General features: G+C 61.3%; 48 protein-coding genes (1 of these 48 running past the window's edge). 23 read left to right on the top strand and 25 right to left on the bottom strand.

The annotated features are described in order from the left end of the window. The 12 genes from fdhF to VHO05_RS15525 form a co-directional block, all read left to right on the top strand. Window positions 1-2,083 (top strand): formate dehydrogenase subunit alpha (gene fdhF, locus VHO05_RS15580; RefSeq protein WP_329647496.1); only part of this gene is annotated, 2,083 nt, incomplete at its 5' end. A 74-nt stretch (window positions 2,084-2,157) separates the two neighbouring features. Next, window positions 2,158-2,688, top strand: coding sequence for a DUF2478 domain-containing protein (locus VHO05_RS15575; protein ID WP_329647495.1), 531 nt, complete (start codon window positions 2,158-2,160; stop codon window positions 2,686-2,688). A 295-nt stretch (window positions 2,689-2,983) separates the two neighbouring features. Further along, complete coding sequence (locus VHO05_RS15570) at window positions 2,984-4,381, top strand: sensor histidine kinase (RefSeq protein WP_329647494.1); 1,398 nt, start codon at window positions 2,984-2,986, stop codon at window positions 4,379-4,381. Further along, window positions 4,378-5,046 (top strand): response regulator transcription factor, encoded by a 669-nt coding sequence (locus VHO05_RS15565; protein WP_329647493.1) that lies wholly within the window; start codon window positions 4,378-4,380, stop codon window positions 5,044-5,046. The genes VHO05_RS15570 and VHO05_RS15565 overlap by 4 nt, the downstream gene beginning before the upstream one ends. Window positions 5,047-5,196: 150 nt before the next feature. Beyond that, the gene (locus tag VHO05_RS15560) at window positions 5,197-6,006 is read left to right on the top strand and encodes a MotA/TolQ/ExbB proton channel family protein (RefSeq protein WP_329647492.1); all 810 of its coding nucleotides are present in this window, start codon (window positions 5,197-5,199) and stop codon (window positions 6,004-6,006) included. Continuing rightward, window positions 6,003-6,662, top strand: a complete 660-nt coding sequence (locus VHO05_RS15555; protein WP_329647491.1) for a hypothetical protein — start codon at window positions 6,003-6,005, stop codon at window positions 6,660-6,662. The genes VHO05_RS15560 and VHO05_RS15555 overlap by 4 nt, the downstream gene beginning before the upstream one ends. Beyond that, a complete protein-coding gene (locus tag VHO05_RS15550; protein WP_329647490.1) occupies window positions 6,659-7,288 on the top strand; it encodes a hypothetical protein in 630 nt (209 codons plus the stop codon). Before VHO05_RS15555 ends, VHO05_RS15550 begins: the two co-directional genes overlap by 4 nt. Window positions 7,289-7,359: 71 nt before the next feature. Next, complete coding sequence (locus tag VHO05_RS15545) at window positions 7,360-7,710, top strand: metalloregulator ArsR/SmtB family transcription factor (protein ID WP_329647489.1); 351 nt, start codon at window positions 7,360-7,362, stop codon at window positions 7,708-7,710. Then, on the top strand, window positions 7,707-8,174 hold the full coding sequence (locus tag VHO05_RS15540; protein WP_329647488.1) for an SRPBCC domain-containing protein: 468 nt from the start codon (window positions 7,707-7,709) through the stop codon (window positions 8,172-8,174). The genes VHO05_RS15545 and VHO05_RS15540 overlap by 4 nt, the downstream gene beginning before the upstream one ends. A gap of 28 nt (window positions 8,175-8,202) precedes the next feature. After that, window positions 8,203-8,439: a hypothetical protein gene (locus VHO05_RS15535; protein WP_329647487.1), complete on the top strand. Its 237-nt coding sequence runs from the start codon at window positions 8,203-8,205 to the stop codon at window positions 8,437-8,439. Then, entirely contained in the window at window positions 8,439-9,947 is a 1,509-nt protein-coding gene (locus VHO05_RS15530) for a sodium:solute symporter family protein (RefSeq protein WP_329647486.1), read from the top strand. Before VHO05_RS15535 ends, VHO05_RS15530 begins: the two co-directional genes overlap by 1 nt. Window positions 9,948-9,963: 16 nt before the next feature. Then, window positions 9,964-10,602: a pyridoxamine 5'-phosphate oxidase family protein gene (locus VHO05_RS15525; RefSeq protein WP_329647485.1), complete on the top strand. Its 639-nt coding sequence runs from the start codon at window positions 9,964-9,966 to the stop codon at window positions 10,600-10,602. Window positions 10,603-10,634: 32 nt separating this feature from the next. Here VHO05_RS15525 and VHO05_RS15520 read toward each other — a convergent pair whose 3' ends face one another. Continuing rightward, on the bottom strand, window positions 10,635-10,775 hold the full coding sequence (locus VHO05_RS15520) for a hypothetical protein (RefSeq protein WP_329647484.1): 141 nt from the start codon (window positions 10,773-10,775) through the stop codon (window positions 10,635-10,637). 113 nt (window positions 10,776-10,888) lie between these two features. Then, window positions 10,889-11,098, bottom strand: coding sequence for a cold-shock protein (locus VHO05_RS15515; protein WP_329647483.1), 210 nt, complete (start codon window positions 11,096-11,098; stop codon window positions 10,889-10,891). Window positions 11,099-11,503: 405 nt separating this feature from the next. On the opposite strand from VHO05_RS15515, the gene VHO05_RS15510 reads away from it, so the two are divergent. Both VHO05_RS15510 and VHO05_RS15505 read left to right on the top strand, forming a co-directional pair. Continuing rightward, window positions 11,504-11,917: a hypothetical protein gene (locus VHO05_RS15510; protein WP_329647482.1), complete on the top strand. Its 414-nt coding sequence runs from the start codon at window positions 11,504-11,506 to the stop codon at window positions 11,915-11,917. Continuing rightward, window positions 11,914-12,165 carry a hypothetical protein gene (locus VHO05_RS15505; protein ID WP_329647481.1) on the top strand — a complete coding sequence of 84 codons (252 nt, stop codon included), beginning with the start codon at window positions 11,914-11,916 and terminating at the stop codon, window positions 12,163-12,165. The genes VHO05_RS15510 and VHO05_RS15505 overlap by 4 nt, the downstream gene beginning before the upstream one ends. A gap of 69 nt (window positions 12,166-12,234) precedes the next feature. Here the strand turns inward: VHO05_RS15505 and VHO05_RS15500 are convergent, their stop codons facing one another. Genes VHO05_RS15500 through VHO05_RS15485 form a run of 4 tightly spaced genes read right to left on the bottom strand, consistent with a single transcriptional unit; the run spans window position 12,235 to window position 17,197 of the window. Continuing rightward, window positions 12,235-12,687: a hypothetical protein gene (locus tag VHO05_RS15500; RefSeq protein ID WP_329647480.1), complete on the bottom strand. Its 453-nt coding sequence runs from the start codon at window positions 12,685-12,687 to the stop codon at window positions 12,235-12,237. Next, a complete protein-coding gene (locus VHO05_RS15495; protein ID WP_329647479.1) occupies window positions 12,684-13,037 on the bottom strand; it encodes a DUF3240 family protein in 354 nt (117 codons plus the stop codon). The genes VHO05_RS15500 and VHO05_RS15495 overlap by 4 nt, the downstream gene beginning before the upstream one ends. Then, window positions 12,968-16,129, bottom strand: a complete 3,162-nt coding sequence (locus VHO05_RS15490) for a CusA/CzcA family heavy metal efflux RND transporter (RefSeq protein WP_329647478.1) — start codon at window positions 16,127-16,129, stop codon at window positions 12,968-12,970. The genes VHO05_RS15495 and VHO05_RS15490 overlap by 70 nt, the downstream gene beginning before the upstream one ends. A 3-nt stretch (window positions 16,130-16,132) precedes the next feature. Further along, the gene (locus tag VHO05_RS15485; RefSeq protein ID WP_329647477.1) at window positions 16,133-17,197 is read right to left on the bottom strand and encodes an efflux RND transporter periplasmic adaptor subunit; all 1,065 of its coding nucleotides are present in this window, start codon (window positions 17,195-17,197) and stop codon (window positions 16,133-16,135) included. A 168-nt stretch (window positions 17,198-17,365) separates the two neighbouring features. On the opposite strand from VHO05_RS15485, the gene VHO05_RS15480 reads away from it, so the two are divergent. Together VHO05_RS15480 and VHO05_RS15475 are read left to right on the top strand one after the other, a co-directional pair. After that, on the top strand, window positions 17,366-18,019 hold the full coding sequence (locus VHO05_RS15480) for a response regulator transcription factor (RefSeq protein WP_329647535.1): 654 nt from the start codon (window positions 17,366-17,368) through the stop codon (window positions 18,017-18,019). Between the two features lie 3 nt (window positions 18,020-18,022). Beyond that, window positions 18,023-19,375 carry a HAMP domain-containing sensor histidine kinase gene (locus VHO05_RS15475; RefSeq protein ID WP_329647476.1) on the top strand — a complete coding sequence of 451 codons (1,353 nt, stop codon included), beginning with the start codon at window positions 18,023-18,025 and terminating at the stop codon, window positions 19,373-19,375. A gap of 82 nt (window positions 19,376-19,457) precedes the next feature. Here the strand turns inward: VHO05_RS15475 and VHO05_RS15470 are convergent, their stop codons facing one another. Further along, entirely contained in the window at window positions 19,458-19,769 is a 312-nt protein-coding gene (locus VHO05_RS15470; RefSeq protein WP_329647475.1) for a hypothetical protein, read from the bottom strand. Between the two features lie 722 nt (window positions 19,770-20,491). Here VHO05_RS15470 and VHO05_RS15465 point away from each other — a divergent pair. From VHO05_RS15465 to VHO05_RS15450, 4 genes are all read left to right on the top strand, one after another. Then, window positions 20,492-20,806, top strand: a complete 315-nt coding sequence (locus VHO05_RS15465) for a hypothetical protein (RefSeq protein WP_329647474.1) — start codon at window positions 20,492-20,494, stop codon at window positions 20,804-20,806. 36 nt (window positions 20,807-20,842) lie between these two features. Beyond that, entirely contained in the window at window positions 20,843-21,970 is a 1,128-nt protein-coding gene (locus VHO05_RS15460) for a hypothetical protein (RefSeq protein WP_329647473.1), read from the top strand. 105 nt (window positions 21,971-22,075) lie between these two features. Further along, on the top strand, window positions 22,076-23,002 hold the full coding sequence (locus VHO05_RS15455) for an ABC transporter ATP-binding protein (RefSeq protein WP_329647472.1): 927 nt from the start codon (window positions 22,076-22,078) through the stop codon (window positions 23,000-23,002). After that, window positions 22,999-23,760: an ABC transporter permease gene (locus tag VHO05_RS15450; protein ID WP_329647471.1), complete on the top strand. Its 762-nt coding sequence runs from the start codon at window positions 22,999-23,001 to the stop codon at window positions 23,758-23,760. The genes VHO05_RS15455 and VHO05_RS15450 overlap by 4 nt, the downstream gene beginning before the upstream one ends. A 153-nt stretch (window positions 23,761-23,913) precedes the next feature. On the opposite strand, the gene VHO05_RS15445 is transcribed toward VHO05_RS15450, so the two are convergent. From VHO05_RS15445 to VHO05_RS15380, 14 genes are all read right to left on the bottom strand, one after another. Beyond that, complete coding sequence (locus VHO05_RS15445) at window positions 23,914-24,570, bottom strand: hypothetical protein (protein WP_329647470.1); 657 nt, start codon at window positions 24,568-24,570, stop codon at window positions 23,914-23,916. A gap of 55 nt (window positions 24,571-24,625) precedes the next feature. Further along, window positions 24,626-25,978, bottom strand: coding sequence for a L,D-transpeptidase family protein (locus VHO05_RS15440; RefSeq protein WP_329647469.1), 1,353 nt, complete (start codon window positions 25,976-25,978; stop codon window positions 24,626-24,628). Between the two features lie 187 nt (window positions 25,979-26,165). Further along, window positions 26,166-27,179, bottom strand: coding sequence for a thiamine-phosphate kinase (gene thiL / locus VHO05_RS15435; protein ID WP_329647468.1), 1,014 nt, complete (start codon window positions 27,177-27,179; stop codon window positions 26,166-26,168). A 2-nt stretch (window positions 27,180-27,181) separates the two neighbouring features. Next, window positions 27,182-27,715, bottom strand: a complete 534-nt coding sequence (nusB, locus tag VHO05_RS15430) for a transcription antitermination factor NusB (protein WP_329647467.1) — start codon at window positions 27,713-27,715, stop codon at window positions 27,182-27,184. Further along, window positions 27,712-28,221: a 6,7-dimethyl-8-ribityllumazine synthase gene (gene ribH, locus VHO05_RS15425; RefSeq protein WP_329647466.1), complete on the bottom strand. Its 510-nt coding sequence runs from the start codon at window positions 28,219-28,221 to the stop codon at window positions 27,712-27,714. Before ribH ends, nusB begins: the two co-directional genes overlap by 4 nt. A gap of 6 nt (window positions 28,222-28,227) precedes the next feature. After that, a complete protein-coding gene (gene ribB, locus VHO05_RS15420; protein ID WP_329647465.1) occupies window positions 28,228-29,373 on the bottom strand; it encodes a 3,4-dihydroxy-2-butanone-4-phosphate synthase in 1,146 nt (381 codons plus the stop codon). Continuing rightward, window positions 29,370-29,966, bottom strand: coding sequence for a riboflavin synthase (locus VHO05_RS15415; RefSeq protein ID WP_329647464.1), 597 nt, complete (start codon window positions 29,964-29,966; stop codon window positions 29,370-29,372). The genes ribB and VHO05_RS15415 overlap by 4 nt, the downstream gene beginning before the upstream one ends. A gap of 14 nt (window positions 29,967-29,980) precedes the next feature. Next, complete coding sequence (gene ribD / locus VHO05_RS15410) at window positions 29,981-31,117, bottom strand: bifunctional diaminohydroxyphosphoribosylaminopyrimidine deaminase/5-amino-6-(5-phosphoribosylamino)uracil reductase RibD (protein WP_329647463.1); 1,137 nt, start codon at window positions 31,115-31,117, stop codon at window positions 29,981-29,983. 17 nt (window positions 31,118-31,134) lie between these two features. Next, a complete protein-coding gene (gene nrdR, locus VHO05_RS15405; protein WP_329647462.1) occupies window positions 31,135-31,626 on the bottom strand; it encodes a transcriptional regulator NrdR in 492 nt (163 codons plus the stop codon). A 126-nt stretch (window positions 31,627-31,752) separates the two neighbouring features. Then, the gene (gene glyA, locus VHO05_RS15400) at window positions 31,753-33,030 is read right to left on the bottom strand and encodes a serine hydroxymethyltransferase (protein ID WP_329647461.1); all 1,278 of its coding nucleotides are present in this window, start codon (window positions 33,028-33,030) and stop codon (window positions 31,753-31,755) included. Window positions 33,031-33,333: 303 nt separating this feature from the next. Beyond that, the gene (hemA, locus tag VHO05_RS15395; protein ID WP_329647460.1) at window positions 33,334-34,569 is read right to left on the bottom strand and encodes a 5-aminolevulinate synthase; all 1,236 of its coding nucleotides are present in this window, start codon (window positions 34,567-34,569) and stop codon (window positions 33,334-33,336) included. A 281-nt stretch (window positions 34,570-34,850) separates the two neighbouring features. After that, window positions 34,851-36,143, bottom strand: a complete 1,293-nt coding sequence (locus VHO05_RS15390) for a L,D-transpeptidase family protein (RefSeq protein ID WP_329647459.1) — start codon at window positions 36,141-36,143, stop codon at window positions 34,851-34,853. A gap of 408 nt (window positions 36,144-36,551) precedes the next feature. Beyond that, window positions 36,552-37,064: a transcriptional regulator LdtR gene (gene ldtR / locus VHO05_RS15385; protein ID WP_329647458.1), complete on the bottom strand. Its 513-nt coding sequence runs from the start codon at window positions 37,062-37,064 to the stop codon at window positions 36,552-36,554. Window positions 37,065-37,192: 128 nt separating this feature from the next. Next, window positions 37,193-38,281, bottom strand: a complete 1,089-nt coding sequence (locus VHO05_RS15380; protein WP_329647457.1) for an enoyl-CoA hydratase/isomerase family protein — start codon at window positions 38,279-38,281, stop codon at window positions 37,193-37,195. A gap of 197 nt (window positions 38,282-38,478) precedes the next feature. Here VHO05_RS15380 and VHO05_RS15375 point away from each other — a divergent pair, with 197 nt between their 5' ends. Both VHO05_RS15375 and hemB read left to right on the top strand, forming a co-directional pair. Next, window positions 38,479-39,999, top strand: coding sequence for an extensin family protein (locus VHO05_RS15375; protein ID WP_329647456.1), 1,521 nt, complete (start codon window positions 38,479-38,481; stop codon window positions 39,997-39,999). Between the two features lie 156 nt (window positions 40,000-40,155). Continuing rightward, window positions 40,156-41,169, top strand: coding sequence for a porphobilinogen synthase (gene hemB / locus VHO05_RS15370; RefSeq protein WP_329647534.1), 1,014 nt, complete (start codon window positions 40,156-40,158; stop codon window positions 41,167-41,169). A gap of 104 nt (window positions 41,170-41,273) precedes the next feature. Here the strand turns inward: hemB and VHO05_RS15365 are convergent, their stop codons facing one another. The 4 genes from VHO05_RS15365 to VHO05_RS15350 form a co-directional block, all read right to left on the bottom strand. After that, the gene (locus tag VHO05_RS15365) at window positions 41,274-42,521 is read right to left on the bottom strand and encodes a GGDEF domain-containing protein (protein WP_329647455.1); all 1,248 of its coding nucleotides are present in this window, start codon (window positions 42,519-42,521) and stop codon (window positions 41,274-41,276) included. Window positions 42,522-42,653: 132 nt separating this feature from the next. Further along, window positions 42,654-42,920: a hypothetical protein gene (locus VHO05_RS15360; protein WP_329647454.1), complete on the bottom strand. Its 267-nt coding sequence runs from the start codon at window positions 42,918-42,920 to the stop codon at window positions 42,654-42,656. Window positions 42,921-43,191: 271 nt separating this feature from the next. After that, complete coding sequence (locus VHO05_RS15355) at window positions 43,192-43,719, bottom strand: DUF2155 domain-containing protein (protein WP_414653772.1); 528 nt, start codon at window positions 43,717-43,719, stop codon at window positions 43,192-43,194. 115 nt (window positions 43,720-43,834) lie between these two features. Then, window positions 43,835-44,242, bottom strand: coding sequence for an NADH:ubiquinone oxidoreductase subunit NDUFA12 (locus VHO05_RS15350; RefSeq protein WP_329647453.1), 408 nt, complete (start codon window positions 44,240-44,242; stop codon window positions 43,835-43,837). 624 nt (window positions 44,243-44,866) lie between these two features. Here VHO05_RS15350 and VHO05_RS15345 point away from each other — a divergent pair. Beyond that, window positions 44,867-45,356, top strand: partial view of a vitamin B12-dependent ribonucleotide reductase gene (locus tag VHO05_RS15345; protein WP_329647452.1) — the 5' end (the start) only. The gene runs 3,287 nt beyond the window's last position; only the first 490 of its 3,777 coding nucleotides appear in the window; its start codon is at window positions 44,867-44,869; the stop codon falls past the right edge of the window.

Genomic DNA, 45,356 nt, shown 5'->3' with positions numbered 1-45,356 from the left:
GGCCGAGATGCGCGGCGAGGAAGTCGTGCGCATGGTGCCGTGGAAGGATGGCAAGGCCAACCGTGGCCACTCCTGCGTCAAGGGCCGCTTCGCCTATGGCTACGCCACCCACCAGGACCGCATCCTGAATCCGATGGTGCGCGACAAGATCACCGATCCGTGGCGTGAGGTAAGCTGGGAAGAAGCCATCGGCCGCGTCGCGTCCGAGTTCCGCCGCATCCAGGATCAGTACGGCCGCACCGCTGTCGGCGGCGTCACCTCGTCACGCTGCACTAACGAGGAAGCCTACCTCGTCCAGAAGGTCATTCGCGCCGGATTCGGCGTGAACAACGTCGACACCTGCGCCCGCGTCTGCCATTCGCCGACCGGCTATGGTCTCAAGACTACGCTCGGCGAGTCCGCCGGCACACAGGACTTCGACTCGATCGAGAACACGGACGTCATCCTCGTCATCGGCGCCAATCCTCCCGATGCGCACCCTGTGTTCGCGAGCCGCATGAAGAAGCGCATCCGCGAGGGTGCCCGAGTGATCGTCATCGATCCGCGCCGGATCGACCTCGTCAAGTCGCCGCACATCAAGGCCGACTATCACCTTGCCCTCAAGCCCGGCACCAACGTGGCGGTTCTGACCGCGATGGCCCACGTCATCGTTATGGAAGGTCTTGTCAACCAGGCATTCGTGCGCGAGCGCTGCGAGGCTGAGGCGTTCGAGGAGTGGGTAGAGTTCGTCTCGGAGGAGCGCAATTCGCCGGAGGCCATGGAGCAGTTCCTCGGCGTTCCAGCCGCGGAGGTGCGCGGTGCCGCCCGCCTCTACGCCACGGGCGGAAATGCTGCCGTTTACTACGGCCTCGGCGTTACCGAACATTCGCAGGGCTCAACCGCCGTAATCGCCATTGCCAACCTCGCGATGGCGACCGGAAACTTCGGACGGCCCGGTGTCGGCGTCAATCCGATGCGCGGCCAGAACAACGTGCAGGGCTCCTGCGACATGGCCTCGTTCCCGCATGAGCTCACCGGCTATCGGCACATCTCCAACGAAGTCACGCGCACGGCCTTCGAGAAGGACTGGAACTGCAAGCTCGACCCGGAGCCGGGACTGCGCATCACCAATATGCTCGATGCCGCCGTAGAAGGCGACTTCAAGGCCCTCTACGTCCACGGCGAGGACATTCTCCAATCCGACCCCAATACGCAGCACGTCGCAGCAGGCCTAGCGGCCATGGAGTGCGTCGTCGTGCAGGATCTCTTCCTGAACGAGACCGCGCGCTATGCACACATTTTCCTACCGGGCTGCACCTTCCTCGAGAAGGATGGGACCTTCACCAACGCCGAACGCCGCGTCCAGCTTGTAAGGCGCGTGATGCGTCCCAAGAGCGGCTATGCCGATTGGGAGGTCACGCAGTTGATCGCCCAGAAGATCGGCCTCAACTGGAACTATCAACATCCGAGCGAGATCATGGACGAGATCGCCAGGCTCACGCCGACATTCGCCGGCGTCACCTTCGACAAGATCGACAAGCTCGGCTCCATCCAGTGGCCGTGCAACGAGCAGCATCCCGAGGGAACGCCGGTCATGCACATCGGCGAGTTCGTACGCGGCAAAGGCAGGTTCGTCATGACCGAGTACGTACCAACCGACGAGCGCATTGGACCACGCTACCCGCTCATCCTAACGACAGGGCGCATCCTCTCGCAGTACAACGTCGGCGCCCAGACGCGCCGCACGGCGAACGTCGCCTGGCATGCAGAGGACGTGCTCGAGATCCACCCCCACGATGCGGAAGTGCGCGGCATCAAGGCGGGAGAATGGGTGATGATCAAAAGCCGCGCCGGCGAAACGGCGCTGCATGCTTTCGTTACCGACCGCGTGGCGCCGGGGGTAGTGTACACGACATTCCACCACCCGCTCTGCCAGGCCAACGTCGTCACGACCGACTATTCGGACTGGGCCACAAACTGCCCCGAGTACAAGGTGACGGCGGTTGAGGTGTCCCGCTCGAACGGCCCGACGGCCTATCAGCTCGAATACGAGGTGTTCTCCGAGGCGACCCGACATATCCTGCCGAACGAGGCTGCGGAGTAGACGAAAGGGCTACGCTCCAAAATGCGCGGAGTGGCCGAAAACGATGTAACTTTCTGAGCAGCGGTAGCTGCAGCATGACGGCGGAAGTGATGTCGCGGGACAACGCCAGAATTGCCCGGGTCGAGGGTGTGGACAGCGCAAGGGTACAGGGCCTGTTCGCACAGGCCGTCGACCGCTGGCGAGACGCGGGCGAGCGAGTTGCAGGTGTCATCGAGGAAACCCATGGGCTGGCCGGGCGCACATGCAATGCGGGCGTGCTCCGGGATGTCACGTCGGGAGAGCGCTATTCGATCTTTCTCGAAATCCTGCCACCCGGGAAAGCATGCCACATCGACGCCACCGGCGCGGCGAGCGCCGGTGCTGCGGTTCTCAGCAACATCGCAACGTGCGATCTCGTGGTGCTGAGCAAATTCGGGAAGCTCGAAGCCGGACACGCGGGCCTGATCGGAGCCTTTGAAGCGGCGGTTTCCCTCAACAAGCCGCTTCTCACGACCGTATCCGAGAAGCACCGCGCGGCGTGGGATGCCTTTGCCCCGCAAGCGAACGTTCTTCCGCCCAGCATCGACGCCATCCTTTCCTGGTGGCGTGGGCTCGACCAGACCTGAGCGGCCCCGGCCGGTCTCGTCTCAGGTGATCCATGAGTGCACGCCGAAGTCGCACGTCAGCAACGGGGCCATAAGTAGACATCGGGAAATATATCTTGATCAGCTCACGCAGCAGCCGAAAGGCCGGAACTGCACACGTCGAGTGTGGCGTACCGCGCACGTGGACTGGGCAAGGGCTGAATAGCCAAAGCCCACAGCCCTGGCCGGGCAAATTTGCCCGACGTTCTGGGTTGGGCATTCATTTTTCAGCTCGTTCGTGCGAAATTTCCCGCCTAGACCATAATCGGGATCCGCAATGAACCTGCTCGCCCATCTCATTGCACGGCTCATTGCCGTGGTTTTGCTGTGCCTGATCGGTGCCATTGGCTGGATCATGGTCGACGCCCACAGGACCATTGAACGCGAAACCGCGGCATCGGCTGATCGCATGGGGCGGCATCTGGAGGCTCTCTATTGGCAGAAGCTAGTTTGGCGCGGAGGCATGAGCAGGGACACAATCTTGCCTCTGCCGGATTGGGAAACACTGTCGACGCTCACGGTTATCGCGCCTGGCGTCTGCGTCTCGTTCGCACCGCCCGGTAACGAACCGCGCAAGCTGTGCAGCCAGATTGAAGCCCTTGGCCCGCCACCGCCTTCCTGGTTCGTGCACGTTTACACCTCTTTGCTCGGCACTCACAAACCGGTTATTCGCGCTCTGTCTGTGCGCGACGAGAGTGGCGGCACTTACAGCACTGTTGCCGATCCCGACGCAGCCCTTCGCCAGTCCTGGGGCCGGGTCTCTGTGATTGCCGCGGTCGCGAGCGCGCTGGCCGCCGGCATTGCCGTTCTGGCGGTCCTCATGATCGGGCGCACACTCAAACCGGCAGGGACGATCATTCAAGGATTGCGAGAACTGCAGAAGGGAAACAATGCCTTTCGTCTGCCGCGGTTCCGCGCAGCGGAGTTCGATCATATTGCCTACGCCGTCAACGATCTTGCAGAAGACCTTTCCCGGACCAACGCGGCGCGCGCAGCGTTGACGACACGATTGTTGCAGGTTCAGGAGGACGAGCGACGCGCGCTTGCCCGCGACCTGCACGACGAGTTCGGACAAAGCCTGACAGCAACCGTCGCGCTAGCGGCTCTCATCGAGAGCAGTGCACCAGCCGGGCAAGGAGACATTGCCGAGGATGCCCGCAAGATCGCCGCGGTTCAGAAGAGCATGATGGAAACGCTGCGATCCACACTGGTGCGCTTGAGATCGCAGAGTATCGAGGAGATCGGGCTCGAAGCCAGCCTTCGTCAGCTTGTTTCCGACTACAACATGCAATCGGCGTCACAGACCGCGTTTCGGTTGAATGTCATCGGCCAGATGGCGGCTGTGCCGAAGCAGGTGGCAATCGATATCTATCGTATCGCCCAGGAATGCCTGACAAACGCCGTCAAGCACGGAACGCCGACGGAGGTTCGTCTCAAGGTCGAATATATGGCGCACGACAGCCAAGCAATTGCTCTATCCGTCGAGGATGACGGCGGCGGGGATGCGAGACGCATCAAGAGAGACCGCGGACACGGATTGCTAGGAATAGGAGAGCGGATCTCTGCGCTTGGCGGCAAGCTGCAGATCGGCAATGCCGCGTCCGGTATCCGCATCACGGCCATCATTCCCATTTTCGGTTCGAATAATGCCGGCATCGAGCCGGTCCCCGCATGACCGGCGTAACGATACTTCTCGTCGATGATCATCCGATCGTACGCGAGGGCTACCGGCGTCTTCTGGAGCGGCAGCCAGGATTTGTTGTATGCGCCGAAGTGGACAACGCTCAAAGCGCCTATCAAGCCTATAAAGAGTGTAAGCCAGATATCGTCGTGATGGATATCACGATGCCGGGCGCGAGCGGCATCGAAGCCGTTCGCCACATTCGACAGTGGGACAAGAACGCCCGTATTCTTATCTTCAGCATGCACCTTGGGGCGGCGACGACGCTCATGGCGTTCGAAGCCGGTGCCTTGGGCTACGTAACGAAGAGCAGCGCACCGGGGGAGCTCATCCGCGCGGTATCGGCGGTGGCATCGGGCACGCGCGTATTGTCCGAAGATGTGTCTCAAGTCCTTGCTGCGGACCGGCTGGCGGGAACGTCGCATCCCGTCAATGATCTCAGCCCACGAGAAGCTGAGATTCTCCGTCTGCTGGCGTCCGGGGTGGCGAGCGAAGACATTGCCGAGCTCCTTGCCCTAAGCCCCAAGACGGTCCGCAACCAGCACTACGCGATCAAGAGCAAGATCGGCGCGCGCAACGATGCGCACATGGTTTGGCTCGCCGTTGAAGCAGGGCTCATACAGATCAACGATGTGAAAATCGAGCTGGCTCAGGATTGAGACTGACTCGCTGGGGCGAGCGCTCCCGCACCGATCGGGCAAATTGCCCGACTTTTTCGGGCTTCCTGCTCTCCTTCTGCCCCCCTGACGCCCCTAACGTCCTCACGGCCCGCCGAGTGCGGAGCGAGGGCGAAAATTAGGTGGTCAGGCATGGTGGACATCGCTGAAATTAGTTCGATCAAGGATGGCGTCGCGCGTACGGATAGACGCCCGATCGAGGCTACCGACCCCGTGCTCTCATGGATGATCTTTGCGAGCGTGAACCTGCTCGCCTTCGTGCTGCTGTGGTTCTACGGCTTGGCGGATAAGGCACTGAACTCCGATCCGACGCACATCACCCATTTCATAATGCTGATCTACGTCGCCACGTCCTTGCACTGCCTGTCGCGGTGCATGGCGGTCTCGCGCGAAGCCGACGCAGAAAAACTGCTCGCAGCGTTCGTCTCTGAACCAGACGAGAAGCACAATCGAATCCTCGAAATCGCAGAAGGCGCTTCAGGAAGCAGAGGCTTGAACAGCGGGCTCGTGGCCGACCACATCCGCAACCTCATCACGACCTCGAAGCTGCGCGATCAGGATCGGAAGTTCGATCAAACGCTTCTGTTGCGTGTTCTGGCCGAGCGGCTGAGCGGCTCAAACGCATTTGGCGCCTTTGCGAGCGACCTTGTCATGAAGCTGGGTCTCTTCGGGACGATTGTCGGCTTCATCATGATGCTCGGGCCGATCGCGAGCTTCAACGCCGAGGACCAAGCAGCGATCAAATCGGCCATGCCGCTCATGAGCGAAGGCATGGCCGTCGCGATGTACACGACGTTGGCCGGCCTCGTCGGGTCGATCCTGATCAGGATCCAGTACCAGTTCGTCGAAACCGCAACCGCCAGGCTCTTCACATCCGCCGTCGCTTTGACGGAAGTCCACGTCGTGCCGGTCCTCGAGCGCCGGACAGGTGGGGCACGATGATCGGCGACTTCAGCCTGCGCTCGAGCGAGCCGCCGTTCGATCCGCTAAGCGTCGTGTTGTTCAAGGCGCTTCAGGTCGTGGCCTTCCTGTTCTTCATCGCCTTCCTTGCCATCTCGCAGCAGAAGGATTCGGGCAAGATCGACAGCAAGGCCGAGTTCTTGATCTCGATGACTTGGCCTGACAATCACCCCGACGATTTCGATCTCTTGGTGCAGGATCCGATCGGCAATATCGTCTGGTATCGCCGCCGCGACATCGGATTTATGTCTCTCGAACGCGACAATCGCGGCGGCGCCAACGACTTCATGATGGTCGGCGGCGAGAAGGTCCGCTCATCGGCGCGCCAGGAGCTGGTTAGCCTGCGGGGCTTCGTTGCAGGAGAATACACCGTCAACGTCTACCACTTTACCGCTCAAACCGGCGTTCCGGTGCCCGTCACGGTGACGATAGAGAAATTGAACCCGCGCGTCACCGCGGTCGCCAAGGAAACGCTCGAAATGGGCGAATCGAACTCGGAAAAGACGGCGGCCCGCTTCACGCTCAACGACAAGGGCGAGGTCGAGAGCACCAGCCGTGTCGAGCGATCCATCCTGCAGACATTCTTCGATCCCACCCTAAACGGTGCCAGTATGTCCCAGTTCGGCGGCAAGCAATGACGATGCAAATGCATGTCCTGTATCTGACCATTGCCTATGCGGCGCTTGCAACGGTGTTGCTGATCGTTCTTGCGCGGGTGGCCCTGCCCCGCGCCGTCAAGATCGCCATTATTGCTGTCATGGGGGTTTTCAACGTCGCTGTCTTCTTCTGGTCACAGAGCCTGCTCGGGTGGTCGGCAGGGACGGCTATGCCGGAGCGCTTCCAAGTGCTGTGGACCCGCGTTCTCGAACCGAACGTGTCGAAACAGTTTCCTGGCGCGATCCATCTCTGGGTGGAGGAGCTTGACGAGCGCAACATTCCGAGCGGCGAGCCGCGCGCCTACGTTGTGCCCTATTCAGTCGCACTTGCCCGAAAGACAGCCGAGGCCCAATCGGAAATCAAAAAGGGTAACGCACAGGGAGGCAAGGCTGGCGCTGTCGACCTCCCCCCGAATGTCGAGTCAAGCGCAACGGAAGGCATCACCGGCGTCAATATCAGAACGGTTTCGCAGGGAGCCGTACCGGGTGGCGATCCATCGGGTGGCGGCGTTCTCGATCCGTCGTCTTTGGGTGGGCAATCGAAAAGTATCGATCTCATTCCGCTACCAAAGCCGTTGCTGCCGCCGAAGGATCTCCCTGAGTTCTGAGTCGTTGCGAACGTGAGCAATGCCAAACGCGATGACTTGACGGGGCAGTCCTGTCGCTTTAATTCAATAATATGGTTGAACGACAAGAAGCCACACTCGACCGGATCTTTCACGCGCTCTCGGATCCATCCCGCCGCGCGATGCTGCGGCGCTTGGCAGGAGGATCGCTGACGATCGGCGAATTGGCCGAACCGTTGCCGATGTCGCTTGCGGCGGCTTCGAAACACATCAAGGTTCTGGAAGAGTCGGGGCTCCTCCGCCGCGACGTTCAATGGCGCACGCATCTCTGCACACTCAATGCGAAGCCCCTTGCTTCCGCGCAATCCTGGCTCGACTTTTACGAGCACTCTTGGGACGAGCGCTTTGATGCGCTGGAAGAGATGTTCCGGAAACGCAAGAAGCCGCGCGAGAAAAAAGCATGAGCCGGAAGCCGCCGAACTCCGTCGTGTCCACGCGCGAATTTACCGCCTCTGCCAAGGAGGTCTTTGAGGCTTGGACCAATCCGGAAATCATGCGGCACTGGCTTGCGCCGGGCGAAAACGTTGTCTCAGAAATCGAAGCGGACGCAAGGATCGGCGGCGCACTTCTCATACGCTCGCGCTCCCCCGATGGCGCGATCCATACGATCCGTGGCGTCTATCGCGAGCTTGATCCGCCACAGCGCATCGCCATGACCTGGGTCTACTCGGGACCGTTTGCGTTGATCTGCGCCGTGGAGACATTGATCGAGATCGACATCGAGAACGTGGGCCGGGACCGCACTGCGATGACCTTCACGCAAAGCCGGTTCACCACGGAAGATGTCGCAAAGGCCTACCAAGGCGACTGGCCGAGCTGTTTCGAAAAGCTCCAAAGCATATTGGGGCTGCCCGGACGACGACATTAAAAAATAAAAGCCCACGGGGAGGAAAACGATGACCGACCTTCGCAAGGCGCCGCCCATCCGGCGGGCGCCATGGATTTCTGCTTGGTTCGCGCTTGACGTCGTGGTCGCGCTGGCCCCTCCCCTCTACTGGGCTGTCGACGGCAAAACGACACCGATCCTGGGACTGCCTGCGTCCGTGTTCTATTTCATCGCGGTTGCGGTCTTCATCACCGCCAGCATCGTTGCCGCCTACCTCACCGAGTCGCGGAATGGGGAGATCGGCTGATGCTCATCACATTCGGCGTAATCGCGCTCTTCTTCGCCATCATTATCGCGATCCTGCAGTTCAGCGGCATCAAAGATAAAAACTTCTCCGAGTACGCCGTGGGTGGGCGCTCGTTCGGCCCCTACTATCAGGCCATGTCGTTTCTCAACACCTGGTATCCAGGCGCAATGTTCACCGCCTTCGGTGGCATGGCAGCGAGTGCCGGCGTGATCTCATTCTACGTCCTGTCCTACAGCCTGCTCACCGTCGTCCTCATGTACATGATGGCGAAGCCGGTCTGGATCTGGGGCAAGACTTTCGAGCTCAGAACACAGCCGGACCTATTGGCGCTCCGTTTCAACTCGCGCCACATCAAGACGATTGCGGCGGTTGTAGGCATTGTCTCGGGCATTCCATGGCTTGTGCTTGGCATGCAGGCCCTCGGCACGCTGTTCCAGCACATGTCGCTTGGCACGCTCTCCTTTGCCGAAGCGGTGATCGTCGGCGTTGCCGTTATCGCATTCCGTCAGATTTGGACGGTTCGCATGGGCATGCGCGGCGTCGTGATCTCGGACATGGCACAGGGTATCGCCGCGTACATTCTGGGCAGTGCCATTCTAGTTGGCCTGATCGTCTGGATGGTGTACGCGCGCGGCATCACCTTTTCCTCGCTCGATCCGCAGATGTTCGCAATCCCAAGCATCGGCTCCAAGGAAGGGCCCCTCTACGTTTTCAGTCTCATCCTGACCGGGGCTATCGGCGGCTGGTGCTGGCCTTATATTTTCGTGCGCCTGTTCACAGCCGACGGCGTCAAGAGCCTGAAGAAATCCGCTGCCGTTGCCGTACCATTGTCGCTCGCGTTCGGCGTGGCGTTGCTCGTATTCGGCATGCTGGCGTCGAAGGTGCCCGGCGTCTCGGAGCATCCCAATGACGTCTGGTTCCTCGTCAGCAAGGAAGCGGGCGGTCTCTGGCTGCTTGGCCTCGCGGGAGTCGTGGTGCTGGCGGCCTCAATGGGACACACGGACGGCAACATCCAGGCCACCGGCGCTCAAATCGCCAACGACCTCATCGGAAATTACTGGCAGCTCAGCGAACGTCAGCTGATCGTGTTTGCCAAGGCCGGCATGCTTGTGCTGACCGTTCTGTCGTCATGGCTCGCCTGTCTTGAGCTGCCCGCACTCTTCTCGCTCGCCGTGCTTGCGTATCAAGGCATTATTCAACTCGCCGTCCCGCAATTCCTTGGCATCTTCTGGAGGCGCGGCAACAAACAGGGAGCCATCGCCGGTATGATTGCAGGCTTCATCGTTGCGGTCGCCTTGGAACTCGTCTTCCCCGGTTACCTCCCGTGGGCCTATGGTCTGACATCGGGCGCCGTCGCCCTGGTCGTCAATCTTGCGATTTACGTTGTATGCGCTTACGTGCTGCCACAATCGGCCGAGGAGCGGCGCAGAGTCGACGACTTGTTCGCAATGGTTGAGGAGCGGCGCGTTTCGCCATTGCGCCCGCCACAGCAATCCGTTCCGGCATAGCCGCAAGGAGCCAACCTTGAGCGAGATCTATTCGGACTGCCATCGCGAGATCCAGAACCGGTACGATGCGCGCGCGTTGGCGGATCGAACGGTTGAAGCCATTGTGCATTCGGAGTTCACGGTCCAAGACATTGCGTTCATCTCGGAAAGGGATTTCTTCTTCCTCTCCACTGTCGACCCCAGCGGCCATCCAACGGTGTCTTACAAGGGTGGCGCGCCGGGGTTTGTCGCCGTCGAGGACAATACGCTCGTGTTTCCATCCTTCGACGGCAACGGCATGTTTCTCTCGATGGGCAACATCGCGCACAACCCGAACGTGGGACTCTTGTTCATGGACTTCGAGCGGCCACGCAGGCTGCGCGTACAGGGGGTCGCAAGCCTCGATGAACAGAACACTGTCCCCGGCGCGCAATTCCTGGTTCGCGTGAAGCCGCTTCAGATCTTCGTCAACTGCCCGCGCTACGTACACAGATACGCGCGCATCAAAACGTCGAAGTATGTTCCGGCGGACGATGGCTCGGCTCCGCTTGCCCAATGGAAGCGGCTACCCGTCGTGCAGGACGTGCTTTCCCCTGCCGACCGGGCCGCGGCCACCCAACTGGGTCTGCTTTCGCTGGAGGAGTACGAGGCTAAAGTGCAGGCCGGAGACGGCTGATGCCTGTCCTTCCAGGCCAGGATCGGTGCGCACTAATCCGAGCCCCAGTTTTCCAGCCGCTCTCGAAGTGTGGGCGGGGCGACGTCCAACTCCTCATCGAGGACCTGCTCATCCGAAGGCGCCGGATTTTCATCGCAGGCAACAGCGTCGGGCTTCAGCCTAGATGGATCCATCGGATACCTCTCGTAAACAGGACGGACACAAAGAAAGGAGCCGCCCTAGACGAGCACTGCTCCAAACTTGCCGCGTGTCCGCCGCGTCCGCGCCTCAGGTTACATGCACGCGATCAAGCAGCTTGAATATTTGCGACTGCCGTCTTCCCGCTGCGGCGATCTACTTCAGTGTCGAACGAGACCTTTTGGCCTTCCGATAGCGTCGTCATGCCAGCGCGCTCAAGTGCCGTCGCGTGCACGAACACGTCCTTGCCGCCATCGTCTGGGGTGATGAAGCCGAACCCCTTTTGCGAGTTGTAGAACTTTACAATACCGCGATCCATGCGAATTTCCTTTTCATATGCGATTACGAGCCAAGCGCACGCAGGCGTGCGCAGCTCGTTCAATATCGATTTGGGAGGAAGACTGAACTTGTAAGCCCGTTAACAGGGCGCAGGGCGCGGAGATCCGGCCAACTCGATGAGCGGATGTAGGAGGAGTGGGCACCCAATACAAGTTAATAATACGGCGCGCCCGTCGGCTGGGTCGGCAGACGCTTGAGCGTAAATGCAAATTCGCGAAGGCATCGGTGGCTCGGCGCGGTTCTAGCCAAGCTGACAAGCGGCAAATCACTTGTCCAACGGGGGTGGACTTATCATCGCTGGACACCCATATTGCAACCATCACCGATTGCGCACTGGCCACGGTGACTGAGAGATGCGTGTGCTCCCGCCGAAAGGAGCACCAATATGCCTTTCCCCAAAAAACCAGACGGTATCAGCGCGGTATCTCTGCGGCTGCTCGACCTCGCCATGACGCGCGCATGGCTTGTTCAGGTGGCGACCGGCGCCTCAGAGAGCAACGCGGAAGCTGCCGTATGCGCTGACCTTTGGGAGAGGGTCGAGCGTCTCGACCAGATTCGCGGAGGCGCAACGAAAAGAAGGCGACAACACAAGAACATGGCGGATCACAAATTCAAGGTCGGACAGAAAGTCTTGTACCATCCCGGGCGCGCGAGCGTCGGGCCGGCGCTCTTCACCATAACACGGGTTCTTCCCGTCGAAGGCGGCGTACTCACCTATCGCATCAAGTCTCAGATGGGGACCGAGCGCGTTGCCAAAGAGCACGAGCTGGCAAACTTGCAAGGAGACCTGAAACCATGAGCGCGTTCGACTATAACGCTCCTGCGGAGCTATTTCCCTCGAAGCGGACAGGGTCTCGTTTTGCAAAGGTGTCATACAAGCGTTTCGACGCCGCCGCGGCGGCCATTCAGTACGCCATGGAGGAACTGGAGCCCGATCGTCTCGCAGGCGCAGTGCTCGAAGTTGCTGAAGAGCGCTACGACGACGCTGCGATTAAAAGCCTTTATGTAAGTGACCTCTATCCCCTCGATAAGCCCAGAAAAGGCTAGATGCGGAGAGACTTCGGTCCGTAACGAAACACTGTTCGTCCGCTTTGAGGCAGAAGCCGTCGTCGGTTGTTAGCAGGCGAAAACTCTATTCAAGGAGTAGCCGCCCGCGCCGAGCCCCGCGCACTTGCCTTTTCCAAGATGGCGATGCGGCACACTGCTCTCGAAGGAAGTGCGTCGCTGGCATGGCCCCTTGGCGCATTGGCCATAACCTTGAGTGCGCGCCGCCCCTTTGCTCCATTGGATCTCATGCGCCAAGACGGGGCGGGCGTTCGCGAGCATCGATCCCGCGATCACAGCAATAAGATAGGCCGTCACGCCACGGTCTCGCATGTGTTTCGCGCTGAGATGGCGGCGTCGAGACCGCCCTTCGCTCTCGGCAGCTTCCGACTGCAATCGTCGTATGAGGCTCGTCCACGTGCCGTCTTGCCTGAGCGCCCACACGGCAATCGCCCATGCGGCACCTGACGTGAGAAGAGGAAGAAGCAAAGCAGTCAGGGAAAAGCCACTGGCCGAAACGCTCATGGCGATACTCCAGCCTGCTCGGCCCGCAGGGCGCTTCCCTCCACCAGCCGGCCGATCTCGAGGACCGGCTCAAGCCAGTACGTCATGTGGAGCACCGGCCACGTCTTGCGAATGTCATCTAGGAGCAGGGATGCATGCCCTCGCGGCATGACCGCGACGAGAAAGCCGCGCGCGACGCGGCCGCGCACCCGCTCGCCAGCGCTTGCCTGCGAAAAATCAAAGCCATGCCCTTCCGCCTCGAAGGTGGTGAAACCGCCGATCACGCGCTTTGAGGACAAAATCATCTCGATGAGACCGTCTGCAACGGCTGTTGGATAGACGAGCGTGAGCTTGCAAAGGGATTGATCCATTGGGGATTCCGGATTTCGTTGCTGTCGCTGTCACCGCTCAATCCGAAGCGACGGAAAAGAATGGGCAGGAGCAGGAGGGTGAGGGCCGTCGATGTGACGAGACCGCCAATCACGACGATTGCGAGTGGACGCTGAATTTCGGATCCGGGCCCCGTCGCGAACAGGAGTGGTACAAGGCCGAAGGCAGCGATGCTCGCCGTCATCATCACGGGGCGAAGGCGCCGGACGGCCCCTTCAAAGACGACTTGCGCGATGGGCATCCCGCTCGCGGCAAGCTGATTGAAGTGGCTGACGAGCACCAAGCCATTCAGGACGGCGATGCCGAGCAACGCGATGAAGCCGACGGAAGCGGGCACTGACAGGTATTCAGCCGCGATCCACAACGAGAGAACGCCGCCAACCAATGCAAAAGGCACGTTTGCAAGAATGAGCAGCGATTGCCGGATCGAGCGCAGCGTCGCAAAAAGCACGCCGAAGATGAGCAGTAACGCCGCCGGCACCACGATCGAAAGCCGGGTCGCGGCGCGGCGTTGGTTCTCGAACTGACCACCCCATACGAGGCGATAGCCCTTCGGCAAGTCGACCTTCTCGGCGACAGCGCGCTGCGCCTCCTCGACGAAGCCGACAAGATCTCGGCCGTTGACGTAGCCCTGAACAATCGCGAACCGGGAGGCGTTCTCGCGTTCGATCTTTACTGGCCCGTTCACCCGCTTCAGATTCGCGACATCGCCTGCGCGCACGATACCCCCATCGCCGGCCGCGATCTGAGAGGACGTGAAAGTCTGCGGATCGTTGCGCACATCCTCAGCGCCGCGCACGATGATCTCGGTACGCCGACCGGGTTCGGACACGAGCCCCGCTGGCGCGCCTTCGAGCATGGCTCTGAGCTCATCCTCGATCCGCGTCACAGCGAGCCCCGTGCGGCCTGCGGTAAGCCGATCGATATCGATCTGGAGATACTCGACATTGTCGTTGGCGACAGTCGAGACTTCGGAAGCTCCCTGGACCTGCCGCAACACACCCTGGATTTTCCCGGCAAGGTCCGAAAGGATTGCGAGATCCGGCCCGAAAATCTTGATCGCCAGATCGCCGCGTGCGCCCGTCAACATCTCGGCGGTACGCATCTCGATCGGCTGCGTGAATGCAAACTCCACGCCCGGCATGTCGGCCATCGCTTGCCGCAGCTGCTCGACCAGCCACTCCTTGCTCTGCACACGCCACTGGTCTTTGGGCTTCAGGACGAGGAACGTGTCCGTCTCGTTGAGCCCCATGGGATCGAGACCAAGCTCGTCGGAACCAACGCGAGCGACGACCGTCTCAACCTCCGGAACCTTCTCCTTGAGAAGCCGCTGAATGCGAAGGTCGCCCTCGATGCTGGCCTTGAGGTTGATGGACGGAAGCTTGGTAAGCTGCATGATCACCGAGCCTTCATCCATGGTTGGCATGAAAGACTTGCCCACAGCGCCATACGCAACCACGACCGCAGCGATTGCAACGGCAGCCGTCAGGTACACCGCCGATGGGAATGCGAGGCAGCCTTTGAGAAGGACCTTGTAGCCACGTGTGAGTATGCGCATCAGCAACGGCTCGCCGTGGCTACCGCCCCGCAGCAAGAACGATGACAGAACCGGAATGAGCGTCAGGGAGAGAATGAGTGAGCCGCTAAGTGCGAAAATTATGGTGAGCGCGACAGGGGCGAACAGTTTGCCCTCGAGACCCTGGAGCGAAAGCAGCGGCAGAAACACAAGGCAGATGATAAAAATGCCCGACGCCACTGGCACCGCGACTTCGCTAGCTGCGCGGTAAACCTTGTGAAGCAGCGGGATGTCACTCTGTCCGTCGTGCTGGAGCCGCTCGACCGTGTTCTCCACGACGACGACGGCCGCATCAACAATAAGGCCTATTGCGATCGCAAGGCCGCCGAGTGACATCAGGTTCGCCGACATCCCGAAGGCTTTCATCATGACGAACGTGATGAGCGCGGCGAACGGCAGTGTCAGCGCGACAACGATCGCTGCGCGCAGATTGCCGAGGAACAAAAGGAGCAAGACGACGACGAGTGCTGTCGCCTCGATGAGCGCCTTGCTCACCGTCCCAACGGCCTTCTCGATCAGGTCAGAACGGTCGTAAAAGACATTGATCTTGACGCCATCCGGCAGGCTCGGTTTGAGCTCGTCGAGGCGCGCGCGAACGGCGGCAACGATAGCGCTCGCATCCGATCCGCGCAGCGAAAGCACGAGCCCTTCGACGGCCTCGCCTTCCCCATCCTTGGTCACGGCACCATAGCGCGTGAGACTGCCGATCCTGACGCTCGCCACATCGCCGAGACGCAGAACACGCTCGCCCTCGGTTTTAAGAACGATCTGCTCGAGATCCTGCGGCTGCTGTATGGCGCCCGCCGCGCGAACGACAAGCGCCTTCTCACCATCGTTCAGGCGTCCGGCGCCGTCGTTGCGGTTGGCCTCGTCGATGGCCTTGAGAATGTCCTCGACACCAAGCCGGGCGCCAGCAAGGGCCTTGTTGTCAGGGATGACCTCGAACGTACGGACCATACCGCCAAGGGCATTAACATCGGCAACACCGGGGATCGTGCGCAGCTCCGGCCGAATGGTCCAGTCGAGCAGGCTACGCCGCTCCTCGAGTGAAAGAGTTCCTCCGTCGATCGTAAACATGAAGACGTCCGAGAGTGGAGTCGACACGGGAGCGAGGCCGCCAGAAATGTTTGTCGGCAATTGATCCCGCACGCCGGCTAAGCGCTCGGCAACCTGCTGCCGGGCCCAATAGATGTCGGTCCCGTCCTCGAAATCGAGTGTGATGTCGGCGATGGCATATTTAGCTGCCGAGCGCAGGATGGTCTGGTTGGGAATGCCGAGCAGTTCCATCTCGATGGGATTGATGACGCGCGTCTCGACTTCTTCCGGTGTCATCCCCGGGGCTTTCAAAATCATCTTCACCTGAACGGGCGAAATGTTGGGGAAAGCATCGATCGGAATTGTGCGAAACGCCCAGGCGCCAGCGACAGCTGCCGCGCCTGCCAACAACAGGATGAAGATGCGTTGCGTGAGGGAGAAGCTGATAAGGCGATTGAGCATGGCTCATTCCGTCTCCAGCATCCGCTCAAGTTGCGGAAGACCGGTCGCCGCGACTTGCGCACCTTCGGAAAGATTGCCGTGCACAGTTGCCGTCGAAGGCGAACGCCCAGCGACCTCAACCGGCACAAGCATGAAGCCGCTATCGTTGCGGACGAAGACGCTCTCCACGCCATCGACGCGGGCTATGGCGCTTGCAGGCACCGACAGAGCACCCGTCTCCGCCTGCTGGATGATGCTGAGCGTGACCATCTGCCCGGGCAATAGCCTGCTGTCGGTGGGGACGCTCGCGATCAGTTTGGCGGAGCGCGTCATCTTATCGAGGGAGCTGCCCACGGACACGACCTTGCCCTCTGGGCCACCTTGGACCTTGATGCGATCACCTGGCACAATCCGGGCGACAAGCTGAGCAGGCAACTGCGCCTCGATCCAGAGTTCGTCGCTCATATCGAGCGTAACGGCGGGCGCCATGGTCTCGATCTTGTCGCCCGGCATCACGCTGGCCTCGACGACGCGCCCCGCTTCAGGCGCCTTGATGGTATAGGTGCCAACGCCCGGGGAGCTGATACCGCCGAGAGCAAGCATTCGCTTGTGCTGCTCTATGACGGCCTTGATTTTTGCGACCTGCGCCTCAGCCTCGTCGGCCATGGTCGGGCTTTGAATGTTCTTTTCGGCAAGATCTCTTCGACGGCGGGCGATCGCGTCGGCAGCCTGCAGTTCGGCCTCGGCCTGAGCAAGGCTAGACGCCGCTTCGAGCAGTTCGCGGCTCGAAACAACCGCCAGGTCCTGGCCCTTGCTGACCTTCTGCCCTGGAAGGACGAGAACCTGCACTATGGTGCCGCCGAAGGGAGCTGCGGCGACGATGCGGGCATTGAGCGCGGGCACGACCGTGCCCGGAAGCAGAGCGATCACTTGCTCCGAGGTTGGCTTGGCGCGTTCGATTTCGATCGCCATGCGCTCGACCTGGACCTGCGAAACGGCGAGATCGCGAGCGGAAGCAGGCAAACCCGTGCCTGTCATCGCCGTAGCGGGCATCGCAAGAGCCGCAGCGATAAACCATGACCCACGCATTCCCGCCTCCCGATCCGACCCAAAAATCCTGGATGCGGTGTGCGGGATGAAGCTGAATTGGATCTGAACCGAACCTGCGGGCTTCCTGAAACCCTGTGCTTTTAAGCGCCGTTTCAGGTGCGCCGTGATATCAACCCAGACAACAAGATCCGCTCATAGGAGCCCGCCATTCGCGTTCTGCTCATCGAAGACGACCCGGAAATCGCTAGACGCCTGTCGGAAGGATTGAGTTCTGCCGGCTTTGCCGTCGAGCGCGCCGATAACGGCGCGGACGGCTACGCTATGGGAACGGAGGAACAGTATGATGCCGTTGTGCTGGATCTCGGATTGCCGCAGATGTCCGGGCTCGAAGTGCTGCGCAAATGGCGCGCAGGCAGCTTCAAAATGCCGGTTCTCGTGCTAACGGCACGCGGCTCCTGGCCAGAAAAGGTCGACGGCCTCAACGCCGGCGCGGATGACTACATCACCAAGCCGTTCCACATCCCGGAGGTGGTCGCGCGGCTCAATGCACTCATCCGGCGGTCTGCGGGTCTCGCAAGCTCAACGCTCACGCACAAGAACATCACGCTCGATCTCAGCGCCGGAAAGACCTTGCTCGACGGACAGCCCGTCGAGCTCACGGCAAAAGAGATGCGTATGCTCAACTATTTCATGCATCGGATCGGACGCGTCGTATCGCAAGCCGAACTCACCGAGCATCTCTACAGCCTGGACAACAGCCGTGAGTCGAACACCATCGAAGTCTACGTCAGCCGCTTGCGCCGCAAGTTCGGGGCCGATCTGATCAAAACGATCCGCGGCCTTGGCTACCGGATGGACTAGACCATGAAAGAACCCGCAAGCCTTAGAAACCGCCTCATCGTTGCGGCGACCGCATGGATCGCCCTCGGCATGATCCTCGCCTGGCTGATCCTCTCCAACGTTTTCAGATCTCATGTGTCCGAGCAGTTCTACGACGAGCTCTTCGTGCATCTGTCGGAATTGCAGCGTCTCGCGCGCGTCGAGAATGACACGGTGGTGCTCCGGGCACCGCTGAGCGACCCCCGATACGATGTCGAGAAGTCCGGATTCTATTGGGAGATCCAACGGCAAGGAAAAGTACTTGCCCGCTCCCCTTCGATGAAGGCCGCTCCCCTCAAGACGCCGCCGGACGGTCGCCTGGATGTCGGCGTCCACACCCATCGGGTCGCTGGCCCGACCGGCGAGTTGCTCGTTGCCGAAGCACTCGAATGGACGGATCCCGCCAAGCCGCCTATTCAATTCATTATTGGAACGGACAAACGTCATCTCGACAGTGTGGCGGCAAGCTTCAACTATACGCTGTCTTGGGCGCTGACAGGCCTCGGCCTATCCATGGTGCTCGCCGCGACGCTGCTGATCCTATACGCGATGCGCCCATTTGCGCAGCTCAACACCGCCCTGCATGACGTGCGCGCAGGAAGAACGAAAAGCCTGCCGGGAAGCTACCCATCCGAAGTGCAGCAGCTCGTCGACAATCTCAACGCCATGTTTGCCTCGACGACCGAGCTCGTGCAAAGGGCGCGGACACAGGCGGGTAACATCGCCCACGGCCTCAAGACGCCGCTCGCGATCCTGACCGATGAAGCGTTTCGCCTGCAAGCGGGCGGTCAGCGCGATGTGGCCGAGACCATCTTGCATCAGTGTCGCAAGATGCAGACCCAGATCGACTATCAGACGACACGGGCGCGCGTCGTCGCGGGCCGCCTCTCACCTGGAGCCTCTGCCAATGTCCGTGATGTGATATCCGACGTCGTCGCGGCCCTCTCTCGCATCCACTCCCAGCGCGACCTCCAGTTCGATGTCGACGTTCCAGTCCCGCTTCGCGTTGCCTGCGAGGCGCAAGATCTCCAGGAGATCCTCGGCAATCTGATCGACAATGCCGGCAAGCACGCTCGAACTCAGGTGCGCGTCTCCGCTAGCGCAGTGGATGATGGCATGATCGACATTTCGGTTTCAGACGACGGACACGGCCTGCCGCTTGAGGCCCACGAGGTTGTTTTCAACGTCGGCGAACGTTGGGATACGCAAAGCGCAGGATCCGGCCTCGGTCTTGCGATTGCTCGCGATCTCGCCACGCTCTATGGCGGCACGATCAGTCTTGGCGCCTCTGGCCTCGGCGGCCTCGAAGCTTCGATCCGACTGCCCGCGGCCCAGTAGCAACGAAACTCGCTGCATCCATCAGCCTGCAGAGCCAAGTTTTCAGATTGTTTCCGAGAAGACGTCCCCCTAACCGCTGGGGTTAGCGGCGACCGGCTTGGTGCCCGATCCGGCCCGGGCTAAAGCTGCGCGCAAACGAGACGAGCGTGGCAGGGTGGAACTCCGGCTGCCACACAATCGTTGAGGCCTGGAGACACTCGACGGCGCGCCGCCTGAGTTCTCCGCGATCCATTTCGCCCGATTCCGCGATTTGGAAGAGAATGACGCCCAGTTGCTCCCGGGCCGCTACAGCAACGCGGCTGAGGTGCAGGTCGCTGCACGCAAGGTCGAAAGCCTCTTGCAGCACCGCGAGATCGTCATCCGTGAAATACGATTTGTGCACTGTCGACGCCATGGAAGACCTCGATTGGTTGCAAAATGCTCGAAGAAATACCCGTAAACACACAACTCAATAGCGATTATTGAGTTATAGCCCCCTGCCGGAGCCCGCCAAAGTCTAAATTGTGTATACTATCCGTTGGCAAAGCAACCGCGAGTAGCTCATCGCCAACGCTTGGTGTCTCAAAAGGCAAATAAACCCGACCCACTTCAACGCCTTAAGGTTGCATCGGCGGGGCCCAGGCAGGTCTCGGGCCAACCGGCCTTGCTGCAGATTGTCCCGGCAGGCAAGGCGGCCGACAAGCAGCTTCGCGGGAACGCAAAGCGCCGATCTCGACCCTGGATGAAACGGGCCTGCGTGGCAGAGAGCCGGGCCGGCCCGAGACCGGAACTATCTATCAGTCAACGTCTCATCCCCAGTCTGCCGCCTCTTATCCAGGCAAGCTGCCCGCCATGCAGCCGTTTATCCCCACCTTTTCGCGGCGCTTCCGCGCCAGCCTTCCGCACCACAGATCGGCCACGTCCAAAGCGTACTCGACGGTCATGTTCCGATATGATTTGTAGGGTTGCCGGTCCGGGGGGAGTGGCATTCGAACCCAAGCTCGACAGTCAGATTGGGCCTACCTGAAATCGCTTCCTCACGTCCGTAGTGTGCACCTAGTGAACCTTGCGAATTCCGCGCGTCACGCGTCCCTTCGTGTGTCTGTCGCCTCGGCAATGGCGGCCGGGCTGTTCGCCATGGGCGAAGCACACGCAGACGATAAATCGGGAGCGCAGCTCCCCTACGATCCCGAGTGTCTGACGATCACGCAATCGTCCTCGGCCACGTACATGATCGAGAACGCGAGTTGTATCGGGCAAAGCGTTCTTGCAGCCATAGAGCTGTCCGGCCGCGGCATACAGGCGAGATGTTTTACGAAAAAGATTCGCACCCAGATTTCGATTGCGAGCGAAGGCGTCGCGCCAGTCGTGAACTACCAGTGCATCGAGGGCGCACCGGGATGCACCATGGAAGACCTGCGTGGCATGTTTCCTGAATGTCATGCCGGTTGATGCTGAATAAACTGATGTAGGACCGAACACGACGCCATGGCCGCCTTCGATCGCGATCCCGCGCTAGAGCGCCAGCAGATCCAAGAGATCTCGCTGAACGTTGCGCGCCGCGTACTTAAGGTGCTCGAGCGCAGCCGCTTTGCGCCGCCCATGATCGCGGGCGACATCGAAATCACGGCGCGCATCATCTCGGGCATCCAGCGCGAGACCGACCAGATCATGGCCGCGGTGCCGCCGTATGAACCGCTCGAATTCGCCGTGTTGACGCATATTCTGAGCTCCCAGCAGCACGCGCTCAATTTGCTCGAACACCTCGAAACAAAAATGTCAGGATTGGCGGCACCGAGCCCCCAACCCGCTCCATCGCGTGCACACGCCGAACTGTTGGCGGCCTCCCGCGCAATCGAGGAGGATGCCCAACGCTATGCTCAGCAAGGCTTCGCCGCGCTGCGTCCGCCCACGGCTCAATCGCCCTCACCCGGTTTCGCGGTACCCGAGCAGCGTCACCCGCTGCGCCAACCACCGCCACAGCCCCAGCGCCCGATCCCGGCCACGGCTCAGACACCACGTCCGCAGCCCAAGAGGCAGGAGAAGTCGAAACGCCAGCCCGTCAACTACGTGGCATGGCTTTCGGATCTGCGTGCAGGTATTGCCAACCCCAAGAACGCGGGCAAAACAGCCGCTTCCGCGGTCGCCGTCGCGCTGCTCATTGGTGTGCTGAGTTTCATGCCGTCGAGCGACGATCACAAACACCGCCAATCGAACGTTGCGCCGGGACAAAAGCTGGACGGACGCCTCGGAGCAAGCGAAGCGGACACCACGGCGGCATCGCTGCCAGGCTCCAGTGCCGAGGCTGCGACAATCGTCTCGCCCGCCGCGCTCAGCGCGGAGCAAGCTGTCGAGCAGCCGTATTTGATCGTCCTCACGACACGGCGCAACACCGAGGAAATCCAGCAGGACTTTCGCTCCTTCAAAGCAAGCTACCCCAGCTTGCTCGGAACCGCGAAAGCACGCGTGGACCGCGTCCAGGGTCAGGATCGTCAAACATATTACCGGCTTTCCCTCATCCCTCCCCAAGCGCGCGATGACGCCAAATCACTGTGCCGCAACCTGAAGGCCGCAGGCCTCACGGGATGTTGGCTCAAACCAGTTCCATTGAACTGATCGCCGTTAAGAGCCGTACACGTCTCACGAGAATCCACGCGCTTGCGGCATGCTCGCAGAGCCACTATGTCGAGACTTCCCATCAACCGACCGCGCCAGGGGCCCATGACTCCCGTCATCTCGGTGAAAGACGTGAACAAGACCTATGCGTCGGGTCACGTGGCGTTGAAAACGATCAATCTCGACATTCGGGAAAAGGAGATCTTCGCCCTCCTCGGTCCCAATGGGGCGGGCAAAACAACGCTCATCAGCATCATCTGCGGAATCGTCAATCCGACTGGCGGCACAATCCACGTCAATGGTCTCGATATCGCGCGCGATTATCGCGCCGTTCGCTCGATCATCGGCCTTGTCCCGCAGGAACTGTCGACAGACATGTTCGAGCCTGTGTGGTCCACGGTCTCGTTCAGTCGTGGCCTGTTCGGCAAGAAACCAAACCCCGCATACGTCGAAAAAGTGCTGCGCGACCTCTCGCTGTGGGACAAGAAGGACAGCCGCATCATGACGCTCTCGGGCGGCATGAAACGGCGCGTCCTTATCGCCAAAGCCCTCGCCCACGAACCTCGCATCCTGTTTCTCGACGAGCCCACGGCAGGCGTCGACGTCGAGCTGCGCAAAGACATGTGGCAGATCGTGCGGGGCCTCCGCGAGAGCGGGGTCACCGTCATCTTGACGACACACTACATCGAGGAAGCCGAGGAGATGGCCGATCGCGTCGGTGTGATCGCCAACGGCGAGCTTATCCTTGTGCAGGAAAAAACCGAGCTGATGCGCAAGCTCGGTAAAAAGCAGCTCACCGTCGAGCTTCAAAAGCCTTTGACGGAAGTCCCGTCACGCCTCGCCGCGCACGCCCTGGAGCTTGCGCCCGGAGGGCATACTCTGGTGTTCACCTACGACACACAGGCCGAGCGGACAGGCATCACCGCTCTGTTGAACGACATGCGTGAGGCCGGCATCGGCTTCAAAGATCTGGCGACGAGCCAAAGCTCGCTCGAGGACATTTTCGTAGATCTCGTGAGGCAAACCAAATGAACTTCGAGGCAGTTCGCGCGATCTATGGTTTCGAGATGGCCCGCTGGGGACGCACGCTCATGCAGAGCATCGTGTCGCCGGTCCTTTCGACGTCTCTCTACTTCATCGTTTTCGGCGCAGCCATCGGCTCGCGTATTACCGAGATCGATGGCGTCCCATACGGCGCGTTCATCGTGCCCGGCCTGATGATGCTCATGCTTTTGACGGAGAGCACGTCGAATGCCGCCTTCGGCATCTACTTCCCACGCTTCGCCGGCACCATCTACGAGCTGCTCTCGGCACCGGTGTCGCCCTTCGAGATCGTTCTCGGCTACGTGGGAGCCGCCGCAACGAAATCGGTCATTCTAGGGCTCATCATTCTCGCAACCGCCAGCCTGTTCGTACCCATCCGCATCGCACACCCCGTGTGGATGTTCGGCTTCCTCGTGCTGACTGCGGTCACGTTCAGCCTGTTCGGCTTCATCATCGGCATCTGGGCCGACGGCTTCGAGAAGCTGCAGGTCATTCCCATGCTGATACTGACACCGCTCACCTTCCTCGGCGGCACCTTCTATTCGATCAACATGCTTCCACCGTTCTGGCAGACCGTGACGCTCTTCAACCCGATCGTCTATCTGATCAACGGGTTCCGCTGGAGCTTCTATGAGATCTCGGACGTGAGCATCGTCGTCAGCCTGACGATGACGCTCGCGTTCCTCGCGCTCTGCCTCGCCGGAATTTGGTGGATCTTCAAGACTGGCTACCGCATCAAGGCCTAGAGTGCTTCCGGAAATGTGGGAACCAGGCCATGGCGGAGCCATGCAAGTAACCATGTCCGATAAGAAGCACGATAATACAAGGAACGAGCGCGCAACAAAGAACGAGGGTCGGTCCGCGGTCCAACTAAAGCCGGAACGGCCCTAGGAACGCGGTCATCGTATCGCTGGCGCGCCGGTCGCTGTGAAGTCGCTGCGTTTGGCGGTGCCCATCAGGATCGCGACGTACTGCGCAGCGCCTTCGACCAGCGCGCCGGGATGGACGAGATTTGCGAGTGCACCGGCAATGAGCGCATCGTAGCCAAGGCCTGCCCGTCCGATCGTCAGCAGCGCTCGATCGCGTTGATCGATGGCCTCCATCACCGCCTCGGCATGAGCGCGGCTGCGTACGTCATCAAACTCGGGCACAACGGTCGCAAGATTGTAGCGCTTGCCATTGAGCAGAGCCGCAACGTCGAACCCTGTGTCACTTGAATCGGACGCGAAGCGCGCGGCGGTTGCAGCGCCGGGATTCGGCTCGTGATGAACAGTGACAAAGGCCGAGTAAAGTTCCGGAAATGACGGGCGCCCCGTTTTGGCGATATCGGGAGCGATCCGCTCGCAACCCCCACGCCAGAGCGCCGCCTCGATGTCATCCTCGCATGTCATGCGAACCGAATAGGCGAGCGGCAAGTCCATGCGCCCCTGCTCATCGCTGAGCACGATTGCGAACGCGGCGCACGTTCCAAGCACCACCACGCCAAGGGCAACCGGCCAACGCTGGCGCAGCGACTGGAGCGACTGCGACGCGGACTGTGTAAGATTCGCGAACATGACGGAGGGAGAATCCCACTGCCTTCCAAACAAGGCAACCTCCCTCCTTTGAAAATTAAGGCGCAAGGCCCTGTGCCGGCGGCGGCGGCGCATCCGGATCTACGACGTCCGCCATCGCGGCCGCGCCATCCCGCTTATAGATGTCCGGGCGGAACTCGATGCGCCCATCGGGCTCGGCCCAAGCCGTGATGTAGGTGAAATACACCGGCAGGGGACGCGAAAGCTGAACATCCAGCGCCTGCCCTTGATCGAGTACGGCTTGGACGCGGCCGGGCTGCTCCCAGCCGGGCTCATAGCGCGCGATCCACTCGACGAGCTGGAACACGTCCTGTACGCGCACGCAGCCGGCGCTGAAGGCGCGGGCCCGCTGCTGGAACAGCGGCTTCATCGGCGTGTCGTGCATGTATACGCCGTGCTCGTTCTGCATGTCGATACGCACAAGCCCCAGTGCGTTCTGCGGACCAGGATCCTGCTTGAGCTTGACCCGACGCGCATCCGCCTGCGACCAGTCAATAGAGATCGGATCGAGCTCGGGCCCGTTAAAGTCGCCCTGAATGACGCGGATGTGTTCCTTCTGCAGGTAATCCGGCTCCTTCACGAGCCGCGGAAACACGTCGAGCTGCGCAACGCTGTCCGGGACGCGCCAGTAGGGAAAGAAGTTCAAATTCCGAATGGACGCCTTCAGGGATGGCGTATCGCGCCCCTGCCGCCCGACAATCACGCGATGGCGCAACACGGTCTGATAGCGCTCCACGGCCTCAAGCTGATAGGCGGGAACGTTGACGAGGACGTAGCGCTCCTCGGGCGGTGTCCGCACCAATTCGAGAATGCGCCCGTGATTGAGCTTGAGCTGCGCGAGACGTTCTTCCGCCGTCATGTTGAGCGCTGCAAGCGTCGGCTGATCGACGCGGCCGTTCGCACGCAACCCGTTCGTCTCCTGGAAGCGAACCACGGCGGCCTCGACAACGGAGTCGAACGCATAGTCGTTATAGCTCGTGGAACGCGGCAGTTCCCCCGTCGCCATCAAGCGCCGCCGGAGAAGCGCGACACGCTCGTCGTCGTCGCCGGGGCGCATCATGCGGTTGCCCGGAATGATCGGCCAGCCGCCCTTGTTGACGATACGCTCGTAGTGCGCGATGGCGCCCTCCATGGCGCGCAGCATCTCGTCGCTACGCCACGGCACTTCATTCGGGCGGAGATCGTTCAATTCATCCTGACGCGGCGGCGTCCTCTCGAGCGACGCGCGCTTCCCCGAATAGTCGGGCGCACCGAAGCTCGTGATCCCTTCCCACCAATTTCCTTCCTGAGCGGCGGCTGAGCTGCCGGACCAGACCCCAGCAGCCGCAAGGAGCACGAAGCCGAAGCTGCGGAGACCGCCGCAGCGGCGAAGCGTCGAGAGCGGTGTCACCGGAAATTCAACCCCTTGTTGCAAAGGCCCCGTTCTCGAAGGCCAAAACGTCCTGGGCGCGAGGCACGTGACTCGGAGCCCATAGACGAAACCGATATGGCCAAACAAAGACCCTCAATCAATCCAACTAACGCCAAACCCTTGAAATTACGGCGGGTCCGCTAGCGAGCCCAAGTTTCATTCACGTTCACGTCTTGGCGGGAAAATGATCCCAGCCAGTCACAGCGGCCACAAAGGGGCGGCCCTCCAGGCCGATGACGGTCAGCCCGGTTCCACGAGCGAAGCGACCGATCTCCGTCACAGCCACGTTGTCGGCACGTGCCGCAGCCCGGAACGCGTCCGCATCGGACGGTGGAACAGCTGCCAGGACCTCGTAATCGTCACCGCCCGCTACCGCCGTCTCGAACAATTCCGGACGACGCGCAAGAGCAGCGCGCAGCGACTTTGAGAATGGCAGTTGAATACCTTCGAGTGTGGCCGCAAGTCCCGCCGCCCGTGCCATTCGGCCACAGTCCTTCAAAAGGCCATCCGAGACATCCATGGCCGCATGAGCGAACGACAAAAGATGGGGCGCAAGAGCAAGTCGCGGCTGGGGGCGGAGATAGCGCTCAACCAACGCACGCGCTTCGGCCTCATCGATACCCATCGCGGCCGACCGTGTGGGATCCTGCCGTAGCTGGAGGCCCAGCGCACTGTCACCGAGCGTGCCGGAAAGAAAAAGCAGATCGCCCGCCTGAGCGGTCGCGCGCCTTACCATGCGCCCTTTGGGAACGCTGCCAATCGCAGTGACCGTGACGGAGAGCGGTCCGGGACGCTGATCCGTGTCACCCCCAGCCAGCACAATCCCGAATGCGGCCTGGGCCTCGCCGAGACCTTGGGCGAACAAATCGAGCCACGCGCGCTCCGGCCGTTCCGGAAAAGAAAGAGACAGGAGATAAGCAAGAGGTCGCGCACCCTTGGCCGTCAGATCGGATACGTTGACGGCCAGAGCCTTCCAGGCAATGTCGCCAGGCGCATCGTCAGCGAAGAAGTGCACGCTCGAGGCGACCGCATCCGTCGTAAGAACGAGATCCTCGTCAGGCGCCGGCGTCAGGACGGCGCAATCGTCCTTGAGACCCAGTGCGCCAGGAAATCCGGATGCAAGCGGCGCGAAGGTGGTCTCGATGAGTTCGTCCTCGCCCCCCGCGTCGTCCGCCTGCACTGCTATCCTCCTTCGCCAGGGGCTTCGAACTCCTTCGCACGCACTTTGTGCGCGATCCGGTCAAGCACGCCGTTGACGACCTTGGGTTCATCTTCTTCGAAGAAGGCCTTCGCGATATTGATGTACTCGTTGATGGTGACGCGCGCCGGCACGTCGCTGCGCTCCAGGAGTTCGAATACACCCCCACGGAGAATAGCGCGCAGAATGGAATCGACGCGTACAAGTCTCCAGCCGGTGCGTAGCTGCTGATCCACGAGCGGATCGATCTCGCGCTGGCGCCGCACGACGCCTTTGACCACATCGGCGAAGAACGTCGCGTCGCCGCCTTCAAGGCTGGTCAACGTCTCGACTTCGCTCTCTGGCGCAGTATCCCCCTCACCCGGCTCGGGCGGCAGCGCCGTGAACTGCTCGATCACCTCGCCCGCGTCGGTGCCGGCAAGGTCCATTTGATAAAGCGCCTGCACGGCCGCCATGCGCGAGATCGTGCGCGGTTTAGGAGCGTCTCCGGCTGTCTTCTTTTTTCGCGGAAGGCTCATGACCGCGTCAGCCCGAAATCATGTTCGACCTTGATCAGTCGGAGCACGGCGCGCGCCGCATCTCCGCCCTTGCCGTCGGCGCCACCCCGCGCGCGGGCGAGAGCCTGCGCTTCGGTATCGACAGTCAGAACGCCGTTGCCGACCGGAATATTGTGATGGATTGCCGTCTCCATAACCCAGTGATTGGTGTTGTTGCAAACGATGTCGTAGTGGGATGTCTCGCCACGAATAACGCATCCCAGAATGATGGCGCCCGCATAAACCGCTTCGCCCTTTCCGCCGAAGAGACCAGCTGTCGCGGCTTGAGCGAAGGCTTGTGGAATTTCGAGTGCACCCGGCACCGGCAGACGATCATAGCCCACGCCCGCCGCATCGAGAACCGCTCGGGCCCCACCGATGAGCTCATCGGTGATTTCCTGATAGTATGGCGCCTCGATGATGAGAACGCGACGCCCACCGGAGTGGAGATCCATTTCGGGGCGAGAACGATTTTCAGTTTTGACCATGCTCGGCTACTCGATCGCTCGCGTGTCGACAATGCGCAGTCCATACGCCTCGAGGCCGACATAGACGTCGTCCGGCGTATTGGTGAGAAGCACCATGTCGCTAATGCCGAGCTCCCTCAGAATTTGCGAGCCTACCCCGATTTCCACCTGTCGCCGTCCCCGCGCGGACTTCTCGCTGGACGCCGCCTTGGCGCGCCGTCCAACCCACTCCGACACGCTCTTGGCGCCGAGGTCCCGGATCAGCACAATGACGCCCCGGCCTTCGCGTTCTATGGCCCGCATGGAGTTTGCGACAGCATCCTGCTGGCCACCCACACCGAGCAGGTCGCCGAGCACATTCACTGCGTGCACGCGAACGAGAACCGGACCCGGCGCCGAAAGATCGCCTTTGACGAGCGCCAAGTGCTCAACGGGCTCGACCGTCGTCGTGAACACGCGGAGATCAAACGATCCGGCAAACGCGCTCTGAACCTGCGTCTGTGCGACCTGCTTGACCAAGCGATCGTGCTTCAGGCGATAAGCGATCAAGTCTTCGATCGTACCGATCTTGAGCCCATGACGCTGTGCGAACGGAATGAGGTCCGGCATCCGGGACATAGTGCCGTCCTCGTTCATGATCTCGCAGATCACCGCAGCCGGATAAAGGCCCGCCAGGCGCGACAGATCGATGGAGGCCTCCGTATGCCCGGCCCGGATCAGGACGCCGCCCTCGCGGGCAACGAGCGGAAAGACATGGCCAGGAGAAACGATATCGGACGCACCCTTAGTCGCGTCGATCGCCGTCGCGATGGTGCGCGCGCGATCATGCGCCGAGATGCCGGTCGAAACGCCCTCGCGCGCTTCGATCGACTGCGTGAAGGCCGTCCGCTCGCGTGCAGCCTTCGTGCGCACCATGAACTCGAGTCCGAGCTCCTGGGCACGCGACTGAAGCAGGGTGAGACAGATCAACCCGCGGCCGTGTTTGGCCATGAAATTGATCGCATCCGGCGTCGCCATTTGCGCCGGGATTACGAGGTCACCCTCGTTCTCGCGGTGCTCCGCGTCCACGAGGATGACCATGCGCCCGTTGCGCATGTCGTCGACAATCTCCGCCGTCGACGAAAGAAACCCGGTGCCTTCCGAGTACGCGATTTTTCCGAGACCGGTGGTCACGTCCGAAACTCCATAATCCTCGCCACATAGCGGGCAAAGAGGTCGATTTCCACGTTGACCTCGTCGCCGGGCTTTGTGCGCCCCCAGGTGGTCTGGGTCAAGGTCACGGGGATCAGATTGACGCCGAAACGAGCCCCCGCAACCTCGTTAACGGTGAGCGATGTACCGTTGAGTGCAATAGAGCCTTTGGGTGCGGCATAAGGCGCGAGATGCTGGGGCAATTCCAGCAGCACACGCAAGCTTTCCCCGTCGGGGCGCATATCAATGATCCGGCCCACTCCGTCCACGTGGCCGGAGACGATGTGTCCGCCCAGTTCATCTCCGGCCTTCAAGGCCCGCTCCAGATTGATCCGGCGGCCGACCTGCCAGCTTCCCAGCGTCGTCTTGGAGAGGGTCTCGTTGGAAACGTCGACTGTGAAAGCGGAACCATTCCTTCCGTCAGCCCGCACCGTGACGACGGAGAGGCAGCACCCGTCGCACGCGATGGAGGCACCGATGGCGATGCCGCCGGCATCGTAGCCGGACCGGATAGCGAAGCGCCCATCCTCGCGGCCGATCAATTCGCCGACGTCTGTAACAATGCCTGTGAACACGAACCGCTCTCCGTCTATGCGCTACGTCCAACATCCGGACGCGGCAGGTCGACGACCCGAAAGATCGACAGGGCATCGGCACCAACACGCCGGTGCGCCGCGAGGGTGAGATCTACCCCCGGAGCGTAATGGGCGGCAAGCGCTCCGGGGGAGAGCGGCCCCTTTCCGCCTCCGCCCGCTTGGAACAGGGCTACCTCGTCCACGAAACGTTCCGCAGCGAAGGACCGCCAGGCCACTTCACCGCCCTCGACGAGAAGCCGCGTGATGCCCTCGTCGGCCAGCCGCCCCAGTACGGAAGTGAGCGAGAGCGCACCCGCCCGGACGGGAACCTTGATCACGCGAACGCCCATAGCCTCGGCGGATTGTACGCGGTCCTCGCCGGCCTCTTCGCCTGTGAACATCCAGAGCGGAACTTCACGCGCCGTCCGAAAGAGCTTGAGATCTTGCGGAAGATCGAGCATGCGCGACAGGATCATACGGACCGGCGAGCGCTGAGCGAGCCCCGGCAGACGGCACGTCAACTCAGGATCGTCATCACGGGCCGTCCCGGAGCCGATCAGAATGGCATCGCTGTCCGCTCGGAGCCGATGCGCAGCCTGCCGCGCCTCGGGGCCAGTCACGAACACGGCGCGCCCTGCCGCCCCGCGCGGAATGTCACCGCTCGCGTCCACCGCCATCTTGAGCTGAACAAACGGCCGGTGCTCGGTCACGCGGCGAATATGACCGAGCGTCGCCCAGCGCGCATCCTCTGCGCAGAGCCCGGTCTCGACACGGATGCCGGCCGCGCGGAGCTTCGCAATGCCTTGCCCGCGCGTGCGGACGTCAGGGTCCTCAACTCCAATCACGACCCGCTTCAGGCCCGCCGCCACAACGGCATCGGCACAGGGTGGCGTCTTGCCGTGATGCGCACATGGCTCGAGGGTCACGTAGAGCGTGGCGCCCCGCGCCCGTGGGCCCGCTCGGCGCAAGGCCTCGGTCTCCGCATGCGGCCGGCCGCCAGGTTGCGTCACGCCGCGCGCAATCAACTCGCCCGTGGCCTCGTCCGCGATCACGGCACCAACCGATGGATTGGGCGCAGTCACGCCGAGCCCGCGCCTGGCGAGCATGAGCGCAATCTGCATCATCTGCTGATCGAACGACGTGAAACTCACGGCCTACTGCCTACAATCTAATGCTTCTTCGCGACCTGATGCGGCGTGTCGATGAGATCGTCACGCGCAATCTCGCCGAGCACTTCCTGGAAATCTGCCGCCTCACGGAAGTCGCGATAGACGGATGCAAAGCGCACGTAGGCGACGGGATCCAGCGCCCGGAGTCCTTCCATTACATAGGCGCCGATGATCGACGATGCGATCTCCGTTTCGCCCGCACTCTCGAGCTGCCGTACGATGCCCGACACCATCCGGTCGACGCGATCAGATTCGATCGGCCGCTTTCGCAGCGCCACCTCAACGGACTTCTGCAGCTTGTCGCGATCAAACGGGACCTTGCGGCCACTCCGCTTGACGACAACGAGTTCGCGCAACTGCACGCGCTCGAACGTGGTAAACCGCCCGCCGCAATCCGGGCACACCCTACGCCGGCGGATCGCCGCGTTCTCCTCGGTGGGGCGGCTGTCCTTGACCTGCGTTTCCTCGCAGGAGCAATAGGGGCAGCGCATGTCTGCGGTCTCCTGAAATGAAAGGCGCCGGAGCAAAGTACTCCGGCGCCAATGTCATAAACTACGGTCAGGAGCGTGTCAGAGGCTATCGACTGCGCCTCCGTCATTTTCCTGCAAAGGAAACGATCAGTAGATCGGGAAGCGCTTGCAGAGCTCGGTCGCTTCCGCCTTGATCTTCTGCTCGACGGCTCCGTTGCCGGCTTCGCCGTTCTTGGCAAGGCCTTCCAGCACCTCGGCGATCATGCGGCCAATGTCACGGAACTCGGCTTCGCCGAAGCCGCGCGTGGTGCCCGCCGGTGCGCCGAGGCGGATGCCCGACGTCACCATCGGCTTCTCCGGATCGAACGGCACGCCGTTCTTGTTGCAGGTGATGTGCGCGCGGCCCATCGACTTCTCGGAGATGTTGCCCGTGAGCTTCTTCGGACGCAGGTCGACGAGAATGAGGTGGGTGTCCGTACCGCCCGAAACGAGCGCGAAGCCGGCATCGACCAGCACCTGGCCCATCGCCTTCGCGTTGACGATGACCTGCTTGGCGTAGGCCTTGAACTCCGGCTGCAGAATCTCGCCGAACGCAACAGCCTTGCCCGCAATGACGTGCATCAGCGGGCCGCCCTGGATGCCCGGGAAGATTGCCGAATTGACCTTCTTGGCGATGTCCTCGTCGTTGGTGAGGATCATGCCGCCGCGCGGGCCGCGCAGCGTCTTGTGCGTCGTGGTCGTGACGACGTGGGCGTGCGGGAAAGGCGAGGGATGCTCACCGGCCGCGACTAGGCCTGCGAAGTGCGCCATGTCGACCATCAGATGTGCACCGACTTCATCAGCGATCGCGCGGAAGGCCGCGAAATCGAACTGGCGCGGATAGGCGGAGCCGCCGGCGATGATGATGCGCGGCTTCTCGGCGAGCGCGATCTCGCGCACCTTGTTCATGTCGATGCGATGCGTGTCGGGCTCGACCTGGTAATGGACGGCCTTGAACCACTTGCCCGACTGGTTGACCGTCGCGCCATGCGTAAGGTGACCGCCGTGAGCGAGGTTGAGGCCGAGGATCGTGTCGCCCGGCTTCGCGAGCGCGTTGAACACGCCCTGGTTCGCCTGCGAGCCCGAGTTCGGCTGAACGTTGGCGAAGTTGCATCCGAAGATCTTCTTGGCGCGGTCGATCGCCAGATCCTCGACGATGTCGACGTACTGGCAGCCGCCGTAGTAGCGCTTGCCCGGATAACCCTCTGCGTACTTGTTCGTCAGCACGCTACCGGCGGCGTCGAGGACAGCCTGGGAAACGATGTTTTCCGAAGCGATGAGCTCGATCTCGTACTGCTGACGCCCAAGCTCCTTCCCGATCGCCGACGCGACCTCTGGATCAGTCTCGGCAATATGAGATTTGAAGAAGCGGGCAGTGTTCGACATGACGTTTCCTCGTGGTGTCGGCTGAATTTTGATCGGGGCGGGAGGCAATAACACTGAAATTATTGGCGAAATCGGAGTAGCGTCGGAGCGAACTCCTATGTCGACGAAAGTACAATCGTGCCACGGCCAGCGCTCGTAAATGCCCTTAGCATGCGCCAGCCAAAAGCAACAAGTCGGTCGCCGTCGCACCCTCACTTGATGTGCGGCGCAGCACGAATGTGTGTGAAGATCTTTCAGAGACTGGCCAATGCAAACAGGGCGGCGACAAACTCAAGTCGCAGCCCTGCGAGCGGGAGAGCCACCCTACTCGGCAGCGAGCTTGCCCGTCTTGCCGACAGCAGCGGGGCAGGCAGCCCAAAGCTCGCTGAGAGCCGCCGTCAGGGCGTCCATCTGCGCGTCCGTGTGGTGCGGGCCTGGCGTCAGACGAATGCGCTCGGTTCCGCGGGGCACGGTCGGATAGTTGATCGGCTGCACATAGATGCCGTGCCGATCGAGCAGGCGGTCCGTCACTTCCTTGCAGTGGACCGGATCGCCGATGAGAACCGGAACGATGTGGCTCTGATTCTGGAAGACCGGGAGGCCTGCTGCCATCAGGCGGGTCTTGAGCGACCGGGCGCGCTCCTGGTGGCGGGCACGCTCGAGAGAACTCATCTTGAGGTGACGGATGCTTGCGAGCGCACCGGCAGCGATGGCCGGTGCCAGCGAAGTTGTGAAAATGAAACCCGGCGCAAACGAACGGATGGCATCGCACAGATCGCGGCTGCCCGCGATATAGCCACCCATCACGCCAAAACCTTTGGCAAGCGTGCCGTTGATGATGTCGACGCGGTCCATGACGCCATCGCGCTCAGCGATACCACCGCCACGCGGGCCGTACATGCCGACAGCGTGCACTTCGTCGAGATAGGTCAGCGCACCGTACTTCTCGGCGAGGTCGCAGATCTCGGAAATCGGGGCAATGTGCCCGTCCATCGAGTACACGCTCTCGAAGGCGATGATCTTCGGAGCGCCTGCCGGAACCTGCTTCAGCTTCGCCTCAAGATCGGCGAGATCGTTATGCCGGAAAATCTTCTTTTCGCCGCCGCCGTGACGAATGCCTTCGATCATCGACGCATGATTCTTCTCGTCGGAGAGGATCACGCAACCGGGGAGCAGCTTCACAAGCGTCGAGAGCGTCGCGTCATTGGCGACATAGGCCGACGTGAAAAGAAGCGCGTGCTCCTTGCCATGGAGATCGGCGAGTTCCTGCTCGAGCTCAACGTGATAGTGCGTGGTGCCGGAGATGTTGCGGGTGCCGCCGGAGCCCGCTCCGACAGCGTCGATCGCCTCGTGCATGGCGGCGATGACCTTCGGGTGCTGACCCATTCCAAGATAGTCGTTGGAGCACCAGACGACGATCGGGCGGGCACCGTCGCCGGTCATGTGATCGGCGCCGGGAAACGCACCCCGGTGGCGCTTCACATCGGCGAACACCCGGTAACGACCCTCTCGGCGGATCGCATCTAGTGACGCCTTGAAGTGCCTCGCATAGTCGACCATCGACGTTTCCTCGAACCCTTTGTTCTTAGAGCCGCCGCAGTTCTAACGGCAGGCGGCCTTTGACGCTAGCGTTCCCTTAACAAGGTTGCGGCGCAACGGCTGTTATGTCGCGGCAGTAACCCCACAAACTGGCAAATTTCAGCACGAACTCGACACATACCGGCCTCAAATTCGAAACTCGAACGCGCGCAGAACGAGCCTCGGCCGCCATATTGCGCCGCATCAGATTCTCGTCCTTGACGTAGATCAAGCGAGATTAACTCGAATTTTGCCGAGTGCAATCAGTAGGAGGTCGCGATCTCGGCAACTCCGTCGCGATTGTAAAGATCGCGGCGGAATTGAATGGCGCCGTCTTCCGTCGCCCACGCAGTGATGTACACGAAATGCAGCGGGACCGGAGTTGCGAGCCGCACATCTTTGCGCTCGCCCGTCCGCTTCATTTCCGCGATTTTATCTTCATCCCACCCATCGTTTTGGCCGAGCAGCCAGTAGGCCAGCCGCTCAATGTTGTGCACGCGAATGCACCCCGAGCTAGCCGCTCGGAAATTACGTCCAAAAAGACCTTCCGACGGGCTGTCGTGCATATAGACAGACTCGCCCGAGGCGAAATTTATTTTCACGAACCCAAGCGGGTTATCTTTTCCGGGCGGCTGCCGGTACGAATAGGATTTCGGCGCCGACGAACTCCAATCGATCTTCTCCGGATCGACCTTTTTGCCGTTTCCGTCGTAAGCCTCGATGCCGGTCTTGATCAGGACGTTCTCGCCCTTCTCCTGCATCTCACGGCCCTGCACGATGAGATCTTTCTGGATGACCGTCGGCGGCAGACGCCAGATCGGATTGAAGTTCATCTCCGTGATCGTGGAGCGCAAAAGCGGGGTCGGGCGGTCGACCTTGCCGACGACGCCCGTGTGACGCGTGATGACCTTGTTCAAGGCCACCGCCTCCACCTGAGCCGCCGGAATGTTCACGACCACGTACTTCCGCTGCGGCTTGACGACCGCCGCAAGCTCGGTGATCCGCTTCAAGTTCACCTGGAGTTGTTTCAGCCGGTCTTCCGCCGTCACGTTGAGGGCAGCCACCGTCGGCTTGTCGAGGCGCCCGTTCGGCGTAAGACCATTGTTGGTCTGAAACACTTTCAACGCTTCGACGAGTGCGCCGTCGAGCGTCTCTCCGCCGTTCTGATCGGCACTGAGCTCGCCCGAGACGATCAAGCGATCACGAAGCTCAACGATGGCAAAGTGCTGCTCTCCGGGCTTGACCGTTGCGTCAGGCACCGCCTTCCAGCCACCCGCTTCAACGATACTGCGGTAGCGCTCGATGGCCGCTTTCGTTGCGTCGATGTTCGCCGACGCCAGTGTCGGAAGTCCCGCAGGCGGATTGCGCTCGAATTCCTTTAGCGCCTCGCGCTCGCTCGCCGGATCGCTGTGCCCATTACCCGAGCCCCCCACGGGCCCGAAGGTAATCCAGGACATGTCCTCGGCTTTGGCCGTCGTTCCTGCTGCAGCCGCAAATACGCAAACTGCCAACGCCCCGAGCTTCGCGCCCGTGCCGCGTTTGAACGATATCGCCATGGAGACCCCGCCAGCCGAAGAGATGGGCTTCGCCCTGATGATTTGTTCTGCCTACGTCACAAGTGCCGCGCAACCCCTGGGTAGCGGATTCCCGCTCCCCACAATACGCCGGACGTAGATTTTTGCGGAACAATCGCATGTTCCCAAAGCGGCCAAAAGCCCCCCGCAGTCGCCGGTGAGCCGGGTGATGCGACGCGGCCACAAGTGGAAGGACCTATCCCTAGTTGAATGATCTGACGGACTATTCCTGCCGCGGTCTTGGCCGCTGTGCCTCTTCGGCAGCCCAGCTGTCTCCGCCCGCAACTGGTAAACGGCTTCCAATAGAAAAAGGGGCGCTACCCATGTGCGCCCCTTCCTGACGTTTCTTCTTGTCTGCTCTCTGACCCCGAGAGCATTTTTCTCTTCCGACTAGAGCCGGAAGCGGATCTGATCCGTCCAGAAGCGCTCGAGCCGGCCAAGGGCTTTGTTGAGCCCCTTGAGTTCGTCGCTCGACACCTGAGCGACCGTTTCGACCGAGCCGAGCTGGCGCTGGTAGAGGCGGTTCACCACCTCCGACGCCTGACGGCCTTTCGCCGAAAGCGAAACGCGCACGCTACGCTTGTCGTTCTCGCTGCGCTCGTAGTCGATGTAGCCCATCTCGACGAGCTTCTTGAGATTGTACGAAACGTTTGAGCCCATGTAGAAGCCGCGGCTCTTGAGCTCGCCGGCCGTCAGCTCGTTGTCGCCCATGTTGTAGAGCAACAAGGCCTGCACGGCGTTGAGGTCCGAGCTGCCAGTGCGGTCGAACTCGTCCTTGATGACATCGAGCAGAAGGCGATGCAGACGCTCGATGAGATGGAGGCTCTGCACATACTCCGAACGAAGATTGGGATCCTGATCCACGGGCGCAATCTTGCGCCCCGCGTTGATAGCGATACTCATAACCCTGCCTCACTAAACCTGTTTGACGCGACCGTTTTCCGGTTCTGATGTCAGGTTACGCGAGACCGATAAAAATTAGCTCAATCTGTGAGGTAAATTCGCGGTAAAGTTGCGTCCTATAGCTGGGCTCAAGCCCGGGCCGCCTGCATATCTTCGCGCGTGGGGAGAGCGAGTTCGGACGCGCCAAGCGGCGCGAAATAACCTTCTAGTATGGCATCGGTTACGTCTTCGATACGAGCCGGTGACCAGCGGGGCTTCCCATCCTTCTCGATGATGGCCGCCCGCACGCCCTCGTAGAAATCGCCGTTGGCTTCGAGGATGCGGGCCGCGAGCCGATAGTCCGCCTGCAACGTCGCCCGTAAATCGCGTGTCTTGGCCTCCCGAATGTGCCGATGGGTGATCTTAAGCGCCAACGGCGACCGCTTGCGCAGATCGGCCACGACCTCATCCGCCCAAGGTTTCTGCACACCGGTCACGGCTTCCAAGCGCGCGAGGATCTCCTCGACACGCGGGGCCGAAAAACAGCGATCGATCAGATCGCGATAAGGCGCAAGCTCCCCTGCTCCACAATCCTGATGGCGATTGTCCAGCGCGGGATCGACCGGCCACGTGTCTGCGAGGTCGGCCTTGATCGCATCGAAGTGAACCAAGTCGATACAGTGCGTGACCAGACCCAGCGCATAGGCGTCCGCGCGGCCGATGCTGCGCCCCGTCAAGCCCAGGTACATGCCGACGTGCTGCGGTAAGCGCGCGAACACATGACATACGCCCACATCCGGAAAGAGCCCGATCAGCGTCTCGGGCATCGCGAACGAATAATTCTCGCCGGCCACGCGGTGCGTGCCGTACTGCGAAATCCCAACGCCACCGCCCATCACCATGCCGTTGATCAGAGGCACTGTCGGCTTGGAGAAACACTCGCACTGCCAGTTGAGCGAATACTCATCCGCGAATGTCTTGAGCCCGGCAGCCATCTCAGTTCGAGCCAGACCGATCACTTCGCGTACGTCCGATCCCGCAGAAAACGCGCGAGGGCTCTCGGACTCGATAACGACGGCATAGACTTGCGGATCGCGCGCAAACGACCACAACTGCTCCGACAATCTTGTACGCATGTGTTGCGTGAGCGCGTTGAGCGCTTTCGGACGCGCAAGAGTGACCCGTGCAAGCGTCCCCTGGATTTCGGCTTTCAGCGTCTCTTCTGCCGTCTCGCCCATTTCGATCCTTCCGTGGACTCGCAATTCGTCCCTGCACGACCAATGTGATAAGTGGGGATGGTCGCTTTGTGGAGCCACAATTAGCGGCTATACAAGCATTGCGGTTGAGTTGAAACTGACCGCTGATTCGCAGCGCGACTTCGCGGCCCAGGAGGCGGAGTCTGAAGTTTGTTCAGGCCTCAAGGTCAAGGGATCGGATGAGCCTCAAGAACGCGCCCAGGAAGCGGCTTCCGTCCGCAGTTGCAGTTGTCCTCTTCGCCGGATTGAGCGCGGGCGCGCACGCAGCCGACAATTCGCTGCCGGACACCGTGACGAGCGCCTTCGAAACCGTCGTCATCGACGCCGCTGCTGCAGCTTCGAAGGCAAAAGAAGTTCTCACGAAAACGCCTTTCAAGAAGACCGCCGCAAAGAAGAACGACAACGCCGGTAAAGACGAAGCCGAAAAAGCCGCCGACAAAGAAGCAGGCGAGAAGGCGGACAAAGCGGACAAGTCGTCCGACCACAAACTCAAAGGCGCGGTGAAGGACGACAAGACGCCCTCCACGAATGGAAAGCCCGCCGCCGACAAGGCCGACAAGACTGCGGGCGACAAAGACAAGCCGGCCGCCGGCAAAGGCGACAAGGTCGATCCGGCAGATCCGGCCGCGAAGGCCGCCGCAGACACCAAAGCCCTCGATCCAAAAACCGGAAAGCCCATCGAGGCTCCGAAGAAACCCGCGATCGCAACCGAGTGGCCCGCCGTCGAGGTTGATCTGGCACGGGCACGCTGCACGCAGCTCTTGAAGGGCGTGGATGCCGTGACAATTCCCGAACCGCCCTTCCGCAAGGGCGACTGCGGCGCCATGGCTCCGGTCCGCCTTGTCTCGATTGGCAAGAACCCCGAGGTCTCACTCTCGCCACCGCCAGTCGTGAGCTGCGACCTGGTCATCGCCCTGACCAAATGGATGAAGAACGAGGTCCAGCCATCGGCGCGCCGCCATCTGGGTTCGGAGGTCATCCGCGTGGAATCGATGAGCGACTACTCGTGCCGCATGGCCTATGGCCGCATCGGCAACAAGCTCTCCGAGCATGGCAAGGCCAACGCGCTCGACATCCGCGGCTTCATCACGCGCAAAGGCAATCAGGCGGTTGTCTTGTCGGACTGGGGGCAGACCGCACGCGATATCAAAAAGCAGATCGCTGCGGCGAAGGCGGCTGCAGCCAAGGCTGACGCGGTGAAGGTAGCCGCTGAAAAAGCCGACAAGGAACGTGCGGAAGCAGCCGAAGTCGCAGCCAAGTCCGCAACCACCAATACGCCGCTATCCCGGAAGACCCTCGTCGAAGGTCTGCCACCGAAGGCCGACCCTGGGCCTTCGCTGGCCCTGCCTGCCGCGATTACCAAAGATGGCGCCCTGGGCATGGCCCCGACCCACCTCGGCGGACCGAAAGCCAAGACCGCCGAAATGAAGGAAGACAAGAAGGGCAAGTCGAAAGAGGCGGCCAAGCGGGACAAGGCGAAATCTGATGGAACCGTCGCGGCCCTTCCGCCCGCAGACGGCGTAGTAGAACCCATAGCCCCGCCACCGCCGAAGACGGCCACTAGCCGCTTCCTTCACGAAGTCCACGCGTCGGCCTGTCAGATATTCGGCACTACGCTCGGCCCCGAGGCCAACGAAGCGCACCGCAACCACTTCCATGTCGACATGGCCGAGCGCAAAGTCCGAAAAATCTGCGACTAAAGGCCAGCCACCGCCGGTTTACCCATCGCTAGGCGAGGGCTTGCGCACAGCCGCCGGAGGCGGGATGGTCGCGCCGACAAACGGCCCTTGGACCATCGCCGCCTAACAGTGAGACCTCCCAGCGTGACCCTGCCCCGCTCTCTCTCTGACAAGCCGATCCGCACCACGGAAACATCTGCTGCGGGCAGCTTCCCCGCCGTACGCATGCGCCGCAACCGCCGCACAGGCTGGTCCCGTCGGCTCGTTTCAGAAAACACACTTTCGGCAGCAGATCTCGTTTGGCCACTGTTCGTCATTGAGGGCAAAAACAAGCGCGAACCGATTGCATCGATGCCGGGCGTCGAACGCCTCAGCATCGACCTGATCGTCGAAGCCGCACGCGAAGCCGAGAAGCTTGGCATCCCTGCGATCGCCCTCTTCCCCAACACCGACGTCAAGCTTCGCTCTGATGACGCAAGCGAGGCCACGAATCCGGACAATCTCGTCTGCCGTGCCACGCGCGCGGTCAAAGCCGCCGGCGTCGACGTCGGCGTCATCCTCGACGTGGCGCTCGATCCCTACACGAGCCACGGCCACGACGGGTTACTGATCGGCGGTGAGATCGCGAACGATGAAACGGTTGCGGCTCTGATCCGCCAGTCCCTCGTGCAAACCGAAGCAGGCGCCGACATTCTTGCGCCCTCCGACATGATGGATGGCCGCATCGGTGCCATTCGCCGTGCGCTCGAGGAGAACGGCCACACCGGCACGCAGATCATGTCCTATGCCGCCAAGTACGCGAGCGCGTTCTACGGCCCCTTCCGCGATGCAGTCGGCTCCGGCGGATTGCTCAAAGGCGATAAGCGCACCTATCAGATGGATGCCGCCAACAGCGACGAAGCGATCCGCGAAGTCGCGCTTGATCTGACCGAAGGCGCCGACATGGTGATGGTGAAGCCCGGAATGCCCTATCTCGACATCGTTCGCCGGGTGTCTGAAACCTTCAAGGTGCCGACTCTCGCCTATCAGGTGTCGGGCGAATACGCGATGATCATGGCCGCAGCCCAGAACGGCTGGCTCGATGAGGAGAAGTCGATCCTCGAAAGCCTGCTGGCGTTCAAGCGCGCCGGCGCGTCAGGCGTGTTCACTTATTTCGCCCCGCGTGCGGCCAAGTTGCTCGGCAAAGGTTGAGCGTAAGAGTGCTTCCGGAAAAGTGGGAACCGGTTTTCCGATAAGAAGCACGACAAAACAAAGAACTAGGGTCGGTCCTCAATTCAACTAAGGCCTGAACGACCCTAGGCTGCCGACTTCACATCATCGGACTGAGGGGCGCCGGCACGCGTTACGCGATTCCGCCCCAGATGCTTTGAGCGATACAGCGCACCGTCCGCCTCCTTGATCAGCCGCTCCAAGGCAGATGCGCTGTCCGGGACGATCGCAGCAACGCCAACGCTGACCGTGACTCTCGCATTAGGTGTGCGCGGATGTGAAATCGCGAGCGCTTCGATCGCAGCTCGCACTCTTTCTCCGAGCGCTTCCGCACCCTCGTCCGACAAGCCCGGAACGAGCACGGCGAACTCCTCGCCGCCGTAGCGCGTCACCACATCCTGGTTGATCCGCACCGTCGCCACCACCGCCTGCGCTACCATGCGCAGGCATTCGTCGCCCGCCTGGTGCCCCAGCATGTCGTTGTAGGGTTTGAAATGATCCACATCGACCATGAGCACGCCGAGAGATGTGCGGTCCACGATCGCGGTCTTGCCGCACGTCTCCAGCACCTGATCGAGATAGCGGCGATTGTAGACGCCCGTGAGCGCATCGGTGTTGAGCAGCCGACGCAGCTCGGCGTTGGCGCGAGCCAACGCGTCCGCCTGCAGGGTGATGCGCTCACCCGCGAGAAAGGTCCGGCGATCGGCGACATCGTTGCGATACGCGACCGCCAAGCTGGCGATGGATGCCATCGAGAACAGGAACACAATATCGATCACCGCCGACAAATCGAACTTCCCTACTCCGGAGAGCGCGATCGACAGATACACGGCCATCGAAGCGAAGGTGAAGACCGCCGCATGGCGGAAACGCAACGGCATCAGAAGATTAACAGCCGCAATGTTTGCACCTGCCAGCATGACATAGCGGACCGCATCGTGGTCCGGAGCAACGACACCGAGACACGCGAGACCGGCGACACAGAGGAACGGCGCCGCCGTTGCAGCTAGTCCTTGCGTGCGCAACGAATAGCGCGGTGAAAGGAACCAGAGCGAAACCAGCACAACGGGCGCGAAGATGCCCAGGCGAAACACGACGCCGTAAACCGGCATATCGCCGCCGATCGCAAACTCGCTCGATAGACCTAAAACTCTGAGCAGCAATCCGAACAGAAGCCAGAACCGAAGCGCCCTATTCCGCCTCTCTGAGGACGTAGCTTCATACGTCTGCTCAAGGATTGGCTCGAAGGATGGATTGACCCGCCAGCGGCCAAGCGCAGCATCGGCGCGCATTAGCGCATCGATCGAAGCGTCCTGCGAGGTTGCAGCGGTCACGGTCGGTCCTTCCCGTTGGAAGCCCAACCATTTCCATGAACTCCTGAAAGGACTTTTTACCGGCGCGGAGACGGCCGCCAGACTTGAGACCCAGCGTTAAGAAGTGCTTTTCGGGTGTCTCAGGAAATCGCGTCAGAAATCGACGGCCGCACCCAGCGCGCCGTTTGAGCGCCAGGAAAAGGGATGCCCGACAATCCGTCGATAGAGGCGCGGAGCCAGCGGCAGCAACGCCCAGCCGAATAGATTGAGGATCATGGCGCCGCTCTGATGCGAGCTGAACTCGACCCCGAGCGCGAACAACACGAGCAGCACGAGCGAGAGCGCCGCCATTGCTGCGAAAAGGCCGATGTAGAGAATCATGAACGTCGCGTCGTAAGCAATCGAGCGGGAATCGGTCATGGGCGGCTCCGTTCGTGTCGGCCAATCAAGGGAAGCGGTCACACAACCACACGCTAACAAAGCGCCTCGCCACCTACGGTTCCCTACGAAACAACCGGCGGGGAGCGTCTGATCGCGACGCAAATTTTGTTGTGCGAGAGAGAATGCTGCAGAAGCGAGATTCGCGGTAGCTCAAACCGCCCGATTTGCCGCGAACGGCGCCACTTCAGCTTCGGAGTGAGTCTTGTTCGACACAGATTCCCTCAGGTTGCTCACCTAGGGAATCTGACAGCTAGCGGCGAACGCGCCGTCTCTGGAACTCGCCCGCGTCTTGATCCGCCGGCGGGGGAAGTGCCTCTTCCGTTCCTGGATCCGCGCCGGGGGCCGCAGGCTGCTGCTGCACGATGGCATTGCGCGGCTTCTGGCAATCCGTCAGCCAGACGTCGAACACGGGATGTTCGACGGCGTTGAGCCCCGGGCTCTGCGCAAACATCCAGCCTGTGAAGATGCGCTTCTCTTTCCCGTCGAGCTGCACCTCGTCCACCTCGACGAATGTCGTGGTCTTCGGCTGCTCCGTGGGCGGGCGCGAGTAGCATGTTCGTGGCGTCACTTTGAGCGCACCGAACTGCACGGTTTCGTTGATCGGAATTTCCAACGTCTTGATCGTCGCCGTGACTTTGTCGAGCGCGGAAAATACGGCCACGCGGTTGTCAAGCCGCTCCTGCGCCGCCGCAGGCATCACACCGGCAGCGAATGCCGAGGAGCTCAGCGCAAGGAGGAGAATTTGACCCGCACGCAGATGTGGCCGCTGGCCGCTCATGAAAACGTCGTTCCTCTTAGAACCACAAAGCAGTCGTCCGGAAAGCCTCATGGACGCCACCATGTGCGACGCAACGATGGCACGGACATGGCCGGGCTTTGCCCGAACTTCTTTTCTACTCAGGCCGCCACGGCTTGTAGTCGCCGGTGGCCTTCGGCCGATGGCCCATGCCGAGGATTGAGCCCTGGGGCCGGTAGGCTTCCGGCGTTCCCGTCATGTTTGGCTGATGGGGCTTCTGCCACGGCTTCGCGACGTAGCGCTCTTCGGTGGGTGGTGTGTCGACGGTATAGTGCAGCCAGCCATGCCATTCCGGCGGCACCTTCGAGGGATCGGCAAGCTTCGTGTAGGTCACCCAGCGCCGCTGCCGGCCCAACGGACCTTCAGGGCCAACACCCTTGATCTGCTCGTAGTAACGATTTCCGAACGAGTCGCTGCCAACAAACCGGCCCTGCCGCGCGATGGTCAGCCGCGTGCCCCAGGTGTTTCCACCCCACCAGCTGAAAATCTCGCTGAAAATTCCCATCGGACTCGCCTCCGCCTCGCAATAGCTTCGATTACCGCGCGCGCGCATCGAATGCCAGAGCGCTTTCCATCGCGTGCCCATCTCGCGACGATGTGCTTCTCAAGGTATCGACTGGCCGTGTTGCTGACACAGCATTTGCGGCAGATTTACAACAACCTTCCGAGTACCCGACAAAAACGGAATCGGATTATCGTTTGATCCGTGTTCGGCGATGCCCGCGTTTTGGACTTTTGCACGCGCCCGATTTTCAGGCACCCGGCTCCGAACCCCGGATTTTCCCGGCACTCCTGACTGTCAATCCCCAGCTTGCCAACAGCCACTAGATCTAGTCGTAGTTGCTGCTGCGACCCACAAAATCTAGGCTGCCACTGTTTCGCCCAGACTCGAATCGGACTACCTTGAGTCTCATCGCCGACCGCTTGGGGGATTTGGTCTGCGAGCTCTCCGAGTAGCCAATCACCACGTCGTTGCTCACTCGCGTCAGCACCGATTTCGAAGGCTGACCTGGATCGCCGCGCTAGCGGCGGGCCACGGGTGAAGTGTGTCCAGAATGCTATCCGCGCCGCTCCTTTGTATCTCGTGCGGCAGGCGCGCGTCCGAACATCGAAATTGCACGAGGGAATTATGAAGATTACGCGGCGCTTCACTTCTGCTGGCAAGTCTCCGTACGAGAGCATTACGTTCCGCCGCGCAACCTCCGAGATCAAAAACCCTGACGGCTCGGTGGTTTTTCGCCTCGAAGGCTTCGAGGTCCCCGAGGACTGGAGCCAGGTCGCAGCCGACATCCTGGCGCAGAAGTATTTCCGCAAGGCTGGCGTGCCCCGCCGCCTGAAGAAGGTCGAGGAGACGCAGGTTCCCTCCTGGCTCTGGCGCTCGGCCGCCGACGACCGCGCCCTCTCCGCGCTCCCCGAGGGTGAGCGCACGGGCGGCGAAACGGACGCCCGACAGGTCTTCGATCGCCTCGCTGGCACCTGGACGTACTGGGGCTGGAAGGGCGGCTACTTCTCGACCGAGGACGACGCCCGCGCCTTTTACGATGAGCACCGCTACATGCTCGCCATGCAGATGGGCGCGCCGAACTCTCCGCAGTGGTTCAACACCGGCCTGCACTGGG

Source organism: Hyphomicrobium sp. (assembly GCF_036262015.1).
Classification (GTDB): Bacteria; Pseudomonadota; Alphaproteobacteria; order Rhizobiales; family Hyphomicrobiaceae; genus Hyphomicrobium_C.
Note: the sequence above shows the minus strand (reverse complement) of the source record. Positions and strands in the feature narration are given on the sequence as shown.

Coding starts and splice junctions, on each gene's coding strand:
- VHO05_RS15550 (WP_329647490.1), top strand. CDS start 6,659: ATGACGATGCAAATGCATGTCCTGTATCTGACCATTGCCTATGCGGCG.
- ribH (WP_329647466.1), bottom strand. CDS start 28,221: ATGGTCAAAACTGAAAATCGTTCTCGCCCCGAAATGGATCTCCACTCC.
- VHO05_RS15390 (WP_329647459.1), bottom strand. CDS start 36,143: ATGGCGATATCGTTCAAACGCGGCACGGGCGCGAAGCTCGGGGCGTTG.
- hemA (WP_329647460.1), bottom strand. CDS start 34,569: ATGGTCGACTATGCGAGGCACTTCAAGGCGTCACTAGATGCGATCCGC.
- VHO05_RS15460 (WP_329647473.1), top strand. CDS start 20,843: ATGGCCGCCTTCGATCGCGATCCCGCGCTAGAGCGCCAGCAGATCCAA.
- VHO05_RS15360 (WP_329647454.1), bottom strand. CDS start 42,920: ATGACCGATTCCCGCTCGATTGCTTACGACGCGACGTTCATGATTCTC.
- VHO05_RS15350 (WP_329647453.1), bottom strand. CDS start 44,242: ATGGGAATTTTCAGCGAGATTTTCAGCTGGTGGGGTGGAAACACCTGG.
- VHO05_RS15500 (WP_329647480.1), bottom strand. CDS start 12,687: ATGAGCGTTTCGGCCAGTGGCTTTTCCCTGACTGCTTTGCTTCTTCCT.
- VHO05_RS15475 (WP_329647476.1), top strand. CDS start 18,023: ATGAAAGAACCCGCAAGCCTTAGAAACCGCCTCATCGTTGCGGCGACC.
- VHO05_RS15540 (WP_329647488.1), top strand. CDS start 7,707: ATGAGCCGGAAGCCGCCGAACTCCGTCGTGTCCACGCGCGAATTTACC.
- ldtR (WP_329647458.1), bottom strand. CDS start 37,064: ATGAGTATCGCTATCAACGCGGGGCGCAAGATTGCGCCCGTGGATCAG.
- VHO05_RS15530 (WP_329647486.1), top strand. CDS start 8,439: ATGCTCATCACATTCGGCGTAATCGCGCTCTTCTTCGCCATCATTATC.
- VHO05_RS15570 (WP_329647494.1), top strand. CDS start 2,984: ATGAACCTGCTCGCCCATCTCATTGCACGGCTCATTGCCGTGGTTTTG.
- VHO05_RS15355 (WP_414653772.1), bottom strand. CDS start 43,719: ATGAGCGGCCAGCGGCCACATCTGCGTGCGGGTCAAATTCTCCTCCTT.
- VHO05_RS15455 (WP_329647472.1), top strand. CDS start 22,076: ATGACTCCCGTCATCTCGGTGAAAGACGTGAACAAGACCTATGCGTCG.
- VHO05_RS15465 (WP_329647474.1), top strand. CDS start 20,492: ATGGGCGAAGCACACGCAGACGATAAATCGGGAGCGCAGCTCCCCTAC.
- nusB (WP_329647467.1), bottom strand. CDS start 27,715: ATGAGCCTTCCGCGAAAAAAGAAGACAGCCGGAGACGCTCCTAAACCG.
- VHO05_RS15380 (WP_329647457.1), bottom strand. CDS start 38,281: ATGGGCGAGACGGCAGAAGAGACGCTGAAAGCCGAAATCCAGGGGACG.
- VHO05_RS15505 (WP_329647481.1), top strand. CDS start 11,914: ATGAGCGCGTTCGACTATAACGCTCCTGCGGAGCTATTTCCCTCGAAG.
- VHO05_RS15495 (WP_329647479.1), bottom strand. CDS start 13,037: ATGGATCAATCCCTTTGCAAGCTCACGCTCGTCTATCCAACAGCCGTT.
- VHO05_RS15515 (WP_329647483.1), bottom strand. CDS start 11,098: ATGGATCGCGGTATTGTAAAGTTCTACAACTCGCAAAAGGGGTTCGGC.
- VHO05_RS15535 (WP_329647487.1), top strand. CDS start 8,203: ATGACCGACCTTCGCAAGGCGCCGCCCATCCGGCGGGCGCCATGGATT.
- VHO05_RS15470 (WP_329647475.1), bottom strand. CDS start 19,769: ATGGCGTCGACAGTGCACAAATCGTATTTCACGGATGACGATCTCGCG.
- VHO05_RS15445 (WP_329647470.1), bottom strand. CDS start 24,570: ATGTTCGCGAATCTTACACAGTCCGCGTCGCAGTCGCTCCAGTCGCTG.
- VHO05_RS15520 (WP_329647484.1), bottom strand. CDS start 10,775: ATGGATCCATCTAGGCTGAAGCCCGACGCTGTTGCCTGCGATGAAAAT.
- VHO05_RS15565 (WP_329647493.1), top strand. CDS start 4,378: ATGACCGGCGTAACGATACTTCTCGTCGATGATCATCCGATCGTACGC.
- nrdR (WP_329647462.1), bottom strand. CDS start 31,626: ATGCGCTGCCCCTATTGCTCCTGCGAGGAAACGCAGGTCAAGGACAGC.
- VHO05_RS15490 (WP_329647478.1), bottom strand. CDS start 16,129: ATGCTCAATCGCCTTATCAGCTTCTCCCTCACGCAACGCATCTTCATC.
- glyA (WP_329647461.1), bottom strand. CDS start 33,030: ATGTCGAACACTGCCCGCTTCTTCAAATCTCATATTGCCGAGACTGAT.
- VHO05_RS15575 (WP_329647495.1), top strand. CDS start 2,158: ATGACGGCGGAAGTGATGTCGCGGGACAACGCCAGAATTGCCCGGGTC.
- VHO05_RS15545 (WP_329647489.1), top strand. CDS start 7,360: ATGGTTGAACGACAAGAAGCCACACTCGACCGGATCTTTCACGCGCTC.
- VHO05_RS15375 (WP_329647456.1), top strand. CDS start 38,479: ATGAGCCTCAAGAACGCGCCCAGGAAGCGGCTTCCGTCCGCAGTTGCA.
- VHO05_RS15560 (WP_329647492.1), top strand. CDS start 5,197: ATGGTGGACATCGCTGAAATTAGTTCGATCAAGGATGGCGTCGCGCGT.
- VHO05_RS15555 (WP_329647491.1), top strand. CDS start 6,003: ATGATCGGCGACTTCAGCCTGCGCTCGAGCGAGCCGCCGTTCGATCCG.
- VHO05_RS15485 (WP_329647477.1), bottom strand. CDS start 17,197: ATGCGTGGGTCATGGTTTATCGCTGCGGCTCTTGCGATGCCCGCTACG.
- VHO05_RS15450 (WP_329647471.1), top strand. CDS start 22,999: ATGAACTTCGAGGCAGTTCGCGCGATCTATGGTTTCGAGATGGCCCGC.
- VHO05_RS15510 (WP_329647482.1), top strand. CDS start 11,504: ATGCCTTTCCCCAAAAAACCAGACGGTATCAGCGCGGTATCTCTGCGG.